This is a genomic window from Micromonospora sp. NPDC049203, assembly GCF_043197215.1.
GTDB lineage: Bacteria > Actinomycetota > Actinomycetes > Mycobacteriales > Micromonosporaceae > Micromonospora.
In genome coordinates this window covers 1-56,433 of record NZ_JBICSV010000015.1, presented here as the reverse complement: position 1 = coordinate 56,433, position 56,433 = coordinate 1, and the positions used below count along the sequence as shown (strand labels likewise).

Annotated in this window: 46 protein-coding genes and 3 pseudogenes (1 of these 49 only partly in view); 16 read left to right on the top strand and 33 right to left on the bottom strand. The window is 75.3% G+C overall.

Annotated features, from left to right (window positions below):
* On the top strand, positions 1-745 hold the 3' portion of the coding sequence (locus ACGFIA_RS27330) for a LacI family DNA-binding transcriptional regulator (RefSeq protein WP_357388761.1). It extends 281 nt beyond the left edge of the window; the window shows 745 of its 1,026 coding nt (coding positions 282-1,026); the start codon falls outside the window, past its left edge; the stop codon is at positions 743-745.
* A 15-nt stretch (positions 746-760) separates the two neighbouring features.
* On the opposite strand, the gene ACGFIA_RS27325 is transcribed toward ACGFIA_RS27330, so the two are convergent.
* The 8 genes from ACGFIA_RS27325 to ACGFIA_RS27290 all read right to left on the bottom strand — a co-directional run bounded on the left by ACGFIA_RS27325 (position 761) and on the right by ACGFIA_RS27290 (position 9,731).
* A complete protein-coding gene (locus ACGFIA_RS27325; protein WP_357388763.1) occupies positions 761-2,041 on the bottom strand; it encodes a D-alanyl-D-alanine carboxypeptidase in 1,281 nt (426 codons plus the stop codon).
* 96 nt (positions 2,042-2,137) lie between these two features.
* The gene (locus ACGFIA_RS27320; RefSeq protein WP_357388765.1) at positions 2,138-2,860 is read right to left on the bottom strand and encodes a polysaccharide deacetylase family protein; all 723 of its coding nucleotides are present in this window, start codon (positions 2,858-2,860) and stop codon (positions 2,138-2,140) included.
* Positions 2,857-4,020, bottom strand: coding sequence for a UDP-N-acetylglucosamine--LPS N-acetylglucosamine transferase (locus ACGFIA_RS27315; protein ID WP_393262811.1), 1,164 nt, complete (start codon positions 4,018-4,020; stop codon positions 2,857-2,859). The genes ACGFIA_RS27320 and ACGFIA_RS27315 overlap by 4 nt, the downstream gene beginning before the upstream one ends.
* Before the next feature lie 49 nt (positions 4,021-4,069).
* Positions 4,070-5,353 carry a serine hydrolase gene (locus ACGFIA_RS27310; RefSeq protein ID WP_357388769.1) on the bottom strand — a complete coding sequence of 428 codons (1,284 nt, stop codon included), beginning with the start codon at positions 5,351-5,353 and terminating at the stop codon, positions 4,070-4,072.
* A gap of 100 nt (positions 5,354-5,453) precedes the next feature.
* The gene (locus ACGFIA_RS27305) at positions 5,454-5,870 is read right to left on the bottom strand and encodes a protein-tyrosine phosphatase family protein (RefSeq protein ID WP_357388771.1); all 417 of its coding nucleotides are present in this window, start codon (positions 5,868-5,870) and stop codon (positions 5,454-5,456) included.
* Positions 5,871-5,968: 98 nt separating this feature from the next.
* Positions 5,969-6,589: a hypothetical protein gene (locus ACGFIA_RS27300; protein ID WP_357388773.1), complete on the bottom strand. Its 621-nt coding sequence runs from the start codon at positions 6,587-6,589 to the stop codon at positions 5,969-5,971.
* Positions 6,590-6,602: 13 nt separating this feature from the next.
* On the bottom strand, positions 6,603-8,387 hold the full coding sequence (locus ACGFIA_RS27295; protein WP_393262807.1) for a DUF4012 domain-containing protein: 1,785 nt from the start codon (positions 8,385-8,387) through the stop codon (positions 6,603-6,605).
* 102 nt (positions 8,388-8,489) lie between these two features.
* On the bottom strand, positions 8,490-9,731 hold the full coding sequence (locus ACGFIA_RS27290) for a glycosyltransferase family 4 protein (protein ID WP_357388777.1): 1,242 nt from the start codon (positions 9,729-9,731) through the stop codon (positions 8,490-8,492).
* A gap of 123 nt (positions 9,732-9,854) precedes the next feature.
* On the opposite strand from ACGFIA_RS27290, the gene ACGFIA_RS27285 reads away from it, so the two are divergent.
* On the top strand, positions 9,855-10,436 hold the full coding sequence (locus ACGFIA_RS27285) for a low molecular weight phosphatase family protein (protein WP_357388779.1): 582 nt from the start codon (positions 9,855-9,857) through the stop codon (positions 10,434-10,436).
* Here ACGFIA_RS27285 and ACGFIA_RS27280 read toward each other — a convergent pair.
* Positions 10,417-11,865 carry a polysaccharide biosynthesis tyrosine autokinase gene (locus tag ACGFIA_RS27280; protein ID WP_357480018.1) on the bottom strand — a complete coding sequence of 483 codons (1,449 nt, stop codon included), beginning with the start codon at positions 11,863-11,865 and terminating at the stop codon, positions 10,417-10,419. The genes ACGFIA_RS27285 and ACGFIA_RS27280 overlap by 20 nt on opposite strands.
* A 185-nt stretch (positions 11,866-12,050) precedes the next feature.
* Between ACGFIA_RS27280 and ACGFIA_RS27275 the strand changes: the two genes are divergently transcribed.
* Together ACGFIA_RS27275 and nhaA are read left to right on the top strand one after the other, a co-directional pair.
* On the top strand, positions 12,051-13,898 hold the full coding sequence (locus ACGFIA_RS27275) for a polysaccharide biosynthesis protein (RefSeq protein ID WP_393262803.1): 1,848 nt from the start codon (positions 12,051-12,053) through the stop codon (positions 13,896-13,898).
* 164 nt (positions 13,899-14,062) lie between these two features.
* Complete coding sequence (nhaA, locus tag ACGFIA_RS27270) at positions 14,063-15,364, top strand: Na+/H+ antiporter NhaA (protein WP_393262800.1); 1,302 nt, start codon at positions 14,063-14,065, stop codon at positions 15,362-15,364.
* Positions 15,365-15,415: 51 nt separating this feature from the next.
* Here nhaA and ACGFIA_RS27265 read toward each other — a convergent pair whose 3' ends face one another.
* The 7 genes from ACGFIA_RS27265 to ACGFIA_RS27235 form a co-directional block, all read right to left on the bottom strand.
* Positions 15,416-16,003, bottom strand: coding sequence for a TMEM165/GDT1 family protein (locus ACGFIA_RS27265; protein WP_357391227.1), 588 nt, complete (start codon positions 16,001-16,003; stop codon positions 15,416-15,418).
* A gap of 228 nt (positions 16,004-16,231) precedes the next feature.
* Entirely contained in the window at positions 16,232-17,197 is a 966-nt protein-coding gene (gene egtD / locus ACGFIA_RS27260) for an L-histidine N(alpha)-methyltransferase (RefSeq protein WP_393262797.1), read from the bottom strand.
* Positions 17,198-17,229: 32 nt separating this feature from the next.
* On the bottom strand, positions 17,230-17,976 hold the full coding sequence (gene egtC, locus ACGFIA_RS27255) for an ergothioneine biosynthesis protein EgtC (protein ID WP_393262794.1): 747 nt from the start codon (positions 17,974-17,976) through the stop codon (positions 17,230-17,232).
* A 9-nt stretch (positions 17,977-17,985) separates the two neighbouring features.
* Positions 17,986-19,293, bottom strand: a complete 1,308-nt coding sequence (egtB, locus tag ACGFIA_RS27250) for an ergothioneine biosynthesis protein EgtB (protein ID WP_357391233.1) — start codon at positions 19,291-19,293, stop codon at positions 17,986-17,988.
* Complete coding sequence (egtA, locus tag ACGFIA_RS27245; protein WP_393262791.1) at positions 19,290-20,525, bottom strand: ergothioneine biosynthesis glutamate--cysteine ligase EgtA; 1,236 nt, start codon at positions 20,523-20,525, stop codon at positions 19,290-19,292. Before egtA ends, egtB begins: the two co-directional genes overlap by 4 nt.
* 155 nt (positions 20,526-20,680) lie before the next feature.
* Positions 20,681-21,406 carry a hypothetical protein gene (locus tag ACGFIA_RS27240; protein ID WP_393262788.1) on the bottom strand — a complete coding sequence of 242 codons (726 nt, stop codon included), beginning with the start codon at positions 21,404-21,406 and terminating at the stop codon, positions 20,681-20,683.
* A gap of 16 nt (positions 21,407-21,422) precedes the next feature.
* Positions 21,423-22,061: an RNA polymerase sigma factor gene (locus ACGFIA_RS27235; RefSeq protein WP_357391238.1), complete on the bottom strand. Its 639-nt coding sequence runs from the start codon at positions 22,059-22,061 to the stop codon at positions 21,423-21,425.
* 502 nt (positions 22,062-22,563) lie between these two features.
* Here ACGFIA_RS27235 and ACGFIA_RS27230 point away from each other — a divergent pair.
* Entirely contained in the window at positions 22,564-23,955 is a 1,392-nt protein-coding gene (locus ACGFIA_RS27230) for a protein kinase (protein WP_357471340.1), read from the top strand.
* Between the two features lie 67 nt (positions 23,956-24,022).
* On the opposite strand, the gene ACGFIA_RS27225 is transcribed toward ACGFIA_RS27230, so the two are convergent.
* From ACGFIA_RS27225 to ACGFIA_RS27210, 4 genes and pseudogenes are all read right to left on the bottom strand, one after another.
* Complete coding sequence (locus ACGFIA_RS27225) at positions 24,023-26,503, bottom strand: FtsX-like permease family protein (protein WP_357390403.1); 2,481 nt, start codon at positions 26,501-26,503, stop codon at positions 24,023-24,025.
* 5 nt (positions 26,504-26,508) lie between these two features.
* Positions 26,509-27,195: pseudogene (locus tag ACGFIA_RS27220) on the bottom strand (ABC transporter ATP-binding protein); the annotation flags it as partial.
* A pseudogene (locus tag ACGFIA_RS27215) lies at positions 27,185-28,075 on the bottom strand (histidine kinase dimerization/phosphoacceptor domain-containing protein); the annotation flags it as partial. The pseudogenes ACGFIA_RS27215 and ACGFIA_RS27220, both read right to left, overlap by 11 nt.
* Before the next feature lie 40 nt (positions 28,076-28,115).
* Complete coding sequence (locus ACGFIA_RS27210) at positions 28,116-28,811, bottom strand: DUF305 domain-containing protein (RefSeq protein ID WP_357390350.1); 696 nt, start codon at positions 28,809-28,811, stop codon at positions 28,116-28,118.
* A gap of 138 nt (positions 28,812-28,949) precedes the next feature.
* On the opposite strand from ACGFIA_RS27210, the gene ACGFIA_RS27205 reads away from it, so the two are divergent.
* Both ACGFIA_RS27205 and ACGFIA_RS27200 read left to right on the top strand, forming a co-directional pair.
* Positions 28,950-30,401: a hypothetical protein gene (locus tag ACGFIA_RS27205; protein WP_357390352.1), complete on the top strand. Its 1,452-nt coding sequence runs from the start codon at positions 28,950-28,952 to the stop codon at positions 30,399-30,401.
* Between the two features lie 115 nt (positions 30,402-30,516).
* Positions 30,517-31,884, top strand: a complete 1,368-nt coding sequence (locus ACGFIA_RS27200; RefSeq protein ID WP_357390354.1) for a CoA transferase — start codon at positions 30,517-30,519, stop codon at positions 31,882-31,884.
* 4 nt (positions 31,885-31,888) lie between these two features.
* Here the strand turns inward: ACGFIA_RS27200 and ACGFIA_RS27195 are convergent, their stop codons facing one another.
* A complete protein-coding gene (locus ACGFIA_RS27195) occupies positions 31,889-32,881 on the bottom strand; it encodes a carcinine hydrolase/isopenicillin-N N-acyltransferase family protein (RefSeq protein WP_357390356.1) in 993 nt (330 codons plus the stop codon).
* Positions 32,882-33,032: 151 nt separating this feature from the next.
* Here ACGFIA_RS27195 and ACGFIA_RS27190 point away from each other — a divergent pair, with 151 nt between their 5' ends.
* Entirely contained in the window at positions 33,033-33,908 is an 876-nt protein-coding gene (locus tag ACGFIA_RS27190) for a transglutaminase domain-containing protein (RefSeq protein ID WP_393262784.1), read from the top strand.
* 45 nt (positions 33,909-33,953) lie between these two features.
* Here the strand turns inward: ACGFIA_RS27190 and ACGFIA_RS27185 are convergent, their stop codons facing one another.
* From ACGFIA_RS27185 to ACGFIA_RS27165, 5 genes and pseudogenes are all read right to left on the bottom strand, one after another.
* Positions 33,954-35,564, bottom strand: coding sequence for an asparagine synthase-related protein (locus tag ACGFIA_RS27185; RefSeq protein WP_357390360.1), 1,611 nt, complete (start codon positions 35,562-35,564; stop codon positions 33,954-33,956).
* A gap of 3 nt (positions 35,565-35,567) precedes the next feature.
* The gene (locus ACGFIA_RS27180; RefSeq protein ID WP_357390362.1) at positions 35,568-36,527 is read right to left on the bottom strand and encodes a hypothetical protein; all 960 of its coding nucleotides are present in this window, start codon (positions 36,525-36,527) and stop codon (positions 35,568-35,570) included.
* A 103-nt stretch (positions 36,528-36,630) separates the two neighbouring features.
* The gene (locus ACGFIA_RS27175) at positions 36,631-37,425 is read right to left on the bottom strand and encodes an isocitrate lyase/phosphoenolpyruvate mutase family protein (RefSeq protein WP_357471319.1); all 795 of its coding nucleotides are present in this window, start codon (positions 37,423-37,425) and stop codon (positions 36,631-36,633) included.
* Positions 37,422-38,369 carry a cytochrome P450 gene (locus tag ACGFIA_RS27170; RefSeq protein ID WP_357390366.1) on the bottom strand — a complete coding sequence of 316 codons (948 nt, stop codon included), beginning with the start codon at positions 38,367-38,369 and terminating at the stop codon, positions 37,422-37,424. Before ACGFIA_RS27170 ends, ACGFIA_RS27175 begins: the two co-directional genes overlap by 4 nt.
* A 68-nt stretch (positions 38,370-38,437) precedes the next feature.
* A pseudogene (locus tag ACGFIA_RS27165) lies at positions 38,438-39,180 on the bottom strand (ArsR/SmtB family transcription factor).
* Between the two features lie 125 nt (positions 39,181-39,305).
* Between ACGFIA_RS27165 and ACGFIA_RS27160 the strand changes: the two are divergent.
* A complete protein-coding gene (locus ACGFIA_RS27160) occupies positions 39,306-41,501 on the top strand; it encodes a family 43 glycosylhydrolase (RefSeq protein WP_393262779.1) in 2,196 nt (731 codons plus the stop codon).
* Positions 41,502-41,541: 40 nt separating this feature from the next.
* On the opposite strand, the gene ACGFIA_RS27155 is transcribed toward ACGFIA_RS27160, so the two are convergent.
* The 3 genes from ACGFIA_RS27155 to ACGFIA_RS27145 are packed head-to-tail and all read right to left on the bottom strand — an operon-like array spanning position 41,542 to position 43,867.
* Complete coding sequence (locus tag ACGFIA_RS27155) at positions 41,542-42,075, bottom strand: 2'-5' RNA ligase family protein (protein WP_393262776.1); 534 nt, start codon at positions 42,073-42,075, stop codon at positions 41,542-41,544.
* A 44-nt stretch (positions 42,076-42,119) separates the two neighbouring features.
* Positions 42,120-42,725: a response regulator gene (locus ACGFIA_RS27150; RefSeq protein ID WP_393262773.1), complete on the bottom strand. Its 606-nt coding sequence runs from the start codon at positions 42,723-42,725 to the stop codon at positions 42,120-42,122.
* The gene (locus ACGFIA_RS27145) at positions 42,722-43,867 is read right to left on the bottom strand and encodes a sensor histidine kinase (protein WP_393262770.1); all 1,146 of its coding nucleotides are present in this window, start codon (positions 43,865-43,867) and stop codon (positions 42,722-42,724) included. Before ACGFIA_RS27145 ends, ACGFIA_RS27150 begins: the two co-directional genes overlap by 4 nt.
* Before the next feature lie 132 nt (positions 43,868-43,999).
* Between ACGFIA_RS27145 and ACGFIA_RS27140 the strand changes: the two genes are divergently transcribed.
* Positions 44,000-44,827, top strand: coding sequence for a hypothetical protein (locus ACGFIA_RS27140; protein WP_393262767.1), 828 nt, complete (start codon positions 44,000-44,002; stop codon positions 44,825-44,827).
* Positions 44,828-44,944: 117 nt separating this feature from the next.
* Complete coding sequence (locus ACGFIA_RS27135; RefSeq protein WP_393262764.1) at positions 44,945-46,702, top strand: DEAD/DEAH box helicase; 1,758 nt, start codon at positions 44,945-44,947, stop codon at positions 46,700-46,702.
* 67 nt (positions 46,703-46,769) lie between these two features.
* Here the strand turns inward: ACGFIA_RS27135 and lon are convergent, their stop codons facing one another.
* Entirely contained in the window at positions 46,770-49,115 is a 2,346-nt protein-coding gene (lon, locus tag ACGFIA_RS27130) for an endopeptidase La (protein ID WP_393262761.1), read from the bottom strand.
* A gap of 234 nt (positions 49,116-49,349) precedes the next feature.
* On the opposite strand from lon, the gene ACGFIA_RS27125 reads away from it, so the two are divergent.
* A complete protein-coding gene (locus ACGFIA_RS27125; RefSeq protein ID WP_357390387.1) occupies positions 49,350-49,697 on the top strand; it encodes an Lsr2 family protein in 348 nt (115 codons plus the stop codon).
* A 203-nt stretch (positions 49,698-49,900) separates the two neighbouring features.
* Here the strand turns inward: ACGFIA_RS27125 and ACGFIA_RS27120 are convergent, their stop codons facing one another.
* Together ACGFIA_RS27120 and ACGFIA_RS27115 are read right to left on the bottom strand one after the other, a co-directional pair.
* Positions 49,901-51,208, bottom strand: coding sequence for a hypothetical protein (locus ACGFIA_RS27120; RefSeq protein WP_393262758.1), 1,308 nt, complete (start codon positions 51,206-51,208; stop codon positions 49,901-49,903).
* A gap of 255 nt (positions 51,209-51,463) precedes the next feature.
* The gene (locus ACGFIA_RS27115) at positions 51,464-52,330 is read right to left on the bottom strand and encodes a hypothetical protein (protein WP_393262755.1); all 867 of its coding nucleotides are present in this window, start codon (positions 52,328-52,330) and stop codon (positions 51,464-51,466) included.
* Positions 52,331-52,437: 107 nt separating this feature from the next.
* On the opposite strand from ACGFIA_RS27115, the gene ACGFIA_RS27110 reads away from it, so the two are divergent.
* Complete coding sequence (locus ACGFIA_RS27110) at positions 52,438-53,529, top strand: DICT sensory domain-containing protein (RefSeq protein WP_357390394.1); 1,092 nt, start codon at positions 52,438-52,440, stop codon at positions 53,527-53,529.
* Positions 53,530-53,550: 21 nt separating this feature from the next.
* A complete protein-coding gene (locus ACGFIA_RS27105) occupies positions 53,551-54,288 on the top strand; it encodes a helical backbone metal receptor (protein WP_357479963.1) in 738 nt (245 codons plus the stop codon).
* A 25-nt stretch (positions 54,289-54,313) separates the two neighbouring features.
* Here ACGFIA_RS27105 and ACGFIA_RS27100 read toward each other — a convergent pair whose 3' ends face one another.
* On the bottom strand, positions 54,314-55,012 hold the full coding sequence (locus ACGFIA_RS27100; RefSeq protein WP_357390398.1) for a CBS domain-containing protein: 699 nt from the start codon (positions 55,010-55,012) through the stop codon (positions 54,314-54,316).
* A gap of 218 nt (positions 55,013-55,230) precedes the next feature.
* Between ACGFIA_RS27100 and ACGFIA_RS27095 the strand changes: the two genes are divergently transcribed.
* Both ACGFIA_RS27095 and ACGFIA_RS27090 read left to right on the top strand, forming a co-directional pair.
* Positions 55,231-55,812, top strand: a complete 582-nt coding sequence (locus ACGFIA_RS27095; RefSeq protein WP_393262751.1) for a hypothetical protein — start codon at positions 55,231-55,233, stop codon at positions 55,810-55,812.
* A gap of 155 nt (positions 55,813-55,967) precedes the next feature.
* Positions 55,968-56,336: an FKBP-type peptidyl-prolyl cis-trans isomerase gene (locus ACGFIA_RS27090; protein ID WP_018784126.1), complete on the top strand. Its 369-nt coding sequence runs from the start codon at positions 55,968-55,970 to the stop codon at positions 56,334-56,336.
* Positions 56,337-56,433 lie beyond the last annotated feature (97 nt).

Here is a 56,433-nt window from a genome sequence, read left to right as displayed (position 1 = left end):
GGGCACCGTCGTCTCGGCGATCCACCGCGAGTCCAGCTCCACCCGGCAGTGGCTGCACAACCTGCGCGCCCGCGCGTCCGACGGCGTGATCGTGGTGACCTCGCACCTGAGCCCCGCCGTTCAGGCCCAGTTGCGGCGCCTCAACGTGCCGGTGGTGGTGGTCGACCCGGCCGCCGGCGTGGCCGCCACCGACGTGCCGGCGATCGGCGCCACCAACTGGACCGGCGGCCTGGCCGCCACCGAGCACCTGCTCAAGCTCGGCCACCGCCGGATCGGTTTCGTGGCCGGCCCGCCGCACCTGCTGTGCAGCCGGGCCCGGCTGGACGGCTACCGGGCCGCCCTGGCCGCCGCCGGGGTCACCGCCGACGACCGGCTGGTGCAGCCCGGCGACTTCTACCACGCCTCCGGGTTCACCGCCGGTGGCGCGCTGCTCGACCTCGACGACCCGCCCACCGCCATCTTCGCCGCCAGCGACCAGATGGCCTTCGGGGTGTACGAGGCGGTACGCCGCCGCGGGCTGCGGGTCTGCGACGACGTGAGCGTGGTGGGCTTCGACGACCTGCCCGAGGCGCGGTGGGCCTCACCGCCGCTGACCACAGTGCGCCAGCCGCTGGTGGAGATGGGCCGGCTCGCCGCCCGCACGGTGCTGCGGCTGGCCCAGGGCGAGGAGATCGACTCGCCCCGGGTCGAGCTGGCCACCGAACTCGTGGTGCGGGACAGCACCGCCGGGCCCGCCTGCCGCTGATCCGGGCCGCCGCTTTCACTCCTGTTCCGGAATTTCCGGCTCCCGCAGCGGCGTCCCGGTCGACATGGCGACGGCGGCGGCGTTGCGGCGACGCCGGGCCAGCAGCAGCGCTCCCCCGGCCGTCAGCACCGCGCCCACCGCCACCGTCACACCCGTGCCGGGCCGTGGTCCGGGTGCCGCCCCGCCGCCGCGCAGGCCGGCGTGCCCGGCCAGGGCCGAGGCCGCCCCGCCCGCCGGTGGCGCGGACCGGTCCAGCTCCCCCGGCTCGACCAGCCGTCCGACCGACGCGTCACGCGGCTGCGCGAAACCCCAGTCCAGCAGCGCCGCGCCCTGCTGCCAGCCGCGCTGGGTGGTCACCTCGGCGCCGAGCAGCGTCACCACGAGGCGCCGCCCGCCGCGCTCGGCCGCGCCGACGTACGTGTGCCGGGCCAGGTCGGTGAAGCCGGTCTTGCCCCCGAGGGCGCCCGGATAGTGGTCCAGCAGCATGTTGTCGTTGGAGATGGCGAACCCCTTCGCCCGCTGCGCCGGCTGGGCCGGGATCTGCGCCGACCGGGTGGTGTCGTAGCGCCGGAACGCCGGGTCGGCGAAGCACGCCCGCGCGATGAGCGCCAGGTCGTACGCGCTGGTGAACTGCCCCGGCCCGTCCAGCCCGGACGGGGTGACCGCGTGCGTCTGCCGGGCACCGAGCCGGTGCGCCTCCTCGTTCATCGCCCGGATCCCGCCGGCCGGCCCGTCCGGGCCGCCCCCGAGGCGGGCCAGCGCGTTCGCCGCCTCGTTGCCGGAGCGCAGCAGCAGGCCGAGCCAGATCGTCTCGATCCGGTAGCGTCCGCCCTCGACCAGCCCGACAGTCGAGCTGCCCGGCTCGACGGCCAGGTCCCCGGCGGTCACCGTCACCTCCCGGTTCGGGTCCAGCCGGGGCAGCATCGTGGCGGCCAGCAGCAGCTTCTGCACGCTCGCGGGCACCCCGTACTCGTGCGGGCCGCAGCCGCCGAGCACCGCGCCGCTGTCCAGGTCGGCGACCACCCAGGAGGTGGCGATCACCGCCGGCGGCGCGGTCGACGCGGGCGGGACGACCAGCCCGGCGGTGTCCAGCGCGGGGCCGCCGACGGCCCGCGCGGCCGGGTCGGGCGCCGGCGGCGGCTGCGGCGGCCGGGTCGCCGGGGCCGGCACGTTCGGGCAGGGCGGCGCGGACGGCAGCCGGCGTACCGGCGTGCGGACGGCGGCCACCGCGGGCGTCGCCGACGCCGGCAGCAGCAGGGCGGCGGCCAGCGCCACGAAGGATCCCCAGGTCCTCATGACCCGCACGCTAGCCACGCCGACCCGAACGGGTCACCGGCTCGGGGATTCGGGTCCCGGCACTGTCGCCACCGGGTAGGCTCGCCCGCTCGACGATCAGCGCGCGCGGAGCCCGTGGCCGGCCAGCGGGCCGACGTGCCAGCCCCGGCGGCGGCACTCGGCGAGCACGCGCGGAAGGGCGGCCAGACCGGCCCGCCAGGCGCCCGGCGCGGCCGTGCGGGAGGAGTCGTGCAGCAGGATCGTGCCGCCCTCGTCCAGCCCGGCCAGGACGGTGTCCGCGACGGTGTCGGCGGTGGCGGTGGCTGTCCAGTCCCGGCCCCAGCAGCTCCACAGCACCGGCCGCAGGCGCAGCCGCCGGGCGGCCACGAGCGCGGCGGTGGTGAGCACGCCGTACGGCGGTCGCAGGAACCGGGGGGCACGGCCGGTCACGTCGGCGACCAGGGCGTACGCACGGGTCAGGTCGCTGACGGTGCGGGCGGGGCCGCGCAGCAGCAGGTTGTCGTGCGTCCAGCCGTGCACGGCGATCTCGTGGCCGTCGCCGGCGACCCGGCGGCCCAGCGCCGGATGGCGGCGCAGCATCGCGCCGAGCACGAAGAACGTGGCACGGACCCGGTGCGCCGCCAGCACGTCCAGGACGTGGCCGGTGGATTCCGGATCCGGGCCGTCGTCGAAGGTCAGCGCGACCCGGCCGGGCGCCCCGAGCCCGTGCAGCCCGGGCAGCAGCCGCCGCCGCACGGCGGGCAGCGCCGTCACCGCCGGTGCCGCCTGCAACGCCGGCAGCGCCAGCGCGGCGGCCCGGGCGAGGGTGGCCGGTCTCAACGCAGGCCCCCGGTGGACTGCAGCAGCGCGGCGAGGACGGCCACCGCGTCGCCGACCGGATCGAGCAGCGGGCGGCGCGTACCGGCCGGGCCGGCGGGCGGCGCCCGGCGGGCCGCCTCGGCGACCAGTCCGGCCGGGTCCTCGGACACGTCGTCACGGGGCGGGGCCACCGGTCCGGTCCCGATCACCGCCGCGAGCACCGGCCCGAGCTGCTGCGGTGTGCCGGCCCACCGGCTCAGGCCGGCGCGGGCCAGGATCGCCGCGTTCGCGCGTCCGTGCCCGGCGATGGGCCGGTACGTGACCACCGGCAGCCCGGCCGCCAGCGCCTCCTGGCAGGTCAGTCCGCCCGCGTTCTCCACCAGGACGTCGACGGCGCGCATCAGCGCCGGCATGTCGTCCACCCAGCCCAGCACGTACCGGCCGGCGCCGCGCAGCCGGTGGCGCAGCGCCGCGTTGTGCCCGCACACCACCACCGGCCGCACGCCCGCCGCGGCGACCTCGGCCACCGTGGCCGCCACCTCGCCGGCCCCCCAGGCGCCCGCGACGACGAGCGCGAGCACCTCGTCGGCCGGGAGGCCGAACCGCTGCCGGGCCCGCCGCCGGTCATCCGGGCCGGGCCGGGCGAAGGCGCGGGACACCAGCGGCTGGACCCGTGTGACGTCGGCGGCGCAGTTCTCGTGCGTCTCGGCGTGGCGGACCGCGCAGTACACGTCCACGCCCGGCGCGAGCCAGGTCGGGTGCACCACGAAATCAGTCACATAGGTGATCAGAGGGACACGGAGCCGCCCACGGCACCGCAGCGGCCCGAGGAGCTGGTTGGCGAACGGATAGGTGGTGACCACGGCCCGCGTGTCGGGGGGAATGCGGCGGCGCAGGCGGTGGCGGAACGGCCGCAGCAGCGCGCGGATCCCGCGCACGGCGGTCCGCGAGCTGCCGGTGAGCCGGAACAGCGCGTGGTAACCCCAGGGAAGCCGGTGCAGCACCCTGCGGTACGTCTCGCGTACCGCCCGGTGCGCCGGGCGGGGCAGCAGGTGCAGGAGGTTCAGCCGGTCCACCGCGAAACCCCGCGCACGCAGCCGGTGCGCCAGTTCGTCGGCGGCCCGGTCGTGTCCGGCACCGATGTCCGCCGAGACCACCACGATCCGGCCCGGGTGCTCCATGCCGGGCGCATACCCGCGGAATCGGTGTCCACGCGGCCCGGTGGCCGGGTCAGGCGCGGCGGCGCCCGCGTCGGCGGGCCCGGGCGCGGCGGGCGGTGAGCGCCGCCACCACCCCGCCGACCGCCAGCGCCAGCAGGCCGGCGGCCGGCACGATCACCCGCCAGTCCCCGTCGCCGATGCGGCGCAGCGCCGTACCGCCCGGCCCGCGCCAGGGCTCGCCGGGGGTACGGGTGGGCTCGGCGGCCGGCGCCGGCCCGGGTCGCGGCGCCTCGGCGGCCGGTTCGCCCGGTTCGACCAGGCGGCCGACCGAGGCGTCCCGGGGCAGCCGGAAGCCCCAGTCGAGCAGTTGGGCGCCCTGCTGCCAGCCGCGTACCGGGCGGGCCTCGGCCCCGAGCAGCGTCACCACGAGGCGGCGACCGTCGCGCTGCGCGGCGCCGACGTAGCTGTGCCGGGCCAGCTCGGTGAAGCCGGTCTTGCCGCCGAGCGCGCCGGGATAGCGGTAGACGAGCTGGTTCTCGTTCTGGATCTGGAACCCGCCCTTCTTCAGCGCGGGCTGGGCCGGGATCTGCGTGCGCTCGGTGAGCGCGTACCGGCGGAACGCGGCGTCGGCGAAGCAGGCACGCGCGATGAGCGCCAGGTCGTACGCGGTGGTGAACTGGCCGGGACCGTCCAGGCCGGACGGGGTGACCGCGTGCGTCTGCCCGGCGCCGAGCCGGCGGGCTTCGGCGTTCATCTCGGCGACGCCGGCCTGCGCGCTGCCCGCGCCGAGGCGGGCCAGCATGTTCGCGGCGTCGTTGCCGGACTGGAGCAGCAGGCCCAGCCACAGCGTCGCCACGCTGTAGCGGCCGCCGACGAGCAGGCCGACGGCCGAGCTGCCCGGCTCGATGTCCAGGTCGTCCCGGGTCGCCACGGCCACCTGCTTCGGGTCCAGCCGGCTCAGCATGGTGGCGGCCAGCAGCAGTTTCTGGGTGCTCGCCGGGGTGCCGGGAACGTGTGCGCCGCACGCGCCGAGGACCGCGCCGGTGTCCAGGTCGGCCACGAGCCAGGTGGTCGCGGTGACCGCCGGGGGTGCAGGGCTGCCGGGTGGCACGACGAGGCCGGTGCCGGCCAGCGCCTCGCCGCCCACCGCCGCCTGTTCGGGTGTCGTGGCCGGCGTTGTCGGGCGGGGCGGCCGGCTGACCTTCGGCGCGGGCAGGCGCGGGCAGGGCGCCGCGGGTGCGGGCGCGGCGGCCGGGGCGGCGGGTGTGGTGGCCGGGGCGGCGGCGGCCGGGGCGGGTGCCCCGGTGGTGAGCAGGGTGACGGCGGTGGCGACGGCCAGGGCCCGGGCTCTCATGAGAAGGCACCCTACCGAGCCGGATGATCAGGTCCGGACGCCTCACCGGTGTCGTGACGCCGCGCCGATCGGGCGCTGCCGGTGGGTGACCGGCCGGGTGTCAGCGCACGCCGCGCAGCCACCACCGCTGCCACGGCGTCTCCACCGCGCGCCGGTGATAGTGGGACCGGACCCAGGCCACCGCCCGCGCGGGCGGCAGCCCGTCCAGCACGGCCAACGCGGCGAGCGCGGTGCCGGTCCGCCCGATGCCGCCGTGACAGGCCACCTCGACCCGTTCGCCCGCGTACGCGCGCCGCCACGCCTCGCGCAGCGCGTCGAGGGCGTCGGCGCGGTCGGCCGGGATCCAGAAGTCGGGCCAGCGGACCCGCCGGACCGGCCACTCCGGCTCGGGACCGGGCGCCAGCAGCAGGGCGAAGTCGGCGGGCGAACCGGGCTCGGCGACCCGGCGCCCGCGTACGGTGGCGCCCCCGGGCAGCGTGAGCAGGCCGGCCTGGTCGGTCCACGGTGTCGCGTCCATGGCTCATTGTGTCGTGTCGCCCGGACACGTGAGTGCCCGCCGGACGAGGTCCGGCGGGCACTCACGATCGAGCCGGGTCGTCCCCGGCGCGCCTCGGATCAGCCGAGGCGACGGCGACGCCAGGCCATCGAGGCCAGCAGCAGCACCGCACCGGCGGCGGCCAGGCCACCACCGAGCTTCAGCGGCGTGCCGATGCTGTCACCGGTGACCGGCAGGCCGCCCTTGTGCGGCGGCCGGGTCGGCTTTGGCGGACAGACGGTGCCGGTGGCGCTGGCGATCCGGCCGGACGTCAGACCGGTGGCGGTGAACGTGTACCGACCCGGCTGGGTCGGCCGGTAGGTGACGGTGAAGTTGCCGCTGGCGTCGGCCGTCACGGTGAACGTGGTCGGCGCGGGCTGCGGCTGGGCGCGGTTGGGCGTGTAGGCGACGGGCGCCATCGCCACCGTGCTGCCGTCGCTGCGTCGCGCGGTGCCCTCGGCCGGGGCGGCCACGGGCAGGCCCGAGATCGCCACGTCGATGCGAACCGTCTCATTCGGCGCGAAGTTCGAACCCTGCAGGGTGAACTTCTCGCCGAGGCAGGCGGCCAGCGGCGACACGGTCAGCGAGGCGACTTCCGGCGGGTAGACCGGAGGCTGCGGCTGCGCCGCCCCGGCCGCGGTCGGCACGGCCGCTACGGCCAGGCCCACCGTGAGCGCCATGATGATGCGGGATAGCCGCATGATGGTTTCCCTCCTACTGTTCACAGCTTGGTGCGTTGACTACTTGGGTGGTCCATGGGGTGACGGTGGGCGTGTGCACCAGCTCGGCCGTCCCGGCGCCGGTCTGGCCGGTGAGCACCGTGACGTCGAGCGTCCTGGTCTGCCCCGGGCGTGCCTCCACGTTCGCCACCGCCACCTGGCGGCGGCCGTCGGTGCCGCTGCCCATCGCGGTGTCCCGCCCGTCCAGCCGTCCGGTGAGGACGGCGCCGCCGGTGGGCGTGTGGACGGAGACGAACGTGCGTGCGGTGTACTTGGCGCCGGCCAGGGCCAGCCCGGTGACCGACTCGGTCAGGCCCGACTTCGGGGCGGTGGAGTGCACCGTCACCCGCAGCTTCAGTTCGCGGCGCCCGTCCGGCTGGCATTCGCCGACCGTCACGGTGGCCGAGAACCTGAGGTAGTAACCGAGCTTCGCGCCGCTGCCGTCGTTGAGGAACACGCCGACAGTCGGCACGGTGTCCTTCTCCGGAAGTTGACCGGCCAGCCGGCTGCCGGCCAGTGCGCGCTGTTCCTCAGATCGGACACTCCAGAACAATATCCGACGTTCGTTGATTGAACGGATAAAAACGGTCAAAAGCGCACGCGGGTCGATCGTCTTGGTGAACAGGGTGTCGAAGACACCCGAGGCCGCCTTGGTGAAGTACTCGTCCTGGTCCTTCGTGCCCAGGTCCCGGTACGAGTCACTGAGGAGCGTGCGGACGGCGGTGGCGGGGGCGAGTGCCGGCCCGTCCGGCACGTTGACCGGGCCCAAGACGCCGAGCAGGTAGGACAGGACCACCGGGTCCACCGCCAGCACACCGTCCACAGTCGTGCCGGTCCGGCGGCGCACCATGTCCCGGTAGAGCGCGGCGGCGGCCGGGAAGTCCGGGTTGAGGTTCACGTCCGCCGGATAGATGCCCGGCAGATCGCCCCAGAGCCGCTTCGCCTCCGCGTCGACCTTGAGTGGCGGGTCGAAGAACCGCAGGTCGGACGAACTGCCCTGCTTCACGAGGCGGATCCGTCCACCCTCGGCGCGCAGGACTGCGTACGCGCCGAACATGCCGCCCGTGGCGCGCAGCTCGGCCGGGTTCTGCGAGACCAGCAGATAGCTGCGCGGTCCGTCCGCGCCGAGCAGTGGCGGCAGCAGCCGCGCGCCGCGATCAGCCGCCGAGGTCAGCTCGCCGAGCTGGTCCAGCTCCGCGCGCAGCGCGGTGACCGCGTCGCCTACCTGCGTCACGAGGTCGCCGGTGGGCACCTTCCGCAGCCGGTCGGCAGTCGTGCGCACCGCCTGGTCGGCGGCGGAGACCTCGGCCGAGACGGCGCGCAGGCGGGCCAGGTCCAGCTTGCCCTGCTTCGGCACCAGCGAGGCGAGGTCGACGCGCAGCAGCGTGGGGAACGCGAGCCGGGCCAGGTCGTCCACCGCCACCGAGATCTGCCGTACGGCGGCCAGGTTGTCCCCCGCGTACGGGGTCTGCTGGCCGACCCACCACACCGGATCCCCGGTTTCGCCACGCGCGGCGGCGGCCTGCTCCTGCAACGCGGCGAGCGTGCGCTGGGCCCGGGCCACGTCGCCGTCGAGCACCTGGGCGCTGAGCTCCCGGGCCAGTCCGGCGGCGTTGACCAGGTGGGCGCGGGCCTGCCAGCCCCGGAACACGACCCAGCCGCCGGCGCTGAGCAGCACCGACACGACTACGAGCCCGGTCAGCAGGATCCGGCGGACCCGGGCGCGCCGGCGCCGGCGCGAGCGGCGCCGCCGGACGGGCGTGGCACCAGGTCCGGTCACGGATTCCCCCTACGTGTCGGTCGAATCGGACAGAATTCGCGATCGAGTGCTTTTTAGCACGAGAAAGTGCCTGTTCGAGGCGTTATTCGACGCTCTGATGAATTAGCTGCTGTGTGCGAGTTTTGTTCGGTTCGGCGTGCGCTCGGCCGCCTCGTGCAGCAGCGCCTCGATCCGGTCCACACCGGCCCGCATCGACATGTCCCGCAGGTACGCGTCGCGGCCCCGCCGGCCCATGTCGATCCGGGCGGCCGGCGGGATGGCGGCGGCCAGCCAGAAGCGGTCGGCCAGCGCCGCCCAGTCCTCCGGCGGGCAGGACAGGCCGGCGCGGGCCCGCTCCACCACCTCCGCCGTCTCCCCCGCCGCGGAGGCGATCACCGGCGCGGCGCAGGACAGCGCGGCCTGGAGCTTGTCGGGCACCCGGCCACGCAGCTCCGGCAGGTCGCGCTGGGCCACGAGCTGGTAGTCGGCGGCGGCGTAGAGCTGCGGCATGTCCACGGCGGACCGTCGTTCCAGGAACCGGACGTTGTCCGCGCCGAGGTCGGCGGCGAGCCCCCGGACCTGCCGCTCCTGCGGGCCCGATCCCACGAGCACCAGGTCCATCCGGTCGCCGAGCGCCGCCGCCGCGCGGACCGCCGTCTCCAGATCCTGGCGGACGCCGATCGTGCCGGCGTGCATCACCACGCAGCGGTCGTCCCGGCGGACCAGCCGCCGCACCGCCGGTCCGGCCTGGGTGGGCCGGAAGATGCGCTCGTCGGTCCAGTTCGGCGCCGTGCGCACCCGGCCCGGGTCGGCCCCGCCGGCACGGACGAGATCCGCCATGGACGGCGACCCGACAGCCACCACCGCCGCCTCCCGGTAGAGGCGACGGGTCGCGGCCTCCAGCCGCGCCGGCCGCCCGCTGTCCCGCTCGGCGCGCCCGTCCCGCTCGGTCCACACGTCCTGCACGTGCAGCACTGTCGGCGTGCGGCCGAGCAGCCGCCGCAGCCCGGTGGCGGCGAACGTGACCGCCGGGTGGCCGTAGACGTAGAGCACGTCGACGTCGCGCAGCAGTCCCCGGCCGGCGAGCGCGGCACTGCCGGCGAAGGACAGCCAGCTCGTGGTGCGGGCACGGGCGGAACCGTCGCCCGCGGCGTACCGGGGAACCCGGCGCACGGTCAGCCGCTCGCTGTGCGTCTGGTGCCGCCAGCGCTGCCGCCAGCCGGGATAGACGTGGCCGCCGGGGTAGTCCGGGAAACCGGTGAGCACCCGCACCTCGTGGCCCCGGGCCACCAGCTCCTCGGCCAGGCTGCCCGGGACGAACGCCGGCTCGGGCGGGAAGTGGTAGGTGAGGATGCCGACCCTCATGACGACGCTCCCGGCGCGGCTTTCCGGACGGCCGGGCGCCGCACCGCGTACGATTCCCGCATCCCCTCTGCGTCCGGCCGCGACCGCCGGAAGAACGCCGTCGCGGCACCCTCCGTCGCGACCGTGCCGACGAGAGGGGTGCAGATGGTCGACGAGGTGCTCTTCGTCTGCCACGCGAACATGTGCCGGTCACCGATGGCGGAGTTCATCGCCCGCCGCATGCTGGCCGGCCTGCCGTTGGCGGTGACCAGCGCGGGGACCGACGCGATCGACGGGGCGGCCATGCACCCATACGCGGTCGAGGTGACCGCGGCCACCGGCGCGGACCCGGCGGCCTTCCGGACCCGCCGGCTGCGCCCGGAGCACCTGACCGGGGCGGCGCTGGTGCTGACCGCGACCCGCCGGCAACGCTCGGCCTGCACCTCGCTGGCACCGGCCGCGCTGACCCGGACGTTCACGCTGCGGCAGTTCGCCCGGCTGGCGGCCGAGGCCCGCCCCGCCGAGGCGGAGGCGGATGCGGGCACGCCGTTGCGGGCGGCGGTGTCGGCCGCGGTCCGCGCCCGGGGGCGGCTGCAACCCGCCGCCCCCGACGCGGAGGACCTGCGCGATCCGATCGGCGGTTCGCCCGCCGACTTCCGGCGTTGTGCCGAGGAGATCGAGCGGTCGATCCGGCCCGTACTCGCACTCATCGCGACAGCCGGGTGAGTTCCTGCGTCCGGTCGCCCGCGGCCTTCGCGCCCCGCCGCGTTCCGGCCCGGTCGGCCGGCACGGAGGGCGCCGCGGGCGGCACGACCACCTTGTACGCCTCGTACTGGTAGGCGTCCGACTTGGCCACCTTGGCCATGTTCAGCACGCAGCCGAGCAGGCGCACCGAGACCGAGCTGAGCGCTTGCGCCGCCGCCGCGACCTGGCTGCGGGAGGTACGCCCCTGCTGGGTGACCAGGAGCGCGCCGTCGGCCTGCACGGCCACCACCACGCCGTCGGTGACCGCGAGCAGCGGCGCGGTGTCGAGGACCACGATGTCCGCCGAGTCCCGCAGCGCCACCAGCAGGTCCGCCATGGACTTCGAGCCGAGCAGCTCGCTCGGGTTGGGCGGGGTGGCGCCGCTGGGCAGCACCAGCAGGGACTTCTCGCCCCAGCGCTGCACCACGTCACCGACCTGGACGTCGCCGACCAGCACGTCGGTGAGGCCGACGCCGCCGTCGAGCCCGAGGTAGTCGGCGACCTTGGGGCGGCGCAGGTCGGCGTCGATCAGCAGCACCCGCCAGCCCGCCTCGGCCAGCGCGATGGCGGTGTTGCAGGCCATCGTGGTCTTGCCCTCGCCCTGCAGCGCGCTGGTGACCGCGATGACCCGGGCCGGCTCGTGGACGTCCACGAAGCGCAGGTTGGTACGCAGCTTGCGGACCGCCTCGGCGCGGGCAGAGGTGGCCGCGTCACCGACGATCAGCGGCGCCGCCTTCGCGCCGGTCTCGTACGGGACCTCGCCGAGCAGCGGGCTGCCGGTCACCCGTTGCAGCCCGGCGCCGTCGCGCATCCGGACGTCGGCCACCCCGCGCAGCACGGCCAGCGCGGCGCCGAGCAGCAGGCCGAGCAGACCGCCCAGGACCAGGTTGCGGGTGGGCTGCGGCGAGACCGGGTTCGAGGTGACCCGGGGGCCGCTCACCACCTCGATCTTGATCGGCGGCGCCTTGCCGTCCGGCGGCGTCTCGACCTTGCGCACCAGCTCGGTGAACTTCGTCGCGAGCGCCTCGGTGGTCTTCAGCGCCCGAGTCTGGTCGGTGTCGGTGATCGTCGCCTTGAGCAGCACCGTGCCGGTGGTGCTGGCCGTGCTGATCCGGCTGCGCACCTGGTCGGCGGTGAGGCCCAGCGGCGCGTCGGCGACGACGCTCTGCGCCAGCCGGTCGCTGGTGAGCAGGTCACCGTAGGACTTCACCCGCTGTTGGAGGAACAGGCTGCCCTGGTAGGCGTCGGTGACTCCCTGGCTGGGCGTGGTGACGAAGAACGTCACCGAGGCCTCGTACCGAGGCGCCGTCCGGACCGTCACGAGCGCGGCGGTGCCCACGGCGAGCATCACCGCCACCAACACGATCCACCAGTGGCGTCGGACCAGGCGCAGGTAGCCGAGAACGTCCATCACGCTCCCCCTCGCAACACGCCGGCCTGCCGATGAAACTGCACGAAAGCCCCCTAAAAGCACCAGTCGCCATGCCAGGATCAAATCGCCCATTCACGACGTTACGTGACTGGACGAATGTAAACGACTAAGCAGGCACAGAAGGTCTAATCCTTTCAATCCGGATAGGACGCAGAGGGCAGCCCATGGATCGTGAAGCCAGCACAACCGTGCGACCGCACAGCCGGATCACCCACCGAGCCGCCACCCTTTCCCTGTTAACGCTGGACACGGCCGCGTGGTGCGGCGGATTTCTCGGCGCCGCCTGGACGCGGTTCGAGTTCGACCTCACCGCCGACGCCAGCGCCCGTACGCTCGCCCTGGCGCTGGCCTGCGCCGCGCTGTACGCCGCACTCACGCTGCTGCGGTCCCGGATCTACGGCCGCTACCCGATCGGCAGCTCCGGGGACGCCCAAGGGCTGGCCGTCACCGTTGCGCTGGTCGCCGCCGTCGGCCTCGCCGCCGTGCTGCCGTGGGCGCAGCGGCCGGTCCCGGCGAGCACGCCGCTCGTCGGCGGCACCGTCGCCCTGGTGGCGATGGCCACCGCCCGCGGCCTCTGGCGGGCCTACGCCGACCGCCATCAGCCCGCCGCCCAGCACGCCGAACGCTGCCTGGTCTACGGGGTGGACGCGGCCAGCGAACGGCTGGTCCGGACGCTGCTGCACGACCCGGGCAGCGGCTACCGGCCGGTGGGCCTGCTCGACGACGCGCCCGACAGCCGCGGCCTGCGGCTGGAGCGGCTGCGCGTGCTGGGCGGCCGGGAACAGGTCGGCGACGCGGTCCGGGCGACCGGCGCGACCACAGTCATCTTCTCCATGAGCAGCTCGGACCCGCAGTTGCTGCGCGACGTCCGCACCCGCACGCTGGAGGCCGGAGCGGCGTTCAAGGTCCTGCCGCCGGTACGCGAGCTGCTCGACCGTCCGGTCGCCGCCACCGACGTACGCGACCTCCAGCTCACCGACCTGCTGGGCCGCGCGCACCGGGTGGCCGAGCTGAGCGTCGAGCGCGGCGGGCTGGCCGGCCGCCGGGTGCTCGTCACGGGCGCCGGCGGCTCGATCGGCTCGGAACTGTGCCGGCAGATCGCCCGCTGCGAGCCCGACGAGCTGATGATGCTCGACCGGGACGAGTCCGCGCTGCACGCCCTGCAGATGTCCCTGCACGGGCGCGCGCTGCTGGACGGGCCGGAGCTGATCCTGGCCGACATCCGCGACGCCGAGGGCATCGCCCGGGTGATCGCCGACCGGCAGCCCGACGTGGTGTTCCACGCCGCGGCGCTCAAGCACCTCACGCTTCTCCAGCGCCACCCCGGCGAGGCGATCAAGACCAACATCCTGGGTACGCTGAACGTGCTGGAGGCATGCCGGGACGTCGCCGAGTTCGTGAACATCTCCACCGACAAGGCGGCCAACCCGACGAGCGTCCTCGGCTACTCCAAACGGATCACCGAGCGGCTGACCGCGTACCACGCGCAGCGGCTCGACGGCAGATACCTGAGCGTCCGCTTCGGCAACGTGCTGAGCAGCCGCGGTTCGGTGCTCACCGCGTTCCAGGCGCAGATCCGGGCGGGGGTGCCGATCACCGTCACCCACCCCGACGTGACGCGCTACTTCATGACCGTGCAGGAGGCGGTGCACCTGGTGCTCCAGGCCGCGACGATCGGGCGGGGCGGCGAGGCGCTGGTCCTCGACATGGGCGAGCCGGTCCGGATCGCCGACGTGGCACGCCGGCTGGCCGCCGAGGCGGGCCGGCCGGTGGAGATCGTCTTCACCGGCCTGCGCCCGGGCGAGAAGCTGCACGAGCACCTGTTCGGCGCCGACGAGGTGGACAGCCGTCCGCTGCACCCGTTGATCTCCCACGTCGCGGTGCCCGCGCTGGACCCGGACGAGGTGCGCGGGCTGGACCCGTACGCCGACCCGGAGGAGCTGGTCAAGCGGATGGCCGCCTTCTGCGAGCCGGCCGGGGTGTCCCTGCCGGCGCTGCCCGGGCAACGCTGACCCGGCGGCCGACGGGACGCCGTATCCAGGAGGTGGGATCGGCGTCCCATCGGCCGGAGAGCGGCTCGCCGGCGGTGGCGGACGCCCGATAGGGTTGGTCCCGGTGTGCCGGGAAGCCTGGTCGGCGATGACTCCGCCGACCCCAGCTTCCGAACGGATCCCGCATGCGCCAGCACACCCCGCACCGCCCCCGCCTGCTGTCCCGCCGTTCCTGGCCGGAGGCCCGCTTCCTGGCCGACGTGCTGCGCACCGAGACGGTCGGTGGCGGCCTGCTGCTGCTCGGCGCGTTGCTCGCCCTGGTCTGGGCCAACTCGCCGTGGCGGGCCGGGTACGCCGAACTGAGCCACTGGGTGCCCTGGCCCGGCGGCGCCGGGCTGCACCTGGACCTCGACCTGCGCACCTGGGCCGCCGACGGGCTGCTGGCGATCTTCTTCTTCGTGGTCGGTCTGGAGCTCAAGCGCGAGTTCGTCGCCGGTGACCTGCGTGACCCCCGCCGGGCCGCGCTGCCGGTGATCGCCGCGCTCGGCGGCATGGTCGCCCCCGCGCTGATCTACCTGGCGGTGACGCTCGGCGCCGGCGGCACCGGCCTGCGCGGCTGGGCCATCCCCACCGCCACCGACATCGCCTTCGCACTCGCCGTGCTCGCCGTGGTCAGCTCCCACCTGCCGCAGGGGCTGCGCGCCTTCCTGCTCACCCTCGCCGTGGTCGACGACCTCTTCGCGATCACCATCATCGCGATCTTCTACACCGACGCGTTCCACCCGTTGCCGCTGCTCGCCGCGCTGCTGCCGATCGCCGCGTTCGGGCTGCTCGTGCAGAAGCGGCGGACCTGGTGGTGGGCGCTGATCCCGCTCGCGGTGACCGCCTGGGCGCTGGTGCACGCCTCCGGTGTGCACGCCACAGTGGCGGGCGTGCTGCTCGGGTTCACCGTGCCGGTGCTGCGCGGGCGCGACGGCGCACCCGGGCTGGCCGAGCGGCTGGAGCACCGCTGGCGGCCCGTCTCCGCCGGCCTGGCAGTACCGGTCTTCGCCTTCTTCGCCGCCGGGGTGACGCTGGTCGGGGTGGATGTGGGCGGCGTGCTCACCAGCCCGGTGGTGCTCGCGGTCGCCGCCGGGCTGGTGCTCGGCAAGGTGATCGGCGTGTTCGGGTCGACGTACCTGCTCGCCCGGTTCACCCGGGCCGAACTGGACGAGGAGATCACCTGGGCCGACCTGGCCGGGCTCGCGCTGCTGGCCGGCATCGGCTTCACCGTGTCGCTGCTCATCGGCGAGCTGGCGTTCGGCCCCGGCAGCCCGGAGGAGGACGGCGTCAAGGTGGCGGTGCTGCTCGGCTCGCTCACCTCCGCCCTGCTGGCCTCGGTGGTGCTGGTCCGCCGCAACCGGGCCTACCGGCGGATCAGTGAGCGCGAGAGCCGGGACGCCGACGGTGACGGCGTACCGGACGTCTACCAGCAGGGCCCGGCCTGACGACGCCGGCCGCCGTTCCCGCAGCGGGAACGGCGGCCGGCGTCGCTGCGGTCAGTTCAGCTCGGCGACCGCCTCGAAGATCAGCCACAGGCCGCAGATGGCGAACAGCACCGCCGCGCCGTAGCGGATGGTCCGCTCCGGCAGGTGCCGGCCGAGCATCCGGCCCACCAGGATCGCCAGCGCGTCCGCGGCGACCATGCCGAGTGTCGAGCCGAGCCAGGTGCCGAACCAGCCGTACTTGGTGGCCAGCGTGATGGTGGCGAGCATTGTCTTGTCGCCCAGCTCGGCCAGGAAGAACGCCACACCGACGGCGATGACGGCGGACTTGCCGCCGCGCTCGGCCTTGCGCTTCTCCTCCTCGGTCAGCTTGTCGCCGCGCAGCGTCCAGGCGCCGAAGCCGAGGAACGCCACACCGGCGATGAGCGAGATCCACCCGGTGGGCAGGGCGGCGCCCAGGCCGTACCCGATGGCCACCGAGGCCAGGTGGACGACGGCGGTGGCGATCGTGATGCCGATGAGCACCGGCACCGGCTTGAACCGCGTGGCGAACGTCAGCGCCATGAGCTGGGACTTGTCGCCCAGCTCGGCCACGAAGATGACGCCGAAGCTGACCACCAGCGCGACGAGGAAACCCTCCATGTGAACCTTCCCGATCAAGCCGGGAGGAGGAACGGGGGCGCCCTCGACCCGGCTGCGACAGCCTGAGTCGAAGGTCTCGCCCGCCCCGGGGACCGGGGCCGCGTGGCCGGGTGCGGAACGCACCAGTGTGTCGACCACGACATTGGGGGCTACTCCCCTTCGCGCCGACCAGCCTAGCCGATCACCGGCCCGGCCGGTCACCGGGTGTGGTCGCGGCCACCCCGAGCCTCAGTCGGCCCGGGCCAGGCTCACCCCGAACAACCCGTCCGGATCGGTCCAGAACGCCCGCCTGTCGAACCCGGCGGCGGTCAGCTCGGCGGCGATCCCCTCCGGCCGGAACTTCGCCGACACCTCGGTCCGCAGCTCCTCACCGGCGGCGAACACCACGTCGGTGTCCAGGACCCGCACCCGGGTCGGGTGCTCGGCGCGCAACCGCATCTCGATCCACTCCCGCTCGGGATCCCAGACGGCCACGTGGCGGAACGCGTCGACGTCGAAGTCCGCACCCAGCTCGCGGTTGATCACCCGGAGCACGTTGCGGTTGAACTCGGCGGTCACGCCCGCCGCGTCGTCGTAGGCGGGCACGATCACGCCCGGGTCCTTGACCAGGTCGGTGCCGACCAGCAGCCAGTCGCCGGTCTCCAGCGCCGCGCGCATCGCGGTGAGGAACCCGGCCCGCTCCGCCGGCAGCAGGTTGCCGATCGTGCCGCCGAGGAACGCCACCAGGCGCCGGCCGCCGGTGGGCAGCCGGTCCAGGTGGCGGGTGAAGTCGCCGACCATCCCCCGGACCCGCAGCCCCGGGTACGCGGCGGCGATCTGCTCGGTGGACGACCGCAACGCGCTCACCGACACGTCCAGCGGCACGAAGGTGCCCAGGTCGCTGTGGCGGGTGAACGCGTCCAGCAGCAGCCGGGTCTTCTCCGACGAGCCCGAACCCAGCTCGATCAGCGTCTTCGCGCCGGTCATGGTGGCCACGTCGTCGGCGTGCGCGGCCAGCACCGCCCGCTCGGCCCGGGTCGGGTAGTACTCCGGCAGGCGGGTGATCTCCTCGAACAGCTCGCTGCCCCGGGCGTCGTAGAACCACTTCGGCGGCAGCCACTTCGGCGTCGCGGCCAGCCCGACCCGTACGTCCTCCCGCAGACCACGGTCGAGGTCCTGCTGCTCCAGGTGGATCTCCAGCGGCTCCGCGCTCATCGAGTGTCCTCTCTTGCGGTGGGTACGGATCGTCAGGCGGCGGTCGTCTCCCGCACGTCGAGCCCGCCCGTGGTCGCCACCACGAGCCGGCCGTCCGGCACGGCCCGCCAGGCCGGGTCGTCGTCGAACGGTTCGGATGCCAGCAGCACCGAGTCCGGGCCGCGGCGCACCGACAGCGCGTGCCCGGCCGTGTTCGCCACCACTGTCGTACCGTCGGTGAGCAGCAGGTTCAGCCGCGAGCCGGGAGCGGCGGCGGTGACCGCCGCGACGGTGTCGGCCACCGCCGCGTCCGGCTGCGCTCCGGCGCGCAGCCGGTGCCGGACCAGCGCCCACAGCAACGCCGAGTCGGTCGGCACGTCCAGGGTGATCAGGTCGCGGACGGGCAGGCCGGCGGCGAGCGGGACCAGGCTGTCCGGCCAGCCCCGCACCACGCCGTTGTGGCTGAACAGCCACCGCCCCTCGGCGAAGGGCGCGGCGGCGGTCTCGTGCAGCGGCATGCCGACGGTGGCGGAGCGGACGGCGGCCAGCACCGCCCGCACCCGCGTCACGGCGGCCAGCTCCGGCAGCGTGGTGTCGCTCCACATCGGCTGCGCCCGCCGGTAGCGGACCGGGTCGCCGTCGTCCGGGTACCAGGCGACGCCGAAGCCGTCGGCGTTTATCGTGCCGCCGCCGCGCATGTCACGCGGCGCCCACGACTGGCGCAGCAGCCCGTACGGCGGGTCGGACAGCAGGCTGCGCAGGAGCACCGGTGGACCGAGGTACGCGAGGTGACGGCACATCGGGCCGGCTCACTCCTCCGGGCCGGCGTCGCGGGCGCAGCGGAACCCGCTGAAGATCTGCCGCCGGATCGGGTAGTCCCAGTTGCGGAACGTGCCCCGGCAGGCGGCCCGGTCGGTGCCGAACGAGCCGCCCCGCAGCACCCGGTGGTCGTCGCCGAAGAAGACCTCCGAGTACTCCCGGTAGGGGAACGCGGTGAATCCCGGGTGCCCCCGGAACGGCGAGGAGGTCCACTCCCACACGTCGCCGACGAGCTGGTGCACGCCCAGCGGCGAGGCGCCGCCCGGGTACGCGCCCACCGGCGCCGGCCACAGGTGCCGCTGGCCCAGGTTGGCGTGCTCGCCGGTCGGGTCCTCGTCACCCCACGGGTAGCGGCGGGACCGGCCGGTCGCCGGATCCCAGCGGGCAGCCTTCTCCCACTCCGCCTCCGTGGGCAGCCGCTTGCCGGCCCACGCCGCGTACGCCTGTGCCTCGTACCAGCAGACGTGCACCACCGGCTCGTCGTCGCGTACCGCCGACCAGCGGCCGAACCGGCGGTACGCCCAGCCGTCCCCGTCGCGCCGCCAGTGCATCGGCGCGCTCAGGCCCGCCTCGACGCGGTGCCGCCAGCCGGCCTCGCTCCACCAGCGCGGCTCGTCGTACCCGCCGTCGGCGATGAACGCCCGGTACTGGCCGTTCGTCACCGGCGCGGCGTCGATGAGGTACGCGGGCAGGTCGACGGTGTGCGCCGGGCGCTCGTTGTCCAGCGCCCACGGGTCGGTGGAGGTGCCCATGGTGAACGGACCGGCCGGCACCCGTACCTCCCCGCCGACCCGGGCCCGGGGCTCCGGCGGGGGCGGCGCGTCCAGCACCGGGGCGCCGGCGCGCAGCTGGTGGGTGGCGAGCATGGTCTCGTCGTGCTGCTGCTCGTGCTGCAGGATCATGCCGAACGCGAACCCGTCGGCGACGAGGGGACGCTCGGTGAAGCGGATGCCGTCGAGCAGGTCGAACACCTTGTCCCGGACCGTCCGCACGTAGGCGCGGGCCTCGGCGGGCGGCAGCAGCGGCAGCGCCGGCCGGTCCTTGCGGGGCTGCTTGAACGCGTCGTAGAGGTCGTCGATGTCGTGGCGCACCGGGTCACGGCCGCCGACGTCGCGGACCAGCCACAGTTCCTCCTGGTTGCCGACGTGCGCCAGGTCCCAGACCAGCGGCGACATCAGCGTGGAGTGCTGCCGGACCAGGTCGTCGTCGTCCACCGCGTCGGTCAGCAGGGCGGTACGGGCCCGGGTCCGCTCCAGCTCCGCGGCGATCCGGTCGCGTAGTCGCTCGGTGGTGGTCACCGGTGTCCCCTCTCCGCGGCGGCGCGGCGCCGCCGGATCGCTCGATCGGTCTCGTCGTGGATGCCGTCCGGCAGGCCGAGCCGGGGCAGGGCCGTCAGGGCCAGGTCGAACAGCGCCGCCGCGGCGCTCGCCAGGGGACGCTCGGCCAGCCCGCACCGGGCCGCCGCGTGCCACCTGTCGGCGACCGGACCGGCCACGGCGAGCGCGTCCCGGGTGGTGGCCGGGTCGGCGAAGAGCGCCGCCAGCACCGCCAGCGGCACCGTCCACGCCGGGCCGGGCTGGGTGTCCAGGTAGCGCAGCTCCAGGTAGCCGCGCGGGCGTACCGGCGGGAACAGCGTGCTCAGGTGGTATTCCAGGTCGTCGGTGGTGGGCGGGCGGGGCAGCGCGCCGGCCAGCCAGTCGGCGAACGTGACACCGGGCGGCGCGGTCCAGTCCGGGCCGTCGCCGCGTACGCACAGCAGCGGCGCGGCGAGCGCGTACCCGGTCCAGGCCGCCACCGGGTCCTCGTCGGCGTGCCGCGGCGACCACACCGGCCTGGTCCGGGCCGGGTCGATGGCCAGCCAGGTGGCCATCCGGGCGGACGCCCAGCCGGTGCGGCGGCCGGCATGCCGGTCGGCGGTGGCGAACGCGGCGAGCAGCGGCGGGCCGACGGCGTGCACGGCGGCCCAGCGCTGCGCCAGGTGCTGCGGCTCGCCCGCGTCCAGGCAGACCTGGAGGCCGGCGGTGCTGTACATCATCGCCCGTCCGGCCGGGCCGCGCCGGTCGAAGGCCCGGCGCATGGCCCGGTAGCGGGGGGTCTCCACGACGGGCCGGGGCAGGCGCCAGGGGTCCATCCCGCTGCGGCCGAGCACCAGGCCGGCGGCGTCCAGCCGGGCCCGCAGCTCGGCGACGTCGGCCTCGGTGGCCAGGATGAGCGCGGCGACCGACGAGCGCGGCATCGCGGAGATCTCCACCTGCCCGCCGGGCTCCACGGTCACGGCGCCGCCGCGCCGGAGCTCGCCGGCCGGGCTGGTGGGGTCGAGGGTCACGGGGCTGTGCCGCCCCAGCGCCTCGCGTAGTCGCTCGCGGTCGACCGGCCGGGCCGGGTCCGCGGCGTCGTGCACTGTCCATTCCAGTTCGACGCCGACGAGTGCGGGTGGCCCGGTCTTGAAGCAGATCCGGGCGAGGTGGCCCCGGGCCGCCTCCTCGCCCCCCAGGACGACTGCCCGGTCCAGGTCCGGTGACATCACCATGGGACGGCTCCTCCTCGGCGGTGGGCGGCCACGTCGTGGCGGCGGGCCCGGCCGGGACGGCACGGGACGCCGTCCCACCATCCTCTGTCTAGCAGATGAGATCCGCTTGCCCAGGGAGATGAATTATTGTCCGGAATCTGATTGCGCGGTGGCGTTCAGTCGTCCTCGTCGTCCGGGTCCTCCGCCGGCTCGTCCACCAGGTTCCGGCAGTAGCTCTCCACCTGCTCGGGGCCGCCGGCCGCGGTCACCAGGTCGGCGAAGCCCGGTGCGGTGAGCGCCTTCGCCCGCTGCCGCTCCGACTTGGCCAGGTAGGCGCGGCAGTGCCCGGCCATGCTGTTGTTCCCGCGGGTCGGGGACGCGGAGTGCGGGGTCGCGCCGCTCGGCGTCACGCTCGGTGTCGCAGCCGGCGGTGACGTCGCGTCGGACGCGTCGCCGGCCGGTGTGCTCGGCGCCGGCCGGGAGGGGCCGGTGACGGCGGGGCCGGCGCCGGTCGGGCCCTCGCCGGTGGGGCGGGCCGTGGTGGCGGGCGGGAGGACCGGCTCGGGCTCGCGGTCCAGGCGCACCGCGGCGAACGCCACCCCGGCGACGGCGGTGGCGGCCAGCCCGGACAGCGCGGCGGCGATCCGCAGGCGCCGGCGCGGACGCGGCGCGACAACCGGTCCGGCCGCCGGTGACGCCCCGGACGTCCGGGCCGCCCGGAAGGCGGCGAGCGCCTGCTCCTCCCCGGCGACCTCGCCGGGTTCCGCAGGTCCGGCCGCGGCGGACAGCAGCCGGGTCAGCGGGTCCGCGTCGGCCGCCGGCGGCGTGCCGGCGCGCGCGGCGTCGAGCAGGCGGTCGGACTCCGCCCGGTCGGCGGGCCCGCCGGACCGGCGATCGTGCATGCCGTCTCCCCTCACGTCAGCCCTCCGCCGGCTCGGCCTCGGGCGCGTGCGGCACCTGGCGGTCGGTACGGGGACGCGGCGCGGTGGCGTCCCGGACGTCGTCCGGCGCGGCCCGCGCCGCCGCCGAGCGCTCCAGCATCGCGGCCAGCCGGCGCAGGCCCCGGTGCGCGGCGGTGCGCACCGCGCCGGCCCGCCGGCCCAGCACCCGCCCGGCGGTCTCCGCGTCCAGGCCGATCACGGCCCGCAGCATCACCGCCTCGGCCTCCGCCGGCGGCAGCGTACGGATCAGCGCCAGCGCGTTCTCGGTGGCGATGGCCTCGCCGGCCCGGTCGGCGGTGTCGACGTCGGCGGCCAGGTCGTTCAGCGCCTGCACCGGCACCGGCACCGAGGGACGTCGCCGCTGCCGGCGCAGGTGGTCCATGGCGCGGTTGCGGGCGATGGTGACCACCCAGGCGCGGAACTCGCCGCCGGTGAACGACGGCAGGTCGCGGGAGATCTGGAGCCACGCCTCCGAGGCCACGTCCTCGGCGTCGGTCCCGACGAGCGCGGTCAGGTAGCGCAGCAGGGCGGGTTGCAGGCTGCGGTAGAGGAATCGGAACGCCTCCTCGTCGCCCGCCTGGGCAGCGGCGACCGCCTCGTTCAGCTCGGCCGTCACGCGCGCCGTCCGGCCCGGCTGACGGCCCGGCGCCGGGCGTCAACGGCAGCCGGTGGCCACACCGCCATCCGCACTCGCCCCCCCGGTGAGCTGATCAGGCACGCGCACGAGCGTGCGGTGCGCCATGGAACACCGCCCGCGGCAGCGGGCGTCGGCGGGACATACCGTACCGGCGGCCGGCTGCGGCCGGGAGTCGGGCCGACACGGGAACCCGCGGGGGCGCCTCGGCAAGGCGTCGGCCGCCGGGAAAACAGAGAGAAATGTCTAGCGCCGACTCCGGCGTGTCGTGGTAACACCGAGGGCGGCCGCGACGCTCACCGCTGCGGTCCGCGCCGCCGCGGGAGAGCCCGCCACGCGGGGGCGGGTGACTTTCTGGCCGATCGTACCGGGTCGATCACGATCAGCCGATCGGCGTACCGGCTGTCGGACACCCGGCCGATCGGGCAGCCGGAGCCGGGCACGGATCTCGCGGGAAATACTTCGCGCCCGCTGTGGGTACGGTATGGGGGTGCTGTCCTCAGACGTCGTACTCAGCGGTCGGTACCGCCTGGATGACCGTGTCGCCACCGGCGGCATGGGCGACGTCTGGCGTGCCACCGACCTGGTCCTCGGCCGTCCGGTCGCGGTGAAGGTGCTGCTTCCCGCCCTGGTGTCCGACCCCGACTTCATCGCCCGGTTCCGCGCCGAGGCGCGGATCATGGCCTCACTGCGCCATCCCGGCGTGGTCCAGGTCTTCGACTGCGGCGAGGACGATCTGCCCAGCGGCGGGCGGGCCGACTACCTGGTGATGGAGTTCGTCGCCGGTGAGCCGCTGTCCCGGCGGATCGAGGACGCCGGGTGCCTCGAGGTGGCCGAGACCATGTCGATCGTGGCCCAGGTGGCGCAGGCGCTGCACGCGGCGCACGGGCGCGGCATCGTCCACCGCGACGTGAAGCCGAGCAACCTGCTGGTGCAGGACGACGGCACTGTGGTCCTGGTCGACTTCGGGGTGGCCCGCTCGACCAACGTCACGAGCATCACCAGCACGAACGCGGTGCCCGGCACCGCCCTCTACATGGCGCCGGAGCAGGCCGCCGGCCGGCCCGTCTCGGGTGCCACCGACGTGTACGCGCTCGGTGCCGTCGCTTACTGCTGCCTCACCGGCAGCCCGCCGTTCACCGGCGACAACCCGCTCCAGGTGGCCGTACGCCATCTCGACGACGAGCCGCCGGAGCTGCCGGCGGAGATCCCGCCGGCGGTGCGGGAGCTGGTGTCCCGGGCGCTGGCCAAGGATCCGGCCGACCGCTATCCGAGCGCCGCGGCGATGGCCGACGCGGCCCGGGCCGCGCGGACCGACTCGCCGGCCGCGACGACGGCGCTACGCGGCGCGGCGGGCTCGGCGCGGTCCCGCGACGACCAGCCGGCGGTCCGCCCGGGCGCCGCGGTGGCGACCTCGCGGCGGCGGGGCCGGCGCGGCACGCTCGTCGGTGCGCTGGGCGCGGTGCTGGTGGCGATGGGCGCGCTGGGCGCGCTGGTGGCCGCCGCGAACGACACCACCGAGCCGGCCACGAAGATCGACTCGACGGCGCCCGCCGTCGCGCCGAGCGACCCGGCCGCGGAGCCGGTCGCCGACGAGCCGTCGGCGAGCGACGAGTACACCTACCGTCCGGTCGGCCCGGGTGGCCGGCCGTCGGCCACGCCCTCGGTGACGCCGAGCGCCTCGCCGACCCCGTCGGCCCAGCCGAGCGTGACGGAGGCGCCGGCACCGACCCGCGAGCCGAGCAGCACGCCGTCCAGCGCACCGACGACGACGGCGCCCACCACGCCGCCCGCGCCCGACCCGACCACCGCCGACCCGGGCACCGGTCCCGGTGGCGGCGGTGACACCGGCGGGCAGCCGGCCACCCAGCCCTGACGCACGGCAGCGACGAGTCGGCCCCGCCCACCGCGGAGCCGGCTCGTCTGTGTCCGGGCGGCGGCGCTCAGTCCGCGCCGAGCGACGCCACCACCGGGCGGGACAGCGCCCGGCGGGCCGGCAGGACCGAGGCGAGCAGCGCGGCCACCACCGCCACCGCGACGATCAGCCCGATCCGCGCCCACGGCAGCACCAGCGTGAAGTCACCGCCGATGCGGGCCACCACGGCCATCGCCCCGGCCGCCACGCCGGTGCCGAGCGCGACGCCCAGCATCGTGCCGACGAGCGCGGTGAGCACCGCCTCGACCGCGAGCACCCCCCGCATCCCGGCCCGGCTCAGCCCGACCGCGCGCAGCACGGCGGTCTCCCGGGTCCGTTCCACCACCGACAGGCTGAGCGTGTTGGCGACGCCCACCAGCGAGATCACCACGGCGAGGCCGAGCAGCGCGGTGACGAACCCGAGCACCAGGTCGACGGTGCCGGTGAGCATCTTCTTGTACGCGGCCTGGTCCATCACGTTCACCGTCGGGTAGCGGGCCAGCACCGACTCGACAGCGGTCCGGGCCGCGTCGGCGCTCACCCCGGCGGCCGGGTCCACCTCGGCCAGGTAGCCGCGCTCGGCGGGGAGCATGGCGGTGAAGTCGGCGTCCAGCACGTCCACCAGGTGACCGGCGGGGACCGGGCTGCCGGCCAGGACCGGCTCCTCGTCGGCCACCACCGCGGCGACCCGGAACGGGCGGCCGGCGAGCGTGATCGTGGCGCCGGCCGTCCAGCCCCGCGCGACGGCCAGCTCACGGTGCACCAGCACCGACCCCGGTCCCAGGTCCGCCGGGTCACCGGCGTCCACCGCCGACAGCGTCCGCCGGACCAGCGCCGGATGCGCGGCGCGCAACCGCACGTCGTCGACCACCCGGCTGCGCTGCTCGTGCACCACACCCAGCTCCGGCCGGGCGGCCAGGTCACCGGCGAGCGTGGCCGGCAGGTCACCACCGATGCCGGTGACCAGGAAGTCCACGCCGATCCGGGCGTCCACCGCGCGTTCGATGCCGGACTTGACGCTCGCCGCGCCGACCACGAAGGCCGAGACCAGGCCGATGCCGATCACCATCGCCGTCGCGGTGGCGGCGACCCGGCGCGGGTTGCGTACCGCGTTTGACACGGCCAGCCCGCCGGTGGCGCCGAACGCCGCCCGGAACGGCGCGCCGAGCACCCGTACCAGGGCCGGCACCAGCACCGGGCCGAACGCCACGATGCCGCCGAAGGCCAGCAGCCCGCCGGCCGCGACCAGCGCCACCTGGCCGGTGGCCCCGGCGCCGGCCAGCGCCGCCACCCCGGCGGCGAGCACCAGCGCACCGACCGCCAGCCGGATCCGCCCGGCCGGGCGGACCGGGTTGATCGCCGCGTCGGTGAGCGCGGCCACCGGGGCGACCCGGGTGCCCTGCCAGGCCGGCAACGCGGCCGACGCCACGGTGAGCAGCGTCCCCAGGGCCAGCGAGAGCAGCAGGGTACGCGGGGTGAGGGTGAGCCCGCTGCCCAGCGGCGGGCCGCTTCCGGCGAGCAGCACGCCGAGGCCGCCGGCCACCCCCGCGCCGGCCAGCACCCCGGCCACCGAGGCGAGCAGGCCGGTCACCGCCGCCTCGGACAGCGTGGCCCGGTAGATCTGCCCCCGGGTGGCGCCGACCAGGCGCAGCAGCGCGGTACGCCGGGAGCGCTGGGCGAGCACGATGGCGAAGGTGTTGGCGATCACGAAGCCGGCCACCACCACGGCGACCGCCGCGAACGTGCCCAGCAGCATGCCGAACTGCCGCAGGTCGCGTACCGCGTCGTCGACCGCCGCGTCGAGGATGGCGTCCCGGTCCCGGACCGTCACGTCCGGTCCCACCACGGCGCGGACCCGGTCGGCCAGCGCGGCCGTGTCCTCCCCGGGCCGCGCCGCCACCATGATCCGGCCGTAGCCCTTCTCGCCGCTGACGGTGAGCGCGTCCGGGCCGGTCAGCCCGATGTACGGGCCGCCGACGTCGCGGGAGCCGCCGGCCACGTCGACGGCGCCGACCAGTGTGTACGGGCGGGCCGCGCCGTCGCGCCCGCCGATCGACACCGGGCCACCGAGCGTGAAGCGCTGCTCGGCGACGGTCTCGTCGTCCAGCACCACCTCGCCGGGGCGTTGCGGCAGCCGTCCGGCGACCACGTCGTAGGACTGCAGGGCCGCCTCGGTGGGGATCGCGGCGAGCACCGCGTACCCGAGCACCGGACGGCCGTTCGCGCCGACCACCCCGGCGGAGCCGGTCAGCTCCCCCGCGGCGGCGGCCACCCCGTCGATCGCGCGGACCCGGTCCACGAGCGCCGGGGGCAGCGGGCCGGTCTCCGCGTACGCGGCCAGGTCGGTGTGCCTGTCGAACTCACCGGCCCGCTCGTACGCCCCGGCGCGCATGCCGTCGGTGAACATCAGCGTGCCGGCGACGAACGCGACGCCGAGGACGATCGCCAGCGAGGACAGCAGCAGGCGCAGGCCGTCGGCGCGGACCTGGCGCAGGGTCAGGCGCAGCATCCCGCTCACCGCCCCACCGGGTCGAGCCGGCTGAGCGCGTCCCGGATCTCGCCGACCGCCGGCGCGCGCAGCTCGTCGACCAGCCGCCCGTCGGCGAGGAACACCACCCGGTCGGCGTACGCGGCGGCGGCCGGGTCGTGGGTGACCATGACGACTGTCTGGCCGAGCGTGTCCACCGCCTCGCGCAGCAGCCGCAGCACCTCCGCGCCGGAGCGCGAGTCGAGGTTGCCGGTCGGCTCGTCGGCGAAGATCACCCACGGCCGGGTGATCAGCGCGCGGGCCACCGCGACGCGCTGCTGCTGCCCGCCGGACAGCTCCGCCGGCCGGTGCCCGAGGCGGTCGGTCAGGCCCACCGCGGCCACCACCTGACGCAGCCACGCCGCGTCCGGGCGGTGGCCGGCGATGGCCGGCGGGAGGACGATGTTCTCCTCGGCGGTGAGCGTGGGCAGCAGGTTGAACTTCTGGAAGACGAAACCGATCCGGTCCCGGCGCAGCCGGGTGAGCCGCCGGTCGTCCAGGCGCGTCAGGTCGGCGTTGCCGATGTGGACCGCACCGGCGGTCGGCCGGTCCAGGCCGGCGAGGCAGTGCAGCAGGGTGGACTTGCCGGAGCCGGACGGGCCCATCACGGCGGTGAACCGGGCGGCGGCCAGGTCGAGGTCGACGCCGTCGAGCGCGACGACGTGGCATCGCCCGCGGCGGGCCGGCGCCGCCGCAGGTGATCCGCAGCCCGGCGGCGCGGAAGCGGTCGAGCAACGCGGGCAGTTCCACCAGCGCGGGTCGCCGGTGCGCCGGCTCGGCGGCCGGCTCGTCCGCCGCCGGCGGCGACTCCGGGCGGTCCGGTTCCCGGAGTACGCCGACCAGCCGCCGCATCTCCTCCAGCGCCTGCCGCCCGGTGTCCGCGACCACCTTGGCCGCCTCCCGGGCCGTGGCCGGGTCCCGGTCCAGCGTGAACCGCACCCCGTCCGCCTGCACGATCATCACGGCCATGCTGTGGGCGACCACGTCGTGCAGCTCGCGGGCGATGCGGGTGCGTTCCTCGGCGACGGCGGCGCGCGCCTCCGCCTCCCGTTCCCGCTCCAGCGTGGCGGCGCGTTCCTCCAGGCTGAGCACGTATAGCCGGCGGGTGCGCAGGTTCAGTCCGGCCAGGAAGACCGCGCCGACGATCAGGGCGTAGAAGAACGCGCCCATCCACCAGGGTCCGACGCCGGGCGACTGGAGCGCGGCGAGCACCCCGCCGAGCACGGCGACGACCCCGGCGACGATGCCGTCACGCAGCCGGCCGGCGTACTTGACCACGCTGTAGAGGGCGACCAGCACGGCGATGTCGTAGCTGAGCGGACCCCAGCCGGCGATCACCTGGACCAGCGCCAGCGCGGCCACCAGGGCGCCCACGGCCGACGGGTGGGTACGCCGGAGGAACAGCGCCACCGCCATCGCCAGGCCGACCGCCGTCGCCGGGATCCCGGTGTGCCCGGCGAGGTAGCCGGACAGCGCGAAGAACACGACGAACCCGCACGCGGCCGCGTCGAACGCGACAGCGCGCAGCGGACGACCGAGGATCAGGCGGTTCACGACCCAGGAGCCTAGGGCCGCCCGCTCACCCTCCCGCAGGTCAGGGGGTCAGCAGCGCCCGCATGCGGGTGATCTCGGCGGACTGCTCGACGGCCACCGCTGTGGCGAACTCCTGCATCGGCTGGTCGACACCGACCTTCAGCAGATCGGTGGACATGACGATCGCGCCCCGGTGGTGGTCGGACATCATCCGCACGAACAGCCTGTCGAACGCCGCCCCGCGCGCGTCGCCGAGCCGCCGCATCGCCTCGGCGGACTGCATCCCGCGCATGCTGCCGTGGTCGTGCCCGGGCACGTCGGCGGGCAGGTCGCGTTCGCTGAGCCAGGCGCGCAGCAGGCCGACCTCCGGCCCCTGTGCGGCACGGATCCGCATCGCCACGGCGCGGATCCGCGCGTCGGCGGCGCGCTCGGGCGCGAGGGCCGCCATCTCCAGGGCCTGCTGGTGGTGCGGGATCATCATCCGGACGTACCAGACGTCGAGGCTGTTCCATCGCGGGGTGGTGGCGCCCCGGACCTGCTCGGCGGGGCGGGTCGCGGCGGGCTCCCCCGGCCGGCCGGGGACCACCACCGGCGGCGCCGGCACGGCGGCGCTCGCGCTCGGCGCGGCCACCGCCGTGGTCGCGGCCGCCTCCGGGGTACGGGTGTCCTCGCGCCCGGCCAGCGCGAACGCGCCGGCCACCACGAGGGTCACAAGTGCTGTGACGCCCACCCACACACGCGCCTGCCGGCTGGTCATACGACGGCTCCTCCGGTCAAGGTGACAGCGATCCTATCCATAGACGAAAGTTCCCAAGTGTGACCCGGATCACATTGATGGCCGTCTCAAATAGGTAGGGTGTGGCGAATCATGACCCCCTTTCGAAGGGTGTTGCCGATGATCAACATCCGCACGTCCCGAGTCCGGACCGTCAGCCTCGCCGCCGCCGGCCTGCTGCTCGCCGGTGTCTTCACCGCACCGCCGAGCAGCGCGCAGGAGGTCCCCCGGGCCGAGGCCGCGCCGGCCACCGTGGACGACGCCGTCCCCGGTGTCGACGAGATCTCCAGCAGCCCCAACCTGCGTCAGGTGGCGAACCTGCCGAAGCAGGCGCCGTTCGACACCACTGCCGCACTGGGCACCGACATCGCCTTCCAGGGCCGGTACGCCTTCGTCGGCAACTACGACGGGTTCGTCGTCTACGACGTCTCCCGCCCCAGCCGCCCGGCGATCGTGTCCCAGGTGCTCTGCCCCGGCTCGCAGAACGACATCTCGGTCCACGGCAACCTGCTGTTCCTGTCGACCGACTCCTCCCGCAGCGACGACTCCTGCGCCAGCACCAGCCAGCCGGCGTCGGTGAAGGAGTCCTGGGAGGGCATCAAGATCTTCGACATCCGGGACAAGCGCAACCCGCGCTACATCAAGTCGGTGGAGACCGCGTGCGGCTCGCACACCCACACGCTGGTGCCCGGCAAGGACAAGCGGAACGCCTACCTGTACGTCTCCTCGTACAGCCCGCGGGCCGAGTTCCCGGACTGCCAGCCGCCGCACGACTCCATCTCCATCGTCAAGGTGCCGGTGAAGGACCCGACCACGGCCTCCGTCATCGCCACGCCGAACCTGTTCCCGGACGGCGGATACCCGGGCATCCCCGGCCAGTCGTCGGCCACCACCGGCTGTCACGACATCACCGCGTACCCGGCGAAGGACCTGGCCGCCGGTGCGTGCATGGGTGACGGCATCCTGCTGGACATCTCCGACCGCGAGGCGCCCCGGGTGATCGAGCGGGTCACCGACGCGGTGAACTTCGCGTTCTGGCACTCCGCCACGTTCAACAACGCCGGCACCAAGGTCGTCTTCACCGACGAGCTGGGCGGCGGCGGCGCGGCCACCTGCAACGAGGAGGTCGGCCCGAACCGGGGCGCGGACGCCGTCTACGACATCACCGGCCGCGGTGACGCCCGCAAGCTGGAGTTCCGCAGCTACTACAAGATCCCCCGGGCCAACGCGGACACCGAGAACTGCGTGGCCCACAACGGCTCGCTGATCCCGGTGCCCGGCCGCGACATCATGGTCCAGGCGTGGTACCAGGGCGGCATCTCGGTGTGGGACTTCACCGACTCCCGCAAGCCCACCGAGATCGCCTACTGGGAGCGCGGGCCGCTGGACGCCACGCAGCTGCGTACCGGCGGGTCCTGGTCGGCCTACTGGTACAACGGCCACATCTACTCCAGCGACATCCAGAAGGGACTGGACGTGCTGGAGCTGCGTGACCCGCGTACCTGGCTGGCGCAGTTCCTGCTGGTGCCCGAGCTGAACGTGCAGACCCAGGCCGGTTACCTGAGCTGGTGACCCGCTGACCGTCGCCGGGCCCGGCGCCTCCGAAAGGGGCACCGGGCCCGGCGCGTGACCAGCGGCACCCGCCGTGAGCCGACTCGGACGCCCCCGAGTCGGCGAAGATGTCCGGGTGGGAACTCTGCTGGAGGGTGTGCTGACGGACCTCGGGCTGGCGGGCGCCGCCGGGCCCACGCCGACCGGCGATCCGCGGCCCTCGGTGCTGGCGTCGCCGCTGGCGGTCGCCGACTGCGCCACCGCGTCCGTGGCCGCCTGCCTCACCGCCGCCGCCGAGCTGGCCGCCGCGCGCACCGGCCGGCGGCCCGACATCGCGCTCGACAGCGAACACGTGGCGGCGGCGGTACGCGGCGAGGTCTGGCTACGCGACGCCGACGGGCGGGGCATCGACGGCTTCGCTCCCCTGTCCCGGCTGTGGCGGGCCGCGGACGGCTGGGTGCGCACCCACGCGAACTACCCGTGGCACCGGAGCGCCCTGCTGGCGTCCCTCGGCGTGCCCGACGGTCCGGACGCCGAGGTGCGGACGCGGCTGGCCGGCGTGATCGCCGGCCGCCCGGCGCGGGAGGTCGAACGTGTCGTGTACGCCGCCGGCGGGCTCGCCGTGGCGGCCCGCACCCCCGAGCAGTGGCAGGCGGAGAGCACCCCGGAGACGCCGCCGCTGGTGACCATGACGCCGCTGCGCCGTGGCCCGCTCGCGCCGGCCGGTCCGGGCCCGCTGCCGGCGTCCGGGGTGAGGGTGCTCGACCTGACCCGGGTCATCGCGGGCCCCGTGGGCACGCGGATGCTCGGCGCGCTCGGCGCCGAGGTGCTGCGGGTCGACGATCCGCGTCGCCCGGAGCCGGCGCTGCACGCCGTCGACGGCGTGATCGGCAAGGCGAGCGCGTTCCTGGACGCCGGCACGGACAGCGGCCGCGCGGCGCTGCACCGCCTGCTCGACCAGGCCGACGTCCTCGTGACCGGCTACCGGCCGGGTGCGCTGCGCCGGCTCGGGCTGGACCCGGACCAGGTCGCCGACCGGCACCCCGGCACCGTGGTCGTCACGCTGTCCGCGTGGGGTACGACCGGAGCGTGGGGCACCCGGCGCGGTTTCGACAGCCTGGTGCAGATCGCCACCGGCATCGGCTGGGCCACGAGCACCGACGGCGTCCGGCCGGGTGCCCTGCCCTGCCAGTTGCTCGACCACGCCACCGGCTACCTCCTCGCCGCCGGTGCGCTGGCCGCGCTCGGGCGACGCGCCCGCACCGGTGAGGCCACCCACGTCTCGGTGTCCCTCGCCAGGACCGCGCGGTGGCTGCTCGACCAGGGCAGCCGGCCGGCCCGGTCGAGCGGTGACGACGACCCGGAGCGCCGGGCCGACACCTACCGGACGGCGCTCGGGAACGGCTGGACCGCGATCAGTCCACCGGGGCGGCTCGACGGCCATCCACTGAGCTGGCCGCACCTGCCACCCGCCTACGGCCAGGCGCCACCCGTCTGGAGCTGACCCGTCAGCTCATCGGCAGCCGGTAGTCGCGGGTGCCGCCACCGGCAGTCAGCACCCGCACCTCGCCGCTGCGCAACCCGTACGTCACCGACCAGCGGGTGTGCGACTGGCGTACCGCGTTCAGCAGCCGCAGCGCGCCGGCCGCGTCGACCACCCCGCCGGTGCGGTCCAGTTCCTTCGCCAGCACCCCGTACCTGCGGTCCTGACGCAGTTCCCGGTCCGGCACCCCGACGGCGGGCACGTTGGTGAGCGCCTGCCACGGGCCCTGTCGCCGGTCCACCGTCATCTTCCCGTCGACGAACTCCACCACCGCCGACGCGCCCGTCGCGTCGGCGAGCAGGTAGTGCAGCGGCGGCCCGCCGTCGAAGTCGAGGTTGTAGCGCCGGAACACGGCGACCGCCTCGTCCACTGTGGCAGCGGAGTCGAGCACCAGGCGCAGGATGCGCACCGAGCCGACCTTCGGGAGTCCGGGCACCGGCTCGGCGCGTGCCCCGTCGTCGGCGGCCAGCCCCACCGCGAGACCCCGCTCGTTCATGCCGTCGAACGGCAGCAGCGGCGCGTCCAGCAGCCGCCGGTCCCCCGTCGGGTCGGCGGAGACACCCAGGTAGGAGATGTCGACGAGGGAGATCGAGGCGTACCCGTCCGGCGGGTCGGTGCGCAGCACCAGCGCGGGGTTCGGCTCCCAGTCGAAGTTGCGGGCGAACAGCGGGCGCTCCCGGTCGGCGAGCGCGGCGAACAGCGAGCAGCCGAACGGGCTCGGCGGCGTCGACCCGGCCAGCCCGGCGGTGGGGTCGTAGTCGCCGTCGTACGTCATCTCGTACATCGGCAGATCGTCGATCTTGCGGAGGCTGGCCAGGGTCCGCTCGACCTGCCCCGGGTCCTGCCGTGAGGCGGTCGGCGAGCCGGCCGTGGCCGGCGGGCCGGGCGGGCTGTCCTCCCCGCAGGCCGTGGCGAGCAGGAGCAGCGCGAGCCCGCCGGCGATGAGGGTCCTCCGCATGGCAGCGACGCTAGAAGAGGCACGCACGGATGTCCATCGGGGACCCGGTCAGCTCCGCGACCGCCGCCTCGGGTCGCCGCCGTCGGGTCCGGCGTGAAATTGCGCGCCGAGCGGGATCCCGCCTGCCGCGTTCCGCGCCGACAATGGCCGGATGGACGTCGACGACTACCGGACCCACTCCCCGTACAGCGATCCCCGCCACCACGCGGCGCTGCTCGACGCCGTGCCCGCCGACCTGCCGACCGTCGCGGCGACCGCCCGCAACGTGATCATCCACTACCGCGCCGGTGGCGTGGAGCTGCCGGACGTCCGCCGGGCCGAGGTCAACCTGCGCTGGCTGGACCGCATCCTCGACACCGACCAGTCCCGGTTCCCGCTGCCGCTGACCGCCGCGCGCCCGGCCGCCGAGCGGGTCGCCGGCTGCTGCCGGGACCACACGCTGTTCACCGTCGCGGCGCTGCGCCGGCACGGGATCCCGGCCCGCAGCCGGGTCGGGTTCGCTAGCTACTTCTCCCCGGACTGGCACTACGACCACGTGCTGGCGGAGTGGTGGGACGGTGCGCGCTGGGTCTGGTCCGACCCGGAGCTGGACCCGGCCGGCGACCGGGGGTTCGACGGCTACGACATCGACCCGGAGGCGGGGCACTTCGAGTCGGCGGCCCGGGTGTGGCTGGCGTACCGGGCGGGCCGGATCGACCCGGACACCTACGGCGTCGACCCGTCGCTGCCGATCCGGGGCGACTGGCTCGTCCACGACTACGTGCTGCTGGAGCTGGCCCACCGGCACAAGGACGAGGTGCTGCTCTGGGACGAGTTCGGGGCCATGACCGAGGACCTGACCGGCGCCGACCTCACGCTGGTCGACGAGGTCGCCGCGCTGCTGGTGGCCGCCGACCGCGGCGACGCCGCCGCCGAGCGGGAGCTGACCCGCCGGTACGCCTCGGACGCCCGGTTGCGTCCGGGCCGTACGGTCCACTGCCTCGACCCGGTCTCCGGGGTCGCCGCCGACGTGGACCTGCGACGCTGATCCGGCACGCCGCGCACCGGCCGGACGGCCCGGCGACGAGCCGGCTCACCCGGGCAGCGGCGCCTCGTCGCCTCGGGTGCGGCGCGGGTTGACCAGCCGGCGGACCATCGGGGCGGCGTTCCAGCGGGCCGCGCCGACCAGGTCGCGGGCGTGTTCCAGCACCGTGTAGTCGGGCCGGGCGATGCCCTCGGCGATGGCCCGGTCGAGGTCGTTGCCACAGCGGGTGAGCACGCTGTCGAAGTCCCGGCGGACCGGTTCCAGCAGGTCGTAGCCGAACGAGCGGTGCAGCCGGGCGAACAGCGGCTTGTAGAGGCGGGCGCGTTCGTGCAGCCCGGACGAGTACGACATCGGGTTCTTCGGCCGCTGCCGGACGTAGGAGGGCAGCAGGTCCGCGAAGGCCCGCCGGACGATCCACTTCTCCTGCCCGTCGCGCAGTTTCACGTCCAGCGGCAGCCGCATGGCCAGCTCGACGACGCTGAGGTCGAGGAACGGGACCCGCGCCTCCACGCCGTGCGCCATGCTGGCCCGGTCCACCCGTTGCAGCTCGGTCCGGCAGAGGTTGCGGATCTTGTGCAGGAACAGCCGCCGGGACCGCTCCGGTCCGACCCGGTGGTACATCGGGTAGCCGCCGAACAGCTCGTCCGAGCCGTCGCCGGTGAGCACCACCCGGACGCCCATCTCGCGCAGCCGCCGGAAGATCGGCACCGAGACGACCGCGTTGATGATGTCGCCGTACTCGGTCAGCTCGGAGATCCGGATCGCCTCGCGGACGTCGGCGAGCCGGATGTCGCGCGGGCGCAGCTCGATCACCTCGTGCGGTACGCCGAGGTCGGCGGCGAGCCGCCGGGCGTACGCGACGTCCGGGCTCTCCGGCACACCGATGGTGACGGCCACGCAATCCGGGTGCAGTTCCCGGGCGTGCAGCAGTGCCAGCGAGCTGTCCAGGCCGCCGGAGAGCACCACGCCGACGGTGAGGTCGGTGTCCAGCCGGGCGCGCATCGCGTCGGTGAGCGCGACGCGGACCAGCAGGGCCGCCTCCTCCGGGTCGTCGATCACCGGCAGGCCGTCGCCGAGGGTGAGCAGGTCGACGTGCGGGCCCAGCCGGACCGGGCGGCCGGGCTCGACCCAGCCGTGGTGGCCGGGCGCCACCTCGCCGATCGGCGCCCCGTGCCCGACCAGCGCCTTGACCTCGGAGGCGAGGTGCAGGCACCCGGGCAGGCGGGACCAGTACAGCGGCTTGACGCCGAGCGGGTCGCGGGCCAGGTACGCCCGGCCGCTGTCCCGCTCGACGATCACGAACGCGTACTCGCCGCGCAGCCGGCGTACCGCGTTCCCGCCCCACTGGCGGAACGCGGCGAGCACCACCTCGGTGTCGCCACAGGTGCGGAACCCGTGGCCGAGCCGGGTCAGCTCGGCGCGCAGCTCGTGGTGGTTGAAGATCTCGCCGTTGAAGCAGAGCAGGTGCCGCTCGTCGGGTGACATCCACGGCTGGACGGACCGGTCCCGGTCCACGATCTTCAGCCGTCGTACGCCGGCGAGCAGGCCGTTCTCCTGCCGGGTCTCGGTGACCTCACCGCGCGGCGCGAGCGCGGCGAGCATCCGCCGGAAGGTGGCCGGGTCGGCGTCGGGGCCGATGCTCAGCGCGATGCCGCACACCTGTCACACCCCCATCTCGGCCTCGTACGCGCGCCGGTACCGGCGGCGGGCGGCCGGGGCGAGGCAGACGTGCCACGCCTGGCCCTCGTCGACCACGTTCACCTCGCCCGCGTCCTGGCGGGCCAGCAGCAGCCCGGCGAGCGCGGGGCGGGCGCCGAAGCGGTCGTACCACTCCAGTTCGACGTCGGCGGCCCAGCCGAGGCAGTGGCCGCTGGGCACCATCGCCGCGTACCCGAGGCGGCGCAGCCGGTACTGGTGTTCGGCGCTGCGGGCCAGGCTGGTCACCCAGAGCGGTGGCGTGCCGTCGGGCGCGATGGCGGTGAACTCCCGGGCCAGGTCGTTGAGGAACGCGATCATCTCGCGGCGGGCCCGGCGGAACAGCAGCCCGGCGGTACGCGGTGTGGCGTCCGGGCGCAGCCGCCGCCGGAGGGCCCGCAGTCCGCGTCCCACCACTGTGGCGGGCTGCTCCTGGTAGCGGAATTCGAGCAGGCCGCGGCGGCGCAGCCACTCCAGGTCGACCAGTTCGGTGCTGGTGCGCACCTGGTCGTCGGTGAGGAACGTCGGGCTGTCCCGCCACCAGAGCACGTCCACGCGGGAGAGCAGGTAGATCCGCACCAGCGCGGTGAGGTCCTGCGCGGAGCTGCGCGCGTTGGGCTGGTAGCGGGCCATCTCCAGCAGCAGCGTCTCCCGGGCGCCGATCAGGCCCTGCGGGGTGGCGTCGAGGACGGCGGCGATGGCCGGTTCGCGCAGCCGCTGGTCGAGCAGCACCTGACGGGCGGTGGCCGACGGCCCGTCGGCGAGGGCGCCCACCTCGACCAGGAGGTCCGCGACCGCCGCCCGGTACGCGGCCAGGTCCGGCGCGGCGCCGCCGTGCCACCCGGCGGCGGGCACCCGCCGGGCGGGGGCGGTGGGTGTGACTGCGGGACCGGGCTGGCGACCTGGGCTGCGGCTGGGCACTCGCATGGTCTCCGTCCCCTCTCGGTCAGGACACGGCGTGATTGGGCCTGCACACACCGTAATCAGGCGAGAGGGTGGCAATCCTCGCATCTGTCCCGAAGGTGCCCGATCAGGTGGCGAATGGCCGGGCCAAGGCCTGCACCTCCTCGTACCCGGGCGGAGCGGGCAGGCGCGGGTCGCGCCCGGCGCCGATCGCGTCGGCCAGGTGCAGCGCCGCGCCGAGGGCGGCCCGGAACAGCAGCGAGCCGGTGCTGACCCGGGCCACGCCGAGCCGTCCGAGGGCGGCCAGGTCCGGGCCGCCCGGCCGGTACAGCACATTCAGCGGCAACCCGGCCCCGGCGGCGAGCACACCGACCAGGTCGTCGGGTGCGCCCGGTACGAACAGGCAGTCCGCGCCGGCCGCCCGGAACACCGCCGCCCGCCGGAGTGCCTCGTCCAGCGGTGACGGCACGTCCAGCCACCAGGCGTCGGTGCGGGCGTTGACGACCATCTCCGGCACGGCGGCGCGGACCGCCGCGATCACGGCGGCCACGTGCTCCGCCGGGGCCAGGTGCCCGTCCGGGCGGCCGTCCTCCAGGTTCACGCCGACCACGCCGAGGGCGGCCAACTCGCCGACGAAGCGCGCCACCTCGGCCGGGTCGTCGTGGAAGCCGTCCTCGACGTCCACAGTCAGCAGCGCCGGCAGGCCCCGCAGCCGGTACGCCAGCTCCAGCGTCTCGGCGCGGGTGGCCCGGAGGGCGTCCGGGCGGCCGGCCGCCGCCGCGACGCCCAGGCTGGTCGTGCCGATCGCCTGATGCCCTCTGGCGGCGAGCGCCGCGGCGGAGGCGTGGTCCCAGGCGTTCGGCAGCAGCAGCGGGTCACCGGGCCGGTGCAGCTCCCGGAACGCGCGGTACCTGTCGGTCATCGCCGGCTCCCCTCGCTCAGCGCGCCGGAGGCACGGCGCAGCACGTCGACCACGCCGGTCGCCAGGGCGAGCGCGTGCCGCTCCCCCGGGCAGCCGCGCGGACCGGCGCCGAAGGTCAGCACCGCGCCCGGCGGGTCGGCCCGGAACCGGTCCGGCTCACCGAAGGCGGCCGGGTCGCGGTTCGCGGAGTCGAACCGCAGCAGCAGCCGGTCGCCCGCCCGCACCGCCCGGCCGCCCAGGCTCAGCGCGTCGGCGGCGACCCGGCGGGTGAGCCGTACCGGTGGGTCCAGCCGCAGCACCTCGGCGAGCAGCGTGGTCGTGGCGAGCCCGTCCGGCGCGGCGAGTCCGTGCCGTACGGCGGCGTCGATCAGCCCGGCGGTGGCGTCGGCGGCCTGCACCAGCAGCCCGAGCCGGTTCGCCGTCACCTCGGCCCGCGCCGGTGGCGACAGGGCCAGCAGCGCCGCGACCGCCCGGTCCGCCCGCCGCACCGCCGCCTCGTCCGCGCCCGGATGGTAGGCGGCGGCCACCGCCCCGACCTCCGGGACGGCCGCCGCCGGGTCGGCCAGGCCGAGCCGCGCGGCCAGCACCAGCAGGGGTACGCGCCGAGCCGGGGTCACGTCCTCCCCGCCCGGCAGGTCGAGGGTCCGCTCGGTCAGCCGCGCGGCGGCGAGGCGCAGGTCCCCTGGGTCGAGGGCATCGAGTGCCGCCACCCCGACGGCTCGTCGCGCGGCGTGCCGGCCCGGCGGGCTGAACCGGCTCACCGAGGCGCGCAGCCAGGCGAGGGTGCCCACCGGTCCGTCCGCGACCGGCGGCACCACGCAGCGGCTGTCGGTCAGGGTGGCGCTGACGTCGGCGTGCCGGGTGACCACCCAGCCGTCGTCGCCGAGGCTCGGGGGTCCGCAGGGCGGGGTGCCCGCGGGAGGGGTGATCGTCGGTAGGTCCATCGCCCGACCGTAGGGCGGGAACGGTTCGGTCCGGGCCGAACGATCCGTGCGGGCTCCGCCGGGCCGGGTCAGGCGCGGGCCGGGCCGGTGTCGCGGGTGGCGGGCGGGGCCAGCAGCGCCGGGTCGAGCCCGAGCGCCTCGGCCAGCGCTTCCCGCCCGGCCGGGGTGAGGCGTACCGCCCGGCCGGTGCCGCGCGCGGTCCAGCCGAGGTCGAGGAAACGCCCGCACAGCGCCGCGCCGACCGCGCCGGCCAGGTGCGGGCGCCGTTCGGTCCAGTCCAGGCAGTCGCGGACCAGCGGACGCCGGGTCGCGCGCAGCGGTTCGACAGGTACGCCGAGGCCGGCCAACCAGGCCACTCCCGCGCCGGTGAGCGCCAGCCCGCCGGAGCGGTCGAGCACGCCACGGGCGAGCAGGGCGTCGTGCAGCAGCACGCCGAGCCGCCCGGCCAGGTGGTCGTAGCAGGTGCGGGCGTACGCCAGGGCGATCCCGGCCGACGCGGCGCGCAACGTGCGGGGCGGGTCGCCGGTGCGGGCGCCCGCGCGGCCAGGTCCTCGACGAGCTGCGCGACGGCCGGGTCGGCGAGGCGGACGTACCGGTGGCGGCCCTGCCGCTGCTCGACCAGCAGGCCGCCGGCGACCAGCCGGGTGAGGTGGTCGCTCGCGGTGGACGCGGCGACCCCGGCGGCGCGGGCCAGTTCCCCGGCGGTCCAGGCCCGGCCGTCGAGCAGGGCGAGGCAGAAGCCGGCCCGGGTGGGGTCGGCGAGCAGCGCGGCGAACCCGGCGAGTCCGCGTCCGTCGGCACCGGTGGTCATCGGCCCATGCTGACACGGGCACGGTTCGGGCCGCGCCGAACGGTCCGGGGTTCTTTACAGCAGTCTCTCCAACGTTGTAGAAACGGTGGCACCGGCACCTCCGTCTATCCCCGAGGGCAGGCCCGATGGGACACCTCCGCCGCGGTGGCGCGCTCGCCGCCGTACTCACGCTCCTGCTCGCCGGCGCGGCCCCCGCGTCCGCCGCCGAGCCCGGCCGCTACCGCAACCCGGTCTCCGCCGGGTTCGCCGACACCTTCGCCGACCCGGTCGTGGTGCGCGGCGACGACGGGCTCTGGTACGCCTTCGGCACCTCCGACCCGCTGCGCGAGGGCGAAGGCCGGGCGCACCGGGTGCCGATCGCGCGTTCGGCCGACCTGGTCGACTGGTCCTTCGTGGGCGACGCGTTCGCCCCGGACCAGCGGCCCGCCTACGCCGCGCCCGGTGCCGCGTTCTGGGCGCCGGACGTGCGGCGGGTGGCCGGCCGCTGGGTCATGTACGTGACTGTCACCGACACAGGCGTCTCCGACGACACGTTCGACACCGCCGTCGGCGTGGCCACCGCGCCGAGCCCGGCGGGACCGTGGACCTTCGCCGACACGCCAGTGGTCGCGCCGCGACCCGGCGCGGGCGGCGGTTACCTGTGGACGATCGACCCGAGCCAGCTCACCGGCGCCGACGGCCGGCACTGGCTCTACTACGGCAGCTACTACGGCGGCGTCTCGGTCACCGAGCTGTCGCCGGACGGGCTGCGCGCGGTCGGCACGCCGACACCGGTCGCGATCGACAACAAGTTCGAGGGCGCGTACGTGCTGCGCCGCGACGGCTGGTACTACCTGTTCGCGTCCACCGCGAACTGCTGCGCCGGCCCGGCCACCGGCTACTCCGTCCAGGTCGGCCGGTCCCGTGACCCGCGCGGCCCGTTCGCCGACCGGGACGGGCAGCGCCTCGACGTGTCCCGGGCCGGCGGCACGCCCGTGCTCACCCAGAACGGCAACCGCTGGATCGGCACCGGGCACAACGCGGTGCTCACCGACCTGTCCGGGCAGGACTGGATCGCCTACCACGCGATCGACCGCGCCGACCCGTACCTGGACGAGCCGTTCGGCGTCAACGAGCGGCCGATGCTGCTGGACCGCCTCGACTGGGTCGACGGATGGCCCACCGTGAACGCGGGCGCCGGTCCCTCCGTCGCCGCCCGGCCCGCGCCGGTCACCACCGGGCCGGTCGACGCCCGGTTCGCCACCGGAGACCTGCGCGGCTGGCGGGCCGAGCGCGGCCGCTGGCAGGCCACCGGCGGGGTGCTGACCGGCAGCGGCACGCTCACCTGGCGTACCCGCATCGGCGGTGACCTGCGGGTGGAGACCGACCTGCGGCTGACCGGCGCGGCCACCGCCGGGCTGCGGCTGCGCGGCGTGGACGTCCGCGTCGGGCGCGGCCGGTTGAGCGCGGGCGGCGCGTCCACCGCGCTGCCCGCCGGCCTCGACCTGCGCGACCGGCACAATCTCGCCATCGAGGTACGCGGGCGGCAGCTCGTCGCCACGCTCAGCCCGTCCCGCCTCGGCGACCCGGTGGCCCAGGTGACCGCGCGGCTCCCCCGCCCCGGCGCCGGTGAGCTGTCCGTGCGCGCCGAGGGCGGGCCGGCCGAGTTCGACAACGTCAGCGCCGTCCGGCTGTACCGCCCGGCCCGGCACACCGTCCCCGACCCCCGGGTCGGCCCGGTGCTGCGCGGCTACTCCGACGAGTTCACCGGCGGCCTCGACCCGGCCTGGGCGTGGGTCCGCCAGGACCCGGGCGCCACGGTGAGCGGCGGCGCGTTGCGCTGGCCGGTGCAGGACGCCGACCTGTCCGGCACCGGCAACACCGCCTCGGTGCTGCTGCGCGACGCGCCGGCCGGCAACTACGTCGCCGAGACCAAGGTGACGCTCGACCTGGGCGAGGACAGCGTCCGCAACTACCAGCAGGCGGGCCTGGTCGCGTACGTCGACGACGACCGGTTCGCCCGGCTGACCCAGGTGGCGATCTGGAACACCCGGCAGGTCGAGTACGGCTACGAGCTGCCCTTCGCCGGGCAGCCCGTGTACGGCGGCAGCATCGTCGGCACCCCGGGCACCACGACCTGGCTGCGGCTGGCCCACCGGATCGACCCGGTCAACGGCGAGCACGAGTTCCGGGCCGGGTCCAGCCGCGACGGCAGGCGCTGGACGTGGGGCGCGGTGTGGGCGTTCCCGGCCGGCACGACGCCGCGGATCGGGCTGGTGGCGCACGGAGGCGCGACACCGGCGGTGATCGCCGAGTTCGAATACCTGCGCTTCCACCGCTGACGTCCCGGGCCGTCCCCTCACGTGAGGGGGCGGCCCCGGCTCAGCCGCCGGAACGGGGGGCGGCGGTGGTCAGCTCGCTGACCGTGCGGGTGTCGCCGTCGTAGCTGCGCGCCGCCACGAACGCACCGGCCGGCGGGTGGGCCCCGGCGACCGCCCGGGCGCGGCGCCGGTCCGCCGCGCCGAACCGCAGCGCCAGGCTCAGGTGCGGCACCCACCGGCCGGGACGGTGCCACGAGTGCCCGCCGGGCGCCTCGGCGAGCACGTCCCAGACCGCACCGTGCAACGCGACGAGCTGCGGCGTCGGCCGGACCAGCCACACCAGCGGCGCGCTGCCGTCGAGCACCGTCACCCGGCCCAGCCGCACCGGCAGCGGCAGCGCCGCGTCGCACAGGTCGGCCAGGCGCTGCTCGGCGCCGGGCGGGAACTCCTCGACCGAGGCGAGCGTCAGGTGCGGCCGGTTCGTCTGGTGCGTGTTGCGGGCCAGGCTGGGCAGCCCGGCGGCGGCGAGCCGGTCCCAGGCAGCGCGAACCGCCGCTTCCAGTTGAGGAGCGCAGAGCAGTTCGACCGTCCGCACGTGATCAGGCTAGTCGCCGGCGACCGCGCGCGACGCCCCGTACGTCAGAGCCAGCCGGCCTCGCGCGCCCGCCGTACCGCCTCGGCCCGGTCGGCCGCGCCGAGCTTCTGCACGCAGGCGCTCAGGTGGTTGCGGACAGTGCCGGCGGCCAGGTGGGTCCGCCGGGCGATCACCGCGACCGGGGTGCCCAGCTCGGCCAGCCGGAGGGTCTCCAGCTCACGCGGCGTCAGCGGGCACTCGGGCAGGGTGAGCGCGTCGGCCGCGAGCGCGGGGTCGACGTAGCGGGCGCCGGCGTGCACCCGGCGGATCACGTCGGCCAGCGCGCCGCCGGGGGCGCCCTTGGCGAGGAACCCGCGTACCCCGGCGGCGAGCGCCGGGCGGAGCTGAGCGGGGCGGCCGTGTCCGGTGAGGATCACCGGGGCGCAGCCGGGCAGCGCCCGGGTCAGCTCGGCGGCGACCTCCACACCGCCGGGCGGCGGCATCTCCAGGTCGAGCACGGCGACGTCCGGGGGGTGGGCCAGCGCGGCGTCCAGGGCGCCGCGCCCGTCGCGGGCGTGCGCGACCACCTCGATGTCCGGTTCCAGGTCGAGCAGCGCGGCCAGGGCGAGCCGGATCAGCTCCTCGTCGTCGGCCAGCAGCACCCGGATCACGGCGTCACCGGCACTGTCGCCACCAGGCTGAACACGCCGTCGGCGGCCTCGGCCCGGACCCGGCCGCCGGCCGGGGCGAGCCGGTCGGCCAGCCCGCGCAGGCCGCCGCTGAGCCGGTCCGGGCCGTCGTCGGCACGGACGCCGTCATTGCGTACGGTGAGTGTCACCACGCCGTCCTCCCGGATGATCTCGATCCGGCACCAGCCGGCCCGGCTGTGCCGCAGCACGTTGGTCCCGGCTTCGCGCAGCACGGCCGCCAGGTCGGCGGCGACCGGCGCGGGCACCGCACCGTCCGGCGGCACCACTGTCGTGCGTACGCCACTGGAGCGCAGCACCTCCCCCACCGCCGCGGCCTGCTCGGCCAGGTCGACGGCGCGGTAGCCGTGCACCGCCGCGCGTACCCGGGTCAGCGCCGTCGCGGCGAGCCGCCGCGCCTCCGCCGCCTCCCGGGCGGCCCGGGCGGCGTCGCGCGGCGCCAGCCGCTCCGCCAGCTCGGCCTTGAGCGCGATCACTGTGAGGTCGTGGCCGAGCAGATCGTGTACGTCCCGGGCGAAGCGCAGCCGTTCCTCGGCGGCGGCGAGCCGCGCCTGGGCGGCCTGCCCCTGCCGGGCCTCGACGAGCAGGTCCCAGAACCAGACCTGGACCCAGGTGAGCGCGGCGATCCCGGCGCCCACCACGCCGGTGACCAGCAGCGCCGTGAGCACCGACCCACCCGCCGCCCAGGTGACGGCGGCGGAGAGCGCGAGCACACCGGCCACGGCCGCCGCCGCGACCGCGGGCCGGAACAGCAGCGGCGTCATGCCGACCAGGGACGCCCCCAGCCACGCCCAGGTGGGCCAGGTTCCGGCCGCGACCGGGCCGAGCAGCGGCAGGCTGAGCAGCGCCGCCACGGTGAGCGCGGCGTGCCGGCGGCGACGGGCCGGTACGGGCAGCCACGGCGTGACGGCGGCGTGCAGCACCGCGATCTGGGCGGCGGTGAACCCGAGCAGCCCGGCCACGCCGAGCGCGACGCGTACCGGGTCGGGTTCGCGGGCCAGGCCGACGGCGGGCAGCAACACCGTGGTCCACGCGTTGGTGGCCAGCGACAGCAGCGTGACCCGCCGGGCCCGGCGCAGCCGGTGGTCCGCCGGATCGACGCTCATGCCCGCCGATCCTAGGGCGTGCACCGGCCCGCCCACCCGGGGGAGATGTCACGGCCGGACCGTGCGGTCCGCACGGTTTCCCGATGACTGACGTGCCTTCTCCGGTGCGCCGGGCGGCGGCAGGGTCGGGGCATGACGGAGATGACTGTGGTCGTACCCCGGCGGTGGGCCGGGTGGGCGCGGACCCGGCACCTGGCCGGGATGGTGGTGGCGATGGTGGCCGGGATGGTGCTGCTCGGGCCGCTGTGGCGGGTGGGCGGGAGCCTGCTGGGCGGCGCGGCGGTGCTGGCGCGGCCGGACGTGGGCGCGCTGGTCATGGCGACGAACATGGCGGCGGGCATGGCCGCGTGGATGTGGTACCGGGGGGACGGCCGGGCCGCCACCGCGGAGATGTCGGCCGCCATGTACGTGCCGTTCCTGCTGCTGCTCCCGCCCTGGTGGGCCGGGTGGGCCGGGGACGACACGCTGCTGCTCGGCGGCCACCTGCTGATGGTGCCGGCGATGCTGCTGGTGGCGCTGCGGCACCGGCACACGCCCGCCGCGCCGCCCCGCCGCGATCCGGTCACGGCGGCCGTGGCGCGCGGGTGGCCGGCCGGGCTGGCGCTGCTCCTGACGGTGGACATGTGGTTCGCGCCCACCGTCTTCGCGCCGTGGACGCTGCTGGTCCTGCCGGCCGGCTACCTGCTGATCGGCACCGGGCGGCGGCAGTGGGGAGACCGGCGCGCGCTGGTGGCGCAGCTCGCCGGCGCGGGCGTGTGGGGTGGCCTGGCGGTCGTGGCCACAGTCGCGTCCGCCGGCCTCGCCGGAGCGATCGTCGGGGTGGGCTGGCTCGTCCACGCGGCCTGGGACGCCTGGCACCACCGCACCGGCACGGTGGTGCCGCGCGGGTACGCGCTGTGGTGCGCGGTGATCGACGTCGGGGTGGGCCTCACCACGCTGCTGGCCGCCCTGTCCCGGTGACCCGGCGGGGGCACGGGGTCACGCCGGGTCACCGGGATCGGGCGGCGGCCGGGTGGCGCGGCGAACGTTTGCCCGGTCGCCGCGACCGGTGCGCGGCGGTGATGAAAAGCTTGTCGTATGAGCGCCGCACCGACCCCGACCGACCCCGCCGTTACCGCCGACGCCGAGGACACCTTCGCCTTCGCCGATCTCGGGCTGCGCACCGAGTTGCTCGGCGCGCTGTCCGCGCTCGGCTACGAGGAACCGACGCCGATCCAGCGGGAGGCCATCCCCCCGTTGCTGGCCGGTCAGGATCTGCTGGGCCAGGCGGCCACCGGTACGGGCAAGACCGCCGCGTTCGCGCTGCCGCTGTTGCAGCGGATGCCTGTGGGACGGGCCGAGGGCGACCCGGTGTCGCTGGTGCTGGTGCCGACCCGGGAGCTGGCCGTGCAGGTCTCCGAGGCGTTCCACCGCTACGGCAAGGACCTGGGCGCCCGGGTGCTGCCGATCTACGGCGGGCAGCCGATCGGGCGGCAGTTGCGCGCGCTGGACCACGGGGTGGACGTGGTGGTCGCGACGCCGGGCCGGGCGCTGGACCACATCGCCCGGGGCACGCTGCGGCTGGGCGCGCTGGCCACGGTGGTGCTGGACGAGGCCGACGAGATGCTCGACATGGGTTTCGCCGAGGACATCGAGGCGATCCTGGAGCACGCCCCGGCCGGCCGGCAGACCGTGCTGTTCTCGGCCACCATGCCGGCCCGCATCGACGGGCTGGCCCGCAAGCACCTGACCGATCCGGTCCGCATCCGGATCGAGCGGGAGCGGCAGGTCGCCGGGGAGGCGCCCCGGGTACGGCAGAGCGCGTACATCGTGGCCCGGGGGCACAAGCCGGCCGCGCTGGGCCGGGTGCTGGACGTCGAGTCGCCCACCGCGGCGATCGTGTTCTGCCGCAGCCGCGAGGAGGTGGACCGGCTCACCGAGACGATGAACGGCCGGGGCTACCGGGCCGAGGCGCTGCACGGCGGGATGAGCCAGGAGCAGCGGGACCGGGTGATGGGCCGGCTGCGCTCCGGCACGGCGGACCTGCTGGTCGCCACCGACGTGGCCGCCCGCGGGCTGGACGTCGAGCAGCTCACGCACGTGGTCAACTACGACGTGCCGTCGGCGCCGGAGTCGTACGTGCACCGGATCGGCCGGGTGGGCCGGGCCGGACGGGAGGGTGTGGCGATCACGCTCGCCGAGCCGCGTGAGCACCGGATGCTCAAGACCATCGAGCGGGTCACCGGGCAGCGCATCACCATCGACAAGATCCCGACGGTGGCGGACATGCGTACGCGGCGGCTGGAACTGACCCAGGCCGCGCTGCGGGAGAGCCTGCTGGAGGACGACCTCGACCCGTACCGGGCGATCGTGGAGTCGCTGACCGACGAGTTCGACCTGGTCGAGGTGGCGCTGGCGGCGGTGAAGCTGGCGCACGAGGCGACCTCGCCGGGCTCGGACGACGAGGAGGAGATCCCGCAGGTTCCGGTCCGGGGCCCGCGCGAGGGCCGGCCGGAGGCCGGTGGGCGGGGCGAGCGCCGGGGTCCGGGCCGCCCGCGTACCGGTGGCACCACGCAGGTCTTCATCGGGCTGGGCCGGCGGGCCGGGATACGGCCGCAGGACCTGGTCGGCGCGATCACCGGGGAGACCCGGATCAGTGGCCGGGACATCGGCTCGATCGAGATCGCCGACCGGTTCTCCCTGGTCGAGGTGCCGCAGGGGGTGGCTGACGAGATCATCGCCGGGCTGCGCGGCACGACCATCAAGGGCCGCAAGGCGACCGTACGCCGGGACCGGGACGGCGACGGCCCGGGCGAGCGCCGCGACCGGGGCTACGAGCGGCGCGACCGCCACTGAGCGCGCCCCGGCCGGCGGCACGGCGCCGCCCCGGCCGCCATTCGGTGGCCGGGGCGGTGGTGGTGCCTCAGACGGCGGCGAGCGCCGGTCCGTCCACCGGCTCCGTGCCGATCTCGGCCGGGCGCAGCGCCAGCGCGAGCACGTCCGCCACGTCGGACAGCGTGTGCACGGTCAGCGCCTCCCGCACCTGCGCCGGCAGGTCGTCCAGGTCCGGCTCGTTGCGCTTCGGGATGATCACCTCGGTGAGACCGGCCCGGTGCGCGGCGAGCAGCTTCTGCTTGACCCCGCCGATCGGCAGCACCCGGCCGGAGAGCGTCACCTCGCCGGTCATCCCGAACTCGGGCCGCACCGGCCGGCCGGTCACCAGTGAGGCCAGCGCGGTCACCATGGTGATACCGGCGCTCGGGCCATCCTTGGGCACCGCGCCCGCCGGGACGTGCAGGTGGATCCGCCGCCCGGCCAGCGCGTTCGGGTCCAGGCCGTAGCGCCGGCCGTTCGACCTCAGGTACGACCACGCGATGTGCGCGGACTCCTTCATCACGTCGCCGAGCTGGCCGGTGAGCGTGAGCCCGGGCTCGCCCTCCATGGTGGTGGCCTCGATGAACAGCACGTCGCCACCGGCGCCGGTGACAGCCAGGCCGGTCGCCACGCCGGGCACGGCGGTGCGTTCGGCCGACTCCGGGGTGAACTTCGGCCGGCCCAGGTAGCGGGCCAGGTTCCCGGCGTCCACGCGCACCGGCGCGGGGTCGTCGGCGAGCGCGACGGCCACCTTGCGCAGGATCTTCGCGAGGGCCCGTTCGAGCTGCCGGACGCCCGCCTCCCGGGTGTACTCGCCCGCGATCAGCGCCAGCGCGTCGTCGGCGACTGTGACCTCCTCGGCGGTCAGCCCGGCCCGTTCCCGCTGCCGGGGCAGCAGGTGGTCGCGGGCGATGGCGACCTTCTCGTCCTCGGTGTAGCCGTCCAGCGCGACCAGCTCCATCCGGTCCAGCAGCGGGCCGGGGATCGCCTCGACCACGTTGGCGGTGGCCAGGAACAGCACGTCGGACAGGTCGAGGTCGACCTCCAGGTAGTGGTCCCGGAACGTGTGGTTCTGCGCCGGGTCGAGCACCTCCAGCAGGGCCGCCGCCGGGTCGCCGGCGTAGCCGGCGTAGCCGGCGGCCAGCTTGTCGACCTCGTCGAGCAGCACGACCGGGTTCATCGAGCCCGCCTCGCGCAGCGCCCGGACGATCCGGCCCGGCAGCGCGCCGACGTAGGTGCGCCGGTGACCGCGGATCTCCGCCTCGTCCCGGACCCCGCCGAGGGACACGCGGACGAAGGTGCGGCCCAGCGCCCGGGCGACCGACTCACCGAGGCTGGTCTTGCCGACACCGGGCGGGCCGGCCAGGGCCAGCACCGCGCCGGAGCCGCGTCCGCCGACCACGCCGAGGTTGCGCTCCGCGCGCCGGTTGCGCACCGCGAGGTACTCCAGGATGCGGTCCTTCACGTCGGCCAGGCCGGCGTGGTCGGCGTCGAGCACGGCCCGCGCCGCGGCCAGGTCCGTGTTGTCCTGGGTACGCGTGTTCCACGGCATCTCCAGGACGGTGTCCAGCCAGGTTCGGATCCAGCCCGCCTCGGGTGAGGCGTCGCTGGCCCGCTCCAGCTTGCCGACCTCGCGCAGCGCCGCCTCGCGTACCTTCTCCGGCAGGTCGGCGGCCTCCACCCGGGATCGGTAGTCGGCGGAGCCGTCCGGCTCGTCCTCGCCGAGTTCCTTGCGAATAGCGGCGAGCTGCTGGCGGAGCAGGAACTCGCGCTGGGACTTCTCCAGCCCCTCGCGGACGTCGCTGTTGATCTGCTCGGTGACCTCCTGCTCGGCCAGGTGTTCCCGCACCCAGCCGACGAGTAGTTCCAGCCGGGCGGTGACGTCCGGGGCGGCGAGCAGTTCGGTCTTCTGCGTCAGGCTGAGCCAGGGCGCGTAGCCGGCCGAGTCGGCCAGCTCGGACAGGTCGGTCATCCGCTCCATCGCGTCGATCACCTGCCAGGCGCCGCGCTGCTGGAGCACCGACGTCATGAGCGCGCGGTACTCGCGGGCGAGTTCCCGGGCGCGGCCCGCCGGGGCGGGTTCGTCGAGTGCGGTCGCCTCGACCCAGAGCGCGGCGCCGGGGCCGGGTACGCCGGAGCCGATGCGGGCGCGGGCGAGGCCGCGGATGACCGCTGCGGGTTCGCCGCTGGGCAGCCGGCCCACCTTCTCGATCGTCGCGACCACGCCGACGGAGCCGTACTCGCCGTCGATGCGGGGTACGGCCAGGAGTTCCTTGTCGCCGGTGGCGCGGGCCGCGTCGACGGCGGCCTGGGTGGTCGGGTCGAGGGTCACCGGGATGACCATCCCGGGCAGCAGGACGGCGTCGGTCAGCGGAAGTACCGGAAGAGTTGCCATCGAACACCTGCCATCACGTTGGTTGAGCGTGTTTGGCTCAAGTAACAAAACGTGTCCCTTGTTCCGGGTTGTGACCCAGACCACGCCCGAGGGTCGCACCCGCGGGCCGGGCACCCAATCGCGGCACCCTTTACCGCGACCCGGCGAATGGAAACGACCGGCTATTCTTGCGGAATTACCGCACGGTAGGTCAAACTCTTAGCCACACCCCGCCCGACACAGGGAGTAATGGCGATGGCAAGGAAAGTAATCACTGTTCTGACCGACGACCTCGACGGCGGAAAGGCCGATCGGACCGTCGAGTTCAGCCTGGACGGCGTGGCGTACACGATCGACGTCTCCGACGAGAACGCGGGCGTCCTGCGTAAGGCCCTGGATCCGTACATCAGCGCTGGCCGGCGAATCAGCCGGGGCGGGACCGAGGTCACCCGGGGCGCCCGCCGCGCGACCCGGCCGAGCACCTCGGGAATGGATCGCGAGCAGAACCGTGCCATCCGGGAATGGGCCGCCAAGAACGGGTTCGAGATTTCCGAGCGCGGGCGCATCCCGGTGTCGGTGGTCGAGGCGTACAAGAACCGCTGAGCACCACCGGCTCACCGTCGGGCATCCCGGGGTCACGCTGAGAAATCGGCATGGCCCCGGTCGGCTTTCTGTCGTCGATGTTCTTCATCCGGCCGGATACCACCGGCATGAAATTTCCTTCGGGGCATCTCCCATCGAGCCTTATGCGGGAACGGCCGCGGCCGCCCGGAGGAGTCCCCGGACGGCCGCGGCCGTTCGTCCGCTCAGTTGACCCGGATGCGCACCACGTCGATGGCCGGGGTCTGGTTCGCCCGCTCCATCATCGGGATGCGGTGCGAGCCGTCACCGGCCCAGACCGCGCACTGCGCCAGGCCCGACTGCGCGAGGCCCGGAATCTGGATCAGCACGTCGTCCGGCTGGTTGCCGCCCCGGCCGTCCTCGGTGGCGACGAAGAACGCCGGCACGTCCTGGGGGTTCGGAGGCTGCCGGGTGCTGCCCAGCATCCGGCAGGCGGTGTGGAAGTGGCCGCGTACCAGGCCCTGGCCGTTGAGCAGCGAGCTCTCCAGGTAGTAGCCGCCCTGGCCGGCGGCGAGGAAGCGGTCCCGCACCAGGTTCCTGGTGGTCACCCGCAGCGTGAACGGCTGGTTGCGCCGCACCTGGTTCGGGAACTGCGTGATCAGCAGCGAGGGGTTGTTCGCCGCGGCGCCCACCTCACCGAACGCGGTGCTCACGCAGCGGTTGCCGTTCTGGAAACCGTCGTGCGCCTGGAGCTGACTGCCGGAGCAGTCCTTGGCGAGCACGTTCAGGCCGTTGCCGCCGCCGTTGTTCTGGCCGCCGCCATTGTTGTTCCCGCCGTTGTTGCCGCCACCGTTCTGGCCGCCACCGTTGTTCCCGCCGTTCTGGCCACCGCCGTTCTGGCCGCCACCGTTCTGACCGCCACCGTTCTGGCCGCCGTTACGCGGGGTGTCGCTCACCGCGCACCGGGCGAACTGCTCCAGACCCTGCGGACGCTGGGCCACCCGGCCGATCGCGGTGGCGATCCGGTTGAGCGCCGCGGTCCGCTTGTCCGCCAGCGGGCCCAGAATCGCGTTGTTGATGAACTCGCCGCCGTTGCGGCCCTCCGCCGCGAGCCGCCGGTTCGCCTCGGCGATCTGGCTCTCCAGCAGCGCCAGGGTGCGGTCCACCTCGGCCCGGGCCTGGCCCGGCACCTGCGGCAGCCGGCTCCGGACGTCCGGGCAGGCCACCGTCGGGGTGCCGGCGCCGGCGCCACCGGCTGTGGTCTGCTGGCACTCGGCCGGCGACATCTGACCGTCACCCCAGTGGTTGCGGACCCAGCGGCCGTTCTGCCAGGTACGGGTGGTGCTGCCCTGACCGTCCGGGGCGGTCGCCCCCGGGCTCGCGGGCACGCAGGACGCCGAGGCCGCGCGGGTGGTCGTCCGCCGGTCCTGGGCGGACGAGATCTGGGTGACGGCGACGATGCCGCCGAAGACCGCGAGCGTGCCGACCACCGCCAGCATCCGCTTGCTCCGCGCGTTACCGGATGACCGGCGCGCCCGTGTGGACCTGCGCATCGAATTGCTCTCCTTCTCGATCCGGTAGTTGACTGGTGATCCCGGCGGACCGACGAATTCGGGGTGTGAGATCACTGCGACGCTGAGTCGCGCGTCAATGGCCGACGATGCCCTTTCCGCACCGTCTCCGCGCCGTCCGGGCGCGGCGGGGAAGATCTGCGTCCATTCCCGATGAGGTACGGAGCGCCGTCGGCGAAGGTTCAACCGGAGATCGGAAAAAATCGAAAGTCGCCGTGCCCGCGGGCGCGGACGGTTTCAGTCGGCGCAGAGGTGGTCGAAGGCGAATCCGCCGTCAAAGGAGTCCCGCCGGGCGGCCAGCGCGCGTACCCGCCCCCGCAGTTCGGCGCGCTCCAGCAGGGCCGGCGCGTTGCCCCCGAGGTCACGCAGCCGCTCCCCCAGCGCCACCACGGCCAGATCCTCGGCGAGCCGCCCCGGGTCGACGCCGCAGTCCAGGCCGCGCGCGGTCAGCCGGACCCGCTCCAGCAGGCAGTGACCGGGCCGCACCTCGGCCCAGGCCCAGCCCTCCGCCGGACCGTCGGTCCAGCGCACGTGCAGGCCGCGCAGAATCGGGTCGGCGATCCGGCCCGCCACGTACGCCTCGACCGCCTCGGCCCGGGCCAGCGCGCCGAGGTCGTTCACCGGTCCGCGCCGGCCGTCCGGCAGCCGGCCGATGATGTCCCGGAAGCCGACCGCGTCGCCGCTGTCCGGGTCGGTGCCGTCGGTGTAGGCGCGCGCGTCGAGCACGTACTCGACGAACCGGCGGACCTGCTCCGTGCCGCCCAGCGTCGGCGACTCGACGCGCAACAGCGGCAGGCCGACGGCGGCGCAGACCGCGTCGGTCAGCCGTTCGGCCCGCCGGGCGGGCGATCCGTCCGGGGCGGGAGCGGTGAACCGCACGGCGAAGCGCGGCAGCCCGGTGCCGGCGGCACAGACCACCAGGTCCAGCGATGCCCGCCCGGCGGCGCTCCACTGGCTGCCGGTGACCCCCGGCGGGCGGCCCTGCACCAGGTCGCCGAGCCGCCGCCCGGCATGGCCGAGGTGGCCCGCGCGGACCAGGTGGGGCGCGGCGCCGGGCGGGATCGGCCGCAGCCAGGAGGCGGTCACGCTGCCTGTGCTCGTCATCTCGCCCCGATCCCCCTCGTCCGGTCGACGCCCGAGTGTAGGCGGGTGCGGCGCGGCCGGTCCGGTCGACCGGTGCGCTGCCGCGCTCGTCCCTCTAGGCTCTGCCCGTGCACAGCGGACGGACCCTGGAACAGTTCACCAAACGCAGTCTCGTCGCCGTCTCCCACGCCATCGAACGCGCGGCGCTCGCCGAGGCCGAGGACGGCCCGCTCGTCGTGCTCGCGCTGTTCCAGCGGCTGCCGTACTTCGCCCGGGAGCGCGAGGTCTACCGGCGCATCGCCGGCCGCGCCGCCGCGACGGTGGTGGCGATGGTCGGCGGACCGCCCCCCGACCTGCCCGAGGGCGCCTACGGCGTGGCGCTGGACGAGGCCGAGGCGCTGGCCCGGGAGTGGACGGTGGTGGTGCTGAGTCCCCGGTTCGGCGCCACAGTCGTCGCGCACGACCGGGCCGAGGTGGCGCCCGCGCCGACGCTGGAGTCAGGCCGGCTGTTCGAGGGGCGCTGGGGTTTCCGCCGCGACGAGGCGCTGCACGAGGCGATCCGGCTGCGCGAACAGCTCGCCGAGCGGCTGCCCGCCGCGGCACGCACGGCGCTGGACGAGGCGATCGCCCGGGTACGGGACATCCCGGCCGGCCCGGGCGAACCACGCGCCGAGGCGGCGCTGCGGCTGCTGGCCCGCCGCGGCGACCGGAACAGCCGGCCGGCCGAGCCGGCCGAGGCGATGCTGGACGAGCCCGGCCTGGCCCGCTGGTCCGGCGCCGACGGGGTGACCGCCTCCGGCACGCTGCCGGTGGCGCTCGTCGGCCTGCGGGTGGACGCGCCGCCCGGCTCACCGGAACGCTTCGGCCGCCGCGGCGTCGCCCGGGAGGGACATGCCGTGCTCACCGCGGTCACCGCCGCGCTGCGGCCGGTCGACCGCGCGCTGCGCGTCACCGAGAACGAGTTCCAGCTCCTCCTGCCGGGACTCGACGAACCAGCAGCGCTGGAGGTGGTACGCCGGCTGCACGACGCGATCGGCGCGCTGGCCCGGTCGTACCCGTTCATGGCGTACACGGTGCACGCGGCGGTCGGGGTGACCACCCGGCGGCCGCTGCCCACGTCGGACCTGCGCGCGGCGGTGGACTGGGCGGTCCGCAAGGGCGTGCCGGTGGCGGGCCTGCCGCCGGAGAACGCCGACGCCGTGGCCGCGCCGGCCCGCTGACGGTACGAGGGAGGACGCGCGGTGCGGGTGGTGTCGCTGGTGCCGTCGCTGACCGAGGCGGTCGCGGCCACCCGCCCGGAGGTGCTGGTCGGTGCGACCGACTGGTGCACCCATCCGGCCGGGCTGGACGTCGCCCGGGTCGGCGGCACGAAGTACCCGGACCTGGACCGGGTGCTCGCGCTGGCGCCGGATCTGGTGCTGCTCAACGAGGAGGAGAACCGGCTGGCCGACGCCGAGGCGCTGCGGGCGGCCGGGGTGCCGGTGCGGGTCACCTTCCCGCGTACCGTGCCGGAGGCCCTCGACCAGCTCGGTGAGCTGGCCGTCGCGCTGGGCGAGCCGGGCGAGCCGGGCGAGCCGGGGTGGCTGCGGGAGGCCCGCCGCGCCTGGGCCGCGCTGCCCGGGCCGGGGCTCGTCCGCACCGCCGTGGTGCCGGTGTGGCGGCGTCCGTGGGTGGTGCTGGGGCGGGACACGTTCGCCGGGGACGTGCTGGCCCGGCTCGGCGTCCGCAACGGCTGGGCCGACGACCCGGAACGCTATCCCCGGCCGAGCCTGGCCGAGTTGCGCGCCCGCGCGCCGGAGCTGGTGGTGCTGCCCGACGAGCCGTACCGGTTCACCGCCGACGACGGGCCGGAGGCGTTCCCCGGGGTGCCGGCGGCGCTGGTGTCCGGCCGGCACCTCACCTGGTACGGCCCGTCGCTGGCCGAGGCCCCGGCACTGCTCGCCGCCCAGCTCGCGCACACCACCGGGGGCCCCACCTGACCGGCGGGGCCCGCGGTGGTGGCGCTCAGGCGACAGGGGTGGCGTGCACCGGGTCCAGCTCCATCAGCGTGGTGTCGTCCACGTCGTACCCGATCGTGTTGTGCACCGTGACCACGCCGGCGACCTGAGCGGCGAGGCGGCCGGCCAGCTCGACGGCGCTGCGCCGGTCCAGCCGTCCGTCCATGGTGACCTCGCCGCCGCGGACCTGCACCGTGACCAGGCCGTCGCGGACCGACAGCACCCGGCGCAGCACCTCGTGCACCACGTCCTCGCGGATCTCCGCGTCGGTGCGCAGGTGCACGCGCAGCAGGTCACCGCGGGTGACGATGCCGGCGAGCCGGCCCAGGTCGTCCAGCACCGGGAGCCGCTTGACCGCCTCGTGGTCCATCAGCCGGGCGGTCGCCGCGAGCGAGGCCCGCTCGTGGGTGGTGACCGCGGGGGCGGTCATCAGGTCCCGGGCCACCAGCGCGCCCGCCTTCTCCCGCGCGGTACGGCGGCGCCGCCCCTCGAAGACCCGCCGCTCGTCCGGGTGGCCGGACCGCTCCACCTTGTGCAGCAGGTCCGCCTCGGAGATCACCCCCAGCACCCGGCGGAACGAGTCCACCACCGGCACGCCGCTGATCCGCTGCCGCACCAGCACGTCGACGACCTCGCGGTACGGGGTCTCCTCCGTCACCGTGGCGACGTCCCTGGTCATCACGTCGGTAACCTGCCACGTCCTCATCACGACCTCCTCGTGCCGGCCTTTCACCTGCGACGGTAGGCGGCCGGCGTACGCCCTGGTCAGGGGCACCAGACCGGCTGCGAGGGGCCGACCGGACCGGGTACGGACGGGACCAATGACCCGGTCACGAGGGCACCGCTCGGCCCTGCTCCCGGACGCGGCGCGGCGGTGGAATGAATGTGCCACCGGGAAGCGCGGTGCGAGGCACAGGAAGGGACGTGGACACCATGACCGCGACAATCGAGCGGACCCCCGCCGTCAAGCGGACCCCCGCCGTCACCACCGCTCCGGCGGCGCACACCGAGACCACCCGCCAGAAGGCCACCCGGTACGTGTGGGCCGGTCTGCGGCTCGCCCTGGGCTGGATCTTCCTCTGGGCCTTCCTCGACAAGATGTTCGGCCTCGGCCACGAGACCCCGGCGAAGGGCGCCTGGATCAACGGTGGCAGCCCGACCAAGGGCTTCCTCGGCCACGCCGTCGAGGGACCGTTCGCCGGCTTCTACCAGAACATCGCCGGCGCGGCCTGGGCGGACTGGCTGTTCATGCTCGGCCTGCTCGGCATCGGTGTCGCGCTGATGCTCGGCATCGGCATCCGGCTCGCCGCCGTCGCCGGTGGACTGCTCCTGGTCCTGATGTGGACGGCCGTGCTGCCCCCGGCGAACAACCCCTTCATGGACGACCACCTCATCTACGCGGGCCTGCTGGCCGGCCTGGCCCTCGTGGGCGCCGGCAACACCCTCGGCCTCGGCCGGATCTGGGCGAAGCTCCCCCTGGTCCAGCGTCTGCCCTGGCTGAAGTGAAGCAGCTCGCCCCGGGGCGGGCGTCGCCGACAGGCGGCGCCCGCCCCCCTCTCGTGTCCCCGCCACGCCGGTGTGCGGGGACCGGCGCGTATCGGCCGGTCGCGATCCGGCAGGATCGACGGTGACCACACAGTCAGCATCCGAGGAGACCGTTCATGGACAAGCCCGAGGTCGGCCCGATCGAGGGCGCCCCGCCCGCCGATCTGGTGGTCGAGGACATCACCGTCGGCGACGGCCCGGAGGCCCGCCCGGGTCAACTGGTGAGCGTGCACTACGTGGGCGTGGCCCACTCGAACGGCCGTGAGTTCGACGCCTCGTGGAACCGGGGCGAGACGTTCGAGTTCCCGCTCGGCGGCGGCCAGGTCATCGCCGGCTGGGACCAGGGCGTCGTGGGCATGAAGGTGGGCGGCCGGCGCAAGCTCACCATCCCGCCGCACCTGGGCTACGGCGCCCGGGGCGCGGGCGGCGTCATCAAGCCGAACGAGACGCTCGTCTTCGTGGTGGACCTGCTCGGCGTGCGCTGAGCGGGACCCATTCGGGGGGGGGGGGGGGGGGGGGGGGGGGGGCGGGGGGCGCGCCGCGGGGGGGGGGGGGCCGCGGGGGGCGGGGGGCGGGCGGCGC

What these genes read in the sequence shown, in the direction of transcription:
- ACGFIA_RS27170 (WP_357390366.1), bottom strand. Translation starts at nt 38,369, where the DNA reads ATGGACCTACCGACGATCACCCCTCCCGCGGGCACCCCGCCCTGCGGA.
- ACGFIA_RS27140 (WP_393262767.1), top strand. Translation starts at nt 44,000, where the DNA reads ATGACGGAGATGACTGTGGTCGTACCCCGGCGGTGGGCCGGGTGGGCG.
- ACGFIA_RS27135 (WP_393262764.1), top strand. Translation starts at nt 44,945, where the DNA reads ATGAGCGCCGCACCGACCCCGACCGACCCCGCCGTTACCGCCGACGCC.
- ACGFIA_RS27310 (WP_357388769.1), bottom strand. Translation starts at nt 5,353, where the DNA reads ATGAGAGCCCGGGCCCTGGCCGTCGCCACCGCCGTCACCCTGCTCACC.
- ACGFIA_RS27100 (WP_357390398.1), bottom strand. Translation starts at nt 55,012, where the DNA reads ATGAGGACGTGGCAGGTTACCGACGTGATGACCAGGGACGTCGCCACG.
- ACGFIA_RS27160 (WP_393262779.1), top strand. Translation starts at nt 39,306, where the DNA reads ATGGGACACCTCCGCCGCGGTGGCGCGCTCGCCGCCGTACTCACGCTC.
- ACGFIA_RS27120 (WP_393262758.1), bottom strand. Translation starts at nt 51,208, where the DNA reads ATGCGCAGGTCCACACGGGCGCGCCGGTCATCCGGTAACGCGCGGAGC.
- ACGFIA_RS27180 (WP_357390362.1), bottom strand. Translation starts at nt 36,527, where the DNA reads ATGCGAGTGCCCAGCCGCAGCCCAGGTCGCCAGCCCGGTCCCGCAGTC.
- nhaA (WP_393262800.1), top strand. Translation starts at nt 14,063, where the DNA reads ATGCGCCAGCACACCCCGCACCGCCCCCGCCTGCTGTCCCGCCGTTCC.
- ACGFIA_RS27305 (WP_357388771.1), bottom strand. Translation starts at nt 5,870, where the DNA reads ATGGACGCGACACCGTGGACCGACCAGGCCGGCCTGCTCACGCTGCCC.
- egtA (WP_393262791.1), bottom strand. Translation starts at nt 20,525, where the DNA reads ATGGTGATGTCACCGGACCTGGACCGGGCAGTCGTCCTGGGGGGCGAG.
- ACGFIA_RS27225 (WP_357390403.1), bottom strand. Translation starts at nt 26,503, where the DNA reads ATGCTGCGCCTGACCCTGCGCCAGGTCCGCGCCGACGGCCTGCGCCTG.
- ACGFIA_RS27300 (WP_357388773.1), bottom strand. Translation starts at nt 6,589, where the DNA reads ATGCGGCTATCCCGCATCATCATGGCGCTCACGGTGGGCCTGGCCGTA.
- ACGFIA_RS27275 (WP_393262803.1), top strand. Translation starts at nt 12,051, where the DNA reads ATGGATCGTGAAGCCAGCACAACCGTGCGACCGCACAGCCGGATCACC.
- lon (WP_393262761.1), bottom strand. Translation starts at nt 49,115, where the DNA reads ATGGCAACTCTTCCGGTACTTCCGCTGACCGACGCCGTCCTGCTGCCC.
- ACGFIA_RS27315 (WP_393262811.1), bottom strand. Translation starts at nt 4,020, where the DNA reads ATGGAGCACCCGGGCCGGATCGTGGTGGTCTCGGCGGACATCGGTGCC.
- ACGFIA_RS27175 (WP_357471319.1), bottom strand. Translation starts at nt 37,425, where the DNA reads ATGACCGACAGGTACCGCGCGTTCCGGGAGCTGCACCGGCCCGGTGAC.
- ACGFIA_RS27265 (WP_357391227.1), bottom strand. Translation starts at nt 16,003, where the DNA reads ATGGAGGGTTTCCTCGTCGCGCTGGTGGTCAGCTTCGGCGTCATCTTC.
- ACGFIA_RS27230 (WP_357471340.1), top strand. Translation starts at nt 22,564, where the DNA reads ATGGGGGTGCTGTCCTCAGACGTCGTACTCAGCGGTCGGTACCGCCTG.
- ACGFIA_RS27195 (WP_357390356.1), bottom strand. Translation starts at nt 32,881, where the DNA reads ATGCGGAGGACCCTCATCGCCGGCGGGCTCGCGCTGCTCCTGCTCGCC.
- ACGFIA_RS27125 (WP_357390387.1), top strand. Translation starts at nt 49,350, where the DNA reads ATGGCAAGGAAAGTAATCACTGTTCTGACCGACGACCTCGACGGCGGA.
- egtC (WP_393262794.1), bottom strand. Translation starts at nt 17,976, where the DNA reads ATGTGCCGTCACCTCGCGTACCTCGGTCCACCGGTGCTCCTGCGCAGC.
- ACGFIA_RS27325 (WP_357388763.1), bottom strand. Translation starts at nt 2,041, where the DNA reads ATGAGGACCTGGGGATCCTTCGTGGCGCTGGCCGCCGCCCTGCTGCTG.
- ACGFIA_RS27210 (WP_357390350.1), bottom strand. Translation starts at nt 28,811, where the DNA reads ATGACCAGCCGGCAGGCGCGTGTGTGGGTGGGCGTCACAGCACTTGTG.
- egtD (WP_393262797.1), bottom strand. Translation starts at nt 17,197, where the DNA reads ATGAGCGCGGAGCCGCTGGAGATCCACCTGGAGCAGCAGGACCTCGAC.
- ACGFIA_RS27190 (WP_393262784.1), top strand. Translation starts at nt 33,033, where the DNA reads ATGGACGTCGACGACTACCGGACCCACTCCCCGTACAGCGATCCCCGC.
- ACGFIA_RS27090 (WP_018784126.1), top strand. Translation starts at nt 55,968, where the DNA reads ATGGACAAGCCCGAGGTCGGCCCGATCGAGGGCGCCCCGCCCGCCGAT.
- ACGFIA_RS27290 (WP_357388777.1), bottom strand. Translation starts at nt 9,731, where the DNA reads ATGAGGGTCGGCATCCTCACCTACCACTTCCCGCCCGAGCCGGCGTTC.
- ACGFIA_RS27280 (WP_357480018.1), bottom strand. Translation starts at nt 11,865, where the DNA reads ATGGACGTTCTCGGCTACCTGCGCCTGGTCCGACGCCACTGGTGGATC.
- ACGFIA_RS27115 (WP_393262755.1), bottom strand. Translation starts at nt 52,330, where the DNA reads ATGACGAGCACAGGCAGCGTGACCGCCTCCTGGCTGCGGCCGATCCCG.
- ACGFIA_RS27240 (WP_393262788.1), bottom strand. Translation starts at nt 21,406, where the DNA reads ATGCACGATCGCCGGTCCGGCGGGCCCGCCGACCGGGCGGAGTCCGAC.
- ACGFIA_RS27145 (WP_393262770.1), bottom strand. Translation starts at nt 43,867, where the DNA reads ATGAGCGTCGATCCGGCGGACCACCGGCTGCGCCGGGCCCGGCGGGTC.
- ACGFIA_RS27205 (WP_357390352.1), top strand. Translation starts at nt 28,950, where the DNA reads ATGATCAACATCCGCACGTCCCGAGTCCGGACCGTCAGCCTCGCCGCC.